The sequence below is a fragment of the Bradyrhizobium sp. genome (assembly GCF_035652035.1).
Taxonomy (GTDB): domain Bacteria; phylum Pseudomonadota; class Alphaproteobacteria; order Rhizobiales; family Xanthobacteraceae; genus Bradyrhizobium.
In genome coordinates this window covers 57672-115342 of record NZ_DASREO010000015.1, presented here as the reverse complement: position 1 = coordinate 115342, position 57671 = coordinate 57672, and the positions used below count along the sequence as shown (strand labels likewise).

At 62.5% G+C, this 57671-nt stretch carries 51 protein-coding genes and 2 pseudogenes (1 of these 53 only partly in view); 29 read left to right on the top strand and 24 right to left on the bottom strand.

Translation table 11 applies throughout. From position 1 onward, the window contains the following. Window positions 1-39 precede the first annotated feature (39 nt). Window positions 40-930 (bottom strand): ferritin family protein, encoded by an 891-nt coding sequence (locus VFB05_RS05455; protein ID WP_325009637.1) that lies wholly within the window; start codon window positions 928-930, stop codon window positions 40-42. Between the two features lie 252 nt (window positions 931-1182). Between VFB05_RS05455 and VFB05_RS05450 the strand changes: the two genes are divergently transcribed. From VFB05_RS05450 to VFB05_RS05420, 7 genes are read left to right on the top strand one after another with little or no spacing between them, the layout of a single operon-like run. Next, complete coding sequence (locus tag VFB05_RS05450) at window positions 1183-3429, top strand: 4Fe-4S binding protein (protein WP_325009801.1); 2247 nt, start codon at window positions 1183-1185, stop codon at window positions 3427-3429. Window positions 3430-3445: 16 nt separating this feature from the next. Further along, window positions 3446-5377, top strand: a complete 1932-nt coding sequence (nosZ, locus tag VFB05_RS05445) for a TAT-dependent nitrous-oxide reductase (protein ID WP_325009635.1) — start codon at window positions 3446-3448, stop codon at window positions 5375-5377. A gap of 2 nt (window positions 5378-5379) precedes the next feature. Further along, complete coding sequence (locus VFB05_RS05440) at window positions 5380-6768, top strand: nitrous oxide reductase family maturation protein NosD (protein ID WP_414643152.1); 1389 nt, start codon at window positions 5380-5382, stop codon at window positions 6766-6768. Next, a complete protein-coding gene (locus VFB05_RS05435; RefSeq protein ID WP_325009631.1) occupies window positions 6765-7685 on the top strand; it encodes an ABC transporter ATP-binding protein in 921 nt (306 codons plus the stop codon). The genes VFB05_RS05440 and VFB05_RS05435 overlap by 4 nt, the downstream gene beginning before the upstream one ends. Beyond that, window positions 7682-8509, top strand: a complete 828-nt coding sequence (locus VFB05_RS05430) for an ABC transporter permease subunit (protein WP_325009629.1) — start codon at window positions 7682-7684, stop codon at window positions 8507-8509. Before VFB05_RS05435 ends, VFB05_RS05430 begins: the two co-directional genes overlap by 4 nt. Further along, window positions 8506-9060 carry a nitrous oxide reductase accessory protein NosL gene (locus tag VFB05_RS05425; RefSeq protein WP_325009626.1) on the top strand — a complete coding sequence of 185 codons (555 nt, stop codon included), beginning with the start codon at window positions 8506-8508 and terminating at the stop codon, window positions 9058-9060. Before VFB05_RS05430 ends, VFB05_RS05425 begins: the two co-directional genes overlap by 4 nt. Before the next feature lie 10 nt (window positions 9061-9070). After that, window positions 9071-10066 carry an FAD:protein FMN transferase gene (locus VFB05_RS05420; protein WP_325009624.1) on the top strand — a complete coding sequence of 332 codons (996 nt, stop codon included), beginning with the start codon at window positions 9071-9073 and terminating at the stop codon, window positions 10064-10066. Window positions 10067-10092: 26 nt separating this feature from the next. Here VFB05_RS05420 and VFB05_RS05415 read toward each other — a convergent pair whose 3' ends face one another. The 7 genes from VFB05_RS05415 to VFB05_RS05385 form a co-directional block, all read right to left on the bottom strand. After that, window positions 10093-10794 carry an ABC transporter ATP-binding protein gene (locus VFB05_RS05415; protein ID WP_325009622.1) on the bottom strand — a complete coding sequence of 234 codons (702 nt, stop codon included), beginning with the start codon at window positions 10792-10794 and terminating at the stop codon, window positions 10093-10095. After that, window positions 10787-11521: an ABC transporter ATP-binding protein gene (locus tag VFB05_RS05410; protein WP_325009620.1), complete on the bottom strand. Its 735-nt coding sequence runs from the start codon at window positions 11519-11521 to the stop codon at window positions 10787-10789. The genes VFB05_RS05415 and VFB05_RS05410 overlap by 8 nt, the downstream gene beginning before the upstream one ends. Next, window positions 11508-12599 (bottom strand): branched-chain amino acid ABC transporter permease, encoded by a 1092-nt coding sequence (locus tag VFB05_RS05405; RefSeq protein WP_325009618.1) that lies wholly within the window; start codon window positions 12597-12599, stop codon window positions 11508-11510. The genes VFB05_RS05410 and VFB05_RS05405 overlap by 14 nt, the downstream gene beginning before the upstream one ends. A 23-nt stretch (window positions 12600-12622) precedes the next feature. Next, window positions 12623-13843, bottom strand: coding sequence for a substrate-binding protein (locus VFB05_RS05400; RefSeq protein WP_414643151.1), 1221 nt, complete (start codon window positions 13841-13843; stop codon window positions 12623-12625). Between the two features lie 4 nt (window positions 13844-13847). Further along, window positions 13848-14705 carry a branched-chain amino acid ABC transporter permease gene (locus tag VFB05_RS05395; protein ID WP_325009616.1) on the bottom strand — a complete coding sequence of 286 codons (858 nt, stop codon included), beginning with the start codon at window positions 14703-14705 and terminating at the stop codon, window positions 13848-13850. A 36-nt stretch (window positions 14706-14741) separates the two neighbouring features. Beyond that, window positions 14742-16256: an amidase gene (locus tag VFB05_RS05390; RefSeq protein ID WP_325009614.1), complete on the bottom strand. Its 1515-nt coding sequence runs from the start codon at window positions 16254-16256 to the stop codon at window positions 14742-14744. Between the two features lie 144 nt (window positions 16257-16400). After that, the gene (locus VFB05_RS05385) at window positions 16401-17579 is read right to left on the bottom strand and encodes a substrate-binding domain-containing protein (RefSeq protein WP_325009612.1); all 1179 of its coding nucleotides are present in this window, start codon (window positions 17577-17579) and stop codon (window positions 16401-16403) included. Window positions 17580-17760: 181 nt separating this feature from the next. Between VFB05_RS05385 and VFB05_RS05380 the strand changes: the two genes are divergently transcribed. From VFB05_RS05380 to VFB05_RS05365, 4 genes are all read left to right on the top strand, one after another. Then, complete coding sequence (locus VFB05_RS05380) at window positions 17761-18204, top strand: MarR family winged helix-turn-helix transcriptional regulator (RefSeq protein ID WP_325009610.1); 444 nt, start codon at window positions 17761-17763, stop codon at window positions 18202-18204. Window positions 18205-18362: 158 nt separating this feature from the next. Continuing rightward, window positions 18363-18857 (top strand): hypothetical protein, encoded by a 495-nt coding sequence (locus tag VFB05_RS05375; protein WP_325009608.1) that lies wholly within the window; start codon window positions 18363-18365, stop codon window positions 18855-18857. Between the two features lie 172 nt (window positions 18858-19029). After that, entirely contained in the window at window positions 19030-20220 is a 1191-nt protein-coding gene (locus VFB05_RS05370; protein ID WP_325009606.1) for a M20/M25/M40 family metallo-hydrolase, read from the top strand. A gap of 137 nt (window positions 20221-20357) precedes the next feature. Continuing rightward, the gene (locus VFB05_RS05365) at window positions 20358-20996 is read left to right on the top strand and encodes a hypothetical protein (protein WP_325009604.1); all 639 of its coding nucleotides are present in this window, start codon (window positions 20358-20360) and stop codon (window positions 20994-20996) included. A gap of 288 nt (window positions 20997-21284) precedes the next feature. On the opposite strand, the gene VFB05_RS05360 is transcribed toward VFB05_RS05365, so the two are convergent. After that, complete coding sequence (locus VFB05_RS05360; protein WP_325009602.1) at window positions 21285-22268, bottom strand: VOC family protein; 984 nt, start codon at window positions 22266-22268, stop codon at window positions 21285-21287. A gap of 147 nt (window positions 22269-22415) precedes the next feature. Here VFB05_RS05360 and VFB05_RS05355 point away from each other — a divergent pair, with 147 nt between their 5' ends. The 5 genes from VFB05_RS05355 to VFB05_RS05335 all read left to right on the top strand — a co-directional run bounded on the left by VFB05_RS05355 (window position 22416) and on the right by VFB05_RS05335 (window position 27825). Continuing rightward, the gene (locus VFB05_RS05355; protein WP_325009600.1) at window positions 22416-23207 is read left to right on the top strand and encodes a DNA-binding transcriptional regulator; all 792 of its coding nucleotides are present in this window, start codon (window positions 22416-22418) and stop codon (window positions 23205-23207) included. 126 nt (window positions 23208-23333) lie between these two features. Beyond that, window positions 23334-24851, top strand: coding sequence for a bifunctional 3-(3-hydroxy-phenyl)propionate/3-hydroxycinnamic acid hydroxylase (locus tag VFB05_RS05350; protein ID WP_325009598.1), 1518 nt, complete (start codon window positions 23334-23336; stop codon window positions 24849-24851). 25 nt (window positions 24852-24876) lie between these two features. Then, entirely contained in the window at window positions 24877-25725 is an 849-nt protein-coding gene (locus VFB05_RS05345) for a fumarylacetoacetate hydrolase family protein (RefSeq protein ID WP_325009596.1), read from the top strand. 70 nt (window positions 25726-25795) lie between these two features. Further along, a complete protein-coding gene (locus VFB05_RS05340) occupies window positions 25796-27010 on the top strand; it encodes an ABC transporter substrate-binding protein (RefSeq protein WP_325009594.1) in 1215 nt (404 codons plus the stop codon). A gap of 140 nt (window positions 27011-27150) precedes the next feature. Next, window positions 27151-27825, top strand: coding sequence for a transglutaminase-like cysteine peptidase (locus VFB05_RS05335; protein WP_325009591.1), 675 nt, complete (start codon window positions 27151-27153; stop codon window positions 27823-27825). A 151-nt stretch (window positions 27826-27976) separates the two neighbouring features. Here VFB05_RS05335 and VFB05_RS32110 read toward each other — a convergent pair. The 5 genes and pseudogenes from VFB05_RS32110 to VFB05_RS05310 all read right to left on the bottom strand — a co-directional run. Continuing rightward, window positions 27977-28483: pseudogene (locus VFB05_RS32110) on the bottom strand (TetR/AcrR family transcriptional regulator); the annotation flags it as partial. Between the two features lie 35 nt (window positions 28484-28518). Beyond that, window positions 28519-30255, bottom strand: coding sequence for a bifunctional 3-(3-hydroxy-phenyl)propionate/3-hydroxycinnamic acid hydroxylase (locus VFB05_RS05325; protein WP_325009587.1), 1737 nt, complete (start codon window positions 30253-30255; stop codon window positions 28519-28521). 34 nt (window positions 30256-30289) lie between these two features. Beyond that, window positions 30290-31069 carry a 2-keto-4-pentenoate hydratase gene (locus VFB05_RS05320; protein ID WP_325009584.1) on the bottom strand — a complete coding sequence of 260 codons (780 nt, stop codon included), beginning with the start codon at window positions 31067-31069 and terminating at the stop codon, window positions 30290-30292. 11 nt (window positions 31070-31080) lie between these two features. Further along, window positions 31081-32073: a VOC family protein gene (locus tag VFB05_RS05315; RefSeq protein ID WP_325009582.1), complete on the bottom strand. Its 993-nt coding sequence runs from the start codon at window positions 32071-32073 to the stop codon at window positions 31081-31083. A gap of 34 nt (window positions 32074-32107) precedes the next feature. Further along, on the bottom strand, window positions 32108-32983 hold the full coding sequence (locus VFB05_RS05310) for an alpha/beta fold hydrolase (RefSeq protein WP_325009580.1): 876 nt from the start codon (window positions 32981-32983) through the stop codon (window positions 32108-32110). A 145-nt stretch (window positions 32984-33128) separates the two neighbouring features. On the opposite strand from VFB05_RS05310, the gene VFB05_RS05305 reads away from it, so the two are divergent. Beyond that, window positions 33129-33851 (top strand): helix-turn-helix domain-containing protein, encoded by a 723-nt coding sequence (locus VFB05_RS05305; protein WP_325009578.1) that lies wholly within the window; start codon window positions 33129-33131, stop codon window positions 33849-33851. 28 nt (window positions 33852-33879) lie between these two features. On the opposite strand, the gene VFB05_RS05300 is transcribed toward VFB05_RS05305, so the two are convergent. Further along, window positions 33880-36171 (bottom strand): DUF3141 domain-containing protein, encoded by a 2292-nt coding sequence (locus tag VFB05_RS05300; protein ID WP_325009576.1) that lies wholly within the window; start codon window positions 36169-36171, stop codon window positions 33880-33882. Window positions 36172-36236: 65 nt separating this feature from the next. On the opposite strand from VFB05_RS05300, the gene VFB05_RS05295 reads away from it, so the two are divergent. From VFB05_RS05295 to VFB05_RS05280, 4 genes are all read left to right on the top strand, one after another. Continuing rightward, window positions 36237-37499, top strand: a complete 1263-nt coding sequence (locus VFB05_RS05295; protein WP_325009574.1) for an HlyD family secretion protein — start codon at window positions 36237-36239, stop codon at window positions 37497-37499. Further along, window positions 37496-40291 carry a ribosome-associated ATPase/putative transporter RbbA gene (gene rbbA, locus VFB05_RS05290; RefSeq protein WP_325009572.1) on the top strand — a complete coding sequence of 932 codons (2796 nt, stop codon included), beginning with the start codon at window positions 37496-37498 and terminating at the stop codon, window positions 40289-40291. Before VFB05_RS05295 ends, rbbA begins: the two co-directional genes overlap by 4 nt. A 40-nt stretch (window positions 40292-40331) precedes the next feature. Continuing rightward, window positions 40332-41507: an ABC transporter permease gene (locus VFB05_RS05285; protein WP_325009797.1), complete on the top strand. Its 1176-nt coding sequence runs from the start codon at window positions 40332-40334 to the stop codon at window positions 41505-41507. A 206-nt stretch (window positions 41508-41713) separates the two neighbouring features. Continuing rightward, window positions 41714-42349 carry a hypothetical protein gene (locus VFB05_RS05280; protein WP_325009570.1) on the top strand — a complete coding sequence of 212 codons (636 nt, stop codon included), beginning with the start codon at window positions 41714-41716 and terminating at the stop codon, window positions 42347-42349. Window positions 42350-43099: 750 nt separating this feature from the next. Here the strand turns inward: VFB05_RS05280 and VFB05_RS05275 are convergent. Next, complete coding sequence (locus VFB05_RS05275) at window positions 43100-44005, bottom strand: polyphosphate kinase 2 family protein (RefSeq protein ID WP_325009568.1); 906 nt, start codon at window positions 44003-44005, stop codon at window positions 43100-43102. Between the two features lie 519 nt (window positions 44006-44524). Continuing rightward, a complete protein-coding gene (locus VFB05_RS05270; protein ID WP_325009795.1) occupies window positions 44525-45028 on the bottom strand; it encodes a hypothetical protein in 504 nt (167 codons plus the stop codon). Window positions 45029-45315: 287 nt separating this feature from the next. Between VFB05_RS05270 and VFB05_RS05265 the strand changes: the two genes are divergently transcribed. The 4 genes from VFB05_RS05265 (at window position 45316) to VFB05_RS05250 (ending at window position 48233) form a co-directional block, all read left to right on the top strand. Then, window positions 45316-45924, top strand: coding sequence for a hypothetical protein (locus tag VFB05_RS05265; protein WP_325009566.1), 609 nt, complete (start codon window positions 45316-45318; stop codon window positions 45922-45924). Between the two features lie 41 nt (window positions 45925-45965). Next, window positions 45966-46274: a hypothetical protein gene (locus tag VFB05_RS05260; RefSeq protein WP_325009564.1), complete on the top strand. Its 309-nt coding sequence runs from the start codon at window positions 45966-45968 to the stop codon at window positions 46272-46274. A gap of 13 nt (window positions 46275-46287) precedes the next feature. After that, the gene (locus tag VFB05_RS05255; RefSeq protein WP_325009563.1) at window positions 46288-46785 is read left to right on the top strand and encodes a hypothetical protein; all 498 of its coding nucleotides are present in this window, start codon (window positions 46288-46290) and stop codon (window positions 46783-46785) included. A 692-nt stretch (window positions 46786-47477) separates the two neighbouring features. Next, complete coding sequence (locus tag VFB05_RS05250) at window positions 47478-48233, top strand: hypothetical protein (RefSeq protein WP_325009562.1); 756 nt, start codon at window positions 47478-47480, stop codon at window positions 48231-48233. Window positions 48234-48372: 139 nt separating this feature from the next. Here VFB05_RS05250 and VFB05_RS05245 read toward each other — a convergent pair. After that, window positions 48373-48654 (bottom strand): annotated as a pseudogene (locus VFB05_RS05245) (DUF3734 domain-containing protein); the annotation flags it as partial. Window positions 48655-48830: 176 nt separating this feature from the next. On the opposite strand from VFB05_RS05245, the gene VFB05_RS05240 reads away from it, so the two are divergent. Continuing rightward, the gene (locus VFB05_RS05240) at window positions 48831-49487 is read left to right on the top strand and encodes a DoxX family protein (protein ID WP_325009560.1); all 657 of its coding nucleotides are present in this window, start codon (window positions 48831-48833) and stop codon (window positions 49485-49487) included. Window positions 49488-49514: 27 nt separating this feature from the next. Next, window positions 49515-50258, top strand: coding sequence for a class I SAM-dependent methyltransferase (locus tag VFB05_RS05235; protein ID WP_325009558.1), 744 nt, complete (start codon window positions 49515-49517; stop codon window positions 50256-50258). Window positions 50259-50274: 16 nt separating this feature from the next. Here the strand turns inward: VFB05_RS05235 and VFB05_RS05230 are convergent, their stop codons facing one another. Genes VFB05_RS05230 through VFB05_RS05210 form a run of 5 tightly spaced genes read right to left on the bottom strand, consistent with a single transcriptional unit; the run spans window position 50275 to window position 54803 of the window. Then, window positions 50275-50991: a glycosyltransferase family 2 protein gene (locus VFB05_RS05230; RefSeq protein ID WP_325009556.1), complete on the bottom strand. Its 717-nt coding sequence runs from the start codon at window positions 50989-50991 to the stop codon at window positions 50275-50277. After that, window positions 50988-52067, bottom strand: a complete 1080-nt coding sequence (locus VFB05_RS05225) for a radical SAM protein (RefSeq protein ID WP_325009553.1) — start codon at window positions 52065-52067, stop codon at window positions 50988-50990. Before VFB05_RS05225 ends, VFB05_RS05230 begins: the two co-directional genes overlap by 4 nt. Beyond that, window positions 52067-53428 (bottom strand): glycosyltransferase 87 family protein, encoded by a 1362-nt coding sequence (locus tag VFB05_RS05220; protein WP_325009793.1) that lies wholly within the window; start codon window positions 53426-53428, stop codon window positions 52067-52069. The genes VFB05_RS05225 and VFB05_RS05220 overlap by 1 nt, the downstream gene beginning before the upstream one ends. A gap of 5 nt (window positions 53429-53433) precedes the next feature. Next, complete coding sequence (locus VFB05_RS05215) at window positions 53434-54135, bottom strand: TIGR04282 family arsenosugar biosynthesis glycosyltransferase (protein ID WP_325009551.1); 702 nt, start codon at window positions 54133-54135, stop codon at window positions 53434-53436. Beyond that, window positions 54132-54803 carry a nucleoside phosphorylase gene (locus VFB05_RS05210; RefSeq protein WP_325009549.1) on the bottom strand — a complete coding sequence of 224 codons (672 nt, stop codon included), beginning with the start codon at window positions 54801-54803 and terminating at the stop codon, window positions 54132-54134. Before VFB05_RS05210 ends, VFB05_RS05215 begins: the two co-directional genes overlap by 4 nt. 492 nt (window positions 54804-55295) lie before the next feature. Here VFB05_RS05210 and VFB05_RS05205 point away from each other — a divergent pair, with 492 nt between their 5' ends. Both VFB05_RS05205 and VFB05_RS05200 read left to right on the top strand, forming a co-directional pair. Beyond that, window positions 55296-56441 (top strand): acyl-CoA dehydrogenase family protein, encoded by a 1146-nt coding sequence (locus VFB05_RS05205; protein ID WP_325009547.1) that lies wholly within the window; start codon window positions 55296-55298, stop codon window positions 56439-56441. An 84-nt stretch (window positions 56442-56525) separates the two neighbouring features. Further along, on the top strand, window positions 56526-57371 hold the full coding sequence (locus VFB05_RS05200; protein WP_325009545.1) for a phosphate/phosphite/phosphonate ABC transporter substrate-binding protein: 846 nt from the start codon (window positions 56526-56528) through the stop codon (window positions 57369-57371). A 47-nt stretch (window positions 57372-57418) separates the two neighbouring features. Here the strand turns inward: VFB05_RS05200 and VFB05_RS05195 are convergent, their stop codons facing one another. After that, window positions 57419-57671, bottom strand: partial view of an Rv1681 family radical SAM protein gene (locus VFB05_RS05195; RefSeq protein ID WP_325009543.1) — the 3' end only. Its footprint extends 782 nt past the window's final position; the window shows 253 of its 1035 coding nt (coding positions 783-1035); its start codon lies beyond the right edge, outside the window; its stop codon occupies window positions 57419-57421.

Below are 57671 nucleotides of genomic sequence, written 5' to 3'. Positions count from 1 at the left end.
GTCGTGACCCCACACGCCGGCGGTTGAGTCTCGACAGGTTCAGTTAAGTGAGCGCAACCAGGCAAGCCGCGCAATTGCGCGCTCGGCAAGTGATTGCAGGGTTTCGAGCCGAATGGCATCGGCAGCACCTTCGGCCCCAATCAGATAGGCGTCTGCGAGGGCTTCCGCGATGGTCTGGGACTCCGCCCGTTCGAGATTGGCCGAAAAGCTCCCGTAACCGGCCGCCTGCCCCGACATGGACATGGTCTCGTCGAGGAGCTCATGCGCGCGGTGGGCCGATGCGCCGGACAGGCGCCGTTCGAGATCTGCGAGCTGCGCCGCGAGCCGCAGTTCGAGAGTCCGGGCGTCGACGTCGCCTCGCGCCTGCCGCTTGCCTTTCGCCGCAGATGCAGCGCCGCGGTGTCTGTCCGCATCATGCTCCCTGTGATAGGCGCGCCGCCGTTCCTTTCGCAGGATCGACACATGTCCAAGTTCTTCCCTGGCCATCGCCTCCGCCGCATTCTTGATTTCGGGATCCGCGGAATACGCAGCCAGATAGGCCCAGAATGCGAATGCGCGCTCCTCGTTGCGCACCGCCATCGCCAGGGCGCGATACGGCGTCATCAATCGCGAGTTCTTCACTTCGCTTGCAGCTTCGGAATCGAACGTTTCCGGAGCCTCCCAGCGCACCAGCGCGGAATCCGGCGCCCTGCCGCGCCGCGATTGCGACCATCGCGTGACGCTATCGGCGTGGTCGCGCTCCGCTGCAGCGAGATCGCTGAAAATTGCCGCGAGATCGGATCGGTTCTGGCGCTTCATCTCATCGGCCAGTTCCGCATATTTCGCCGCAGCCTCCTGCTCCATCGCACTCGCAAGCGCGAACAGCTCGTCAAGAGAGCGCAGAGTTCCCGCTGGTTCAGCCTTTAGCAACAATGTCCGTGAAAGCAGCATGAGTGTTGGCCTGTTTGATCTAGCGCAAACATGATCAGCTTCGGTGCAAGTAGACAAGCTGCATTGATCGGAGTCAAATCTACGCTGGCTCGATCCGTGATCTCCCGTTAGGGCTGTCAGCGGCGACACCCCTCGTCACATCCAAGATTTCAACGTCAGCTGGAACACGTGTCCGTGACAGGGCATGCGATTCCGCACTGGGAGTCCGTCGTGCGGGGTTCTTTTGCCGCGTCAAGCCGTCTCGCTGCACGCATTCTGGCAGCGTGGCTGTCGATTTGCGCCGCGATCTGGACCCAGGCCGCATTCGCAAGCGATCTTTCCACCTATCTGCCGAAGATCGCGCCCGCCGACTTCTTCGCGGATGCTGACCGCATCGGCCCGCCGCAAGGCGACCCACCCATCGCGCCCGTCTATCGCGGCGACCAGTTGCAGGGTTTCGTCTATCTCAACTCAGACCTGGCGAACTCCGTCGGATATTCGGGCAAGCCGATCCATGTCCTTGTCGGCATCGACCCCAAGGGAATCATCAAGGGACTGAAGCTCGTCGATCACAAGGAGCCGATCGTGCTGGTCGGCATTCCGGAGGCGCGCATCGTCGCCGCCGTGAATTCGCTGATTGGCAAGGACATCAGGCCCGTCGCGCAGGGCACCGAGCATCCGCCCCAGGTCGATATCGTCAGCGGCGCGACCGTGACAGTGCTGGTGATGAGCGACAGCATCGTGCGGTCTGCCACACGGCTGATTCGCACCGGACGCGTCGGCGGCGGCGAGGCGCCCACGGCGGCGGCGCTGCCGCCCGTTATCAAGACGATCGATCTCGAGCACAGCGAGATCCGGGACTGGACGAGCCTCGTCGGCGACGGATCGGTGCGTCACCTGCAGTTGACCGTCGGCGACGTGAGCCAGGCATTCACCAAAGCGGGAAACACCGCCGCCGCGCAAAATCCTGAAACGAGCGAGCCGAACGACAGCTTCATTGATCTTTACGCCGCGCTCCTCACCGCGCCGACCATCGGCCGCAGCCTGCTTGGCGACGAAGGCTATCAGCGGCTGATGGCAAACCTGAAGCCTGGACAGCAAGCCATCCTGGTCGCCGGCAATGGCGCATACTCCTTCAAAGGCTCGGCCTACGTGCGGGGCGGCATCTTCGATCGCATCGAGATCCTGCAGGACGGCTCGAGCACCCGCTTCCGCGACATCAATCACACCCGCCTCGGCGACCTTCACGCTGCCGGCGCTCCCGCGTTCAAGGAAATCGGACTGTTCGTCACGCCGCTCGAGTTCACGCTGGATCCGACGCAGCCCTGGCAGCTCCAGCTCTTGGTGCAGCGGGCCACCGGCGCGCGCGACAAGGCGTTCCTGACCTTCGACCTCGACTACGTTCTGCCCGACCAATACATGCGTCGCGAGCAGCGTGCGGTAACCGTGCCGGCCAAGGCGGCCGCCCCGGCGCCGCAGGCTGCCGCTGCAACGGCGCAGGCGCCGGGCGCCGAGGCAGAAGAACCGCTCTGGATACGGATCTGGCGTTCGCAACCCGTCAAGATCGGGATCGTCGCGCTCGCGTTGGCGGCACTGACTGCAATCTTCTTCTTCCAGAACATCCTGGTGCGCAGGCCGGTCCTCCACATCTGGGTGCGCCGCGCCTATCTGGTGTTCGTGCTGGTCTGGCTTGGCTGGTATGCCGACGCCCAGCTCTCCGTGGTCAACGTCGTGACCTTCATCAACGCGCTGATGACCGGCTTCCATTGGGAATTCTTCCTGGCCGCGCCGCTGATCTTCATCGTGTGGGCGGCAACTGCAGCTGCCCTCCTGTTCTGGGGCCGCGGTCCGTTCTGCGGATGGCTCTGTCCCTTCGGCGCGTTGCAGGAGCTCACCAACACCATTGCGAAATGGCTGAAGGTGCCGCAGATCACGGTGCCGTGGGGGCTGCATGAACGTCTGTGGCCGATCAAGTATATCGTCTTTCTGGGACTGTTCGGCCTGTCGCTCTACTCCGTCGATATGGCCGAGCGATTCGCCGAGGTCGAGCCGTTCAAGACCGCGATCATCCTGAAGTTTGCGCGCGGCTGGCCGTTCGTCCTCTACGCCGTCGCGCTGCTGGTGATCGGGCTCTTCATTGAGCGCTTCTTCTGCCGCTACCTCTGTCCCCTCGGCGCGGCGTTGGCGATCCCCGGTCGCATGCGGACCTTCGAATGGCTGCGCCGCTGGCAGGAGTGCGGCTCGCCATGTCAGCGCTGCGCCAAGGAATGCCCGGTGCAGTCGATCCATCCCGAGGGGCACATCAATGTCAACGAGTGCATCTACTGCATGCACTGCCAGGAGCTCTACTACGACGACCATCGCTGTCCGCACATGATCCAGGTGCGGCTCAAGCGCGAAAAGTTCGCGGCCATGTCCTCACCCTCGATGCGATCCGGCGGGGCCGGCCCGAAGACTGTGATCACCCATGCCGGAAAGCCGATTCCGGCAGCGGCTTCGACCAACCCACCGAGTTCTTAACAGCGAGGAGGCCAAGATGGCCCATGAGGACGACAAGAATACGATCAGCCGACGACAGGTCGTGGGCACGGCCGCAATCGGTGCCGCAGGCATCGCGGGCGGCCTCGGCCTTGGCAAGACGATAGAACCGACCGCGGCGGCGGCCCAGGCCCAGCCGTCGCGGACCGGAGCCCAGAAGGTCGAGGTCGCCCCGGGCGAGCTCGACGAATACTATGTGTTCTTCTCCAGCGGCCAGACCGGCGAAGTTCGCATTGTCGGCATGCCGTCGATGCGCGAATTGATGCGCATTCCCGTTTTCAACCGCGACAGCGCCACGGGGTGGGGCCGCACCAATGAATCGCTGAAGATCCTGACGGAAGCCTTGACGCCGGAAACGCGCGAGCGGCTCAAGGGACATTTGAACGGCGTATGGCAGAACGGCGACTGCCATCATCCGCACATGTCGTTCACCGACGGCACCTACGACGGACGTTACATCTTCATCAACGACAAGGCCAACACCCGCCTCGCCCGCATCCGCACCGATATCATGAAGTGCGACAAGATGATCGAACTGCCGAACCAGTACACCATCCACGGCATGCGGCCGCAGAAATACCCCCGCACCGGATACGTGTTCTGCAACGGTGAATACGAGGTCCCGCTGCCGAACGACGGCAAGATCCTCGACGACAAAGCCAAGTACTGGTCGATCTTCTCGGCGGTGGACGGTGACACCATGAAGGTCGCCTGGCAGGTCATGGTCGACGGCAATCTCGACAATGTCGACGCCGACTACCAGGGCAAGTACGCCTTCTCGACCTGCTACAATTCCGAGAAAGGCGTCACGCTTGCCGAGATGACAGCGAGCGAGACCGACTGGGTCACGATCTTCAATCTCAAGCGGATCGAAGAGGCGGTCAAGAAAGGCGACTTCAAGGAAATGAACGGCGTGCCCGTGATCGACGGCCGGCACGGCTCGCCCTACACCCGCTACGTCCCGATTCCCAACAGCCCGCACGGCATCAACACCGCGCCCGACGGCATCCACGTGGTCGCCAACGGCAAGCTGTCGCCGACGGTGTCGGTGTTCGACGTGCGCAAGTTCGACGATCTGTTCGACGACAAGGTCAAGCCACGCGACGTCATCGTCGCCCAACCGGAACTGGGGCTCGGGCCGCTGCACACCGCCTTCGACGGCAAGGGCAACGCCTACACGACGCTCTTTCTCGACAGCCAGGTCTGCAAGTGGAGCATCGATCTCGCCAAACGCGCCTTCAAGGGCGAGAAGGTCAATCCAATCGTCCAGAAGATCGACGTCCACTATCAGCCCGGCCACAACCATTCGTCGATGGGCGAAACCAAGGAAGCGGACGGCAAATGGCTCATCTCGCTGAACAAGTTCTCCAAGGACCGCTTTCTCAATGTCGGCCCGCTGAAGCCGGAGAACGACCAATTGATCGACATCTCCGGCGACAAGATGCAGCTGGTGCATGACGGCCCGAGCTTCGCCGAGCCGCATGACGCCGTGATCGTGCACCGATCCAAGCTGGAGGGGAAGGTCACCAGCATCTACAAGCGCGACGATCCGATGTTCGCGGATGCGGTCAAGCAGGCCGCCGCCGATGGCGTCAAGCTCGAGAGCGACGCCAAGGTGATCCGCGACGGCAACAAGGTGCGGGTCTACATGTGGTCGAGCGCGCCGGCCTATGCGCTCGAAAAGTTCGAGGTGAAGCAAGGCGACGAGGTGACCGTCTACGTCACCAATGTCGACGACGTCGAGGACCTGACCCACGGCTTCTGCATCGTCAACTACGGCATCAACATGGAGATCGGCCCACAGCAGACATCCTCGATCACCTTCATTGCCGACAAGCCGGGTGTCTATTGGTACTTCTGCACCTGGTTCTGCCACGCCATGCACATGGAAATGCGTGGCCGCATGCTGGTCTCACCGCAGAACGTGTGACCATGCATTGCTCGCGTCGCATGGCTGAATTTGCACTGGCGGCCCTCCTGGCCGCCGGCTTCGGCGCGAGCACCGCTTCGGCAAGGCAGCTCTCGCTGACGCCGGACGTCGGGAATCTCCAGGCCGTTCTCGGCTCAGCTTCGGACGGCGACGAGGTGCGGTTGGCCGCCGGAAAATATCGCGGGCCGCTGCACATCGTTCGCCGGATCACCCTCTCCGGAGCGGCTGGCGCGGTGGTGACGGGCTCCGGGACGGGCAGCGTCATCACCGTCTCCGCCCCTGACGTCGTCGTGCGGGGGCTCGAGGTGCGCGGCTCCGGCAGGTCCCTCGAGACGATGGATTCCGGAATCTTTGTCGAGCAGTCCGCACGAGGCGCCCTGATCGAGGACAACCACCTCGAGGACAACCTGTTCGGAATGTATTTTCATGGCGCGCCCGACGCCGTGGCGCGCCACAATACAGTCGTCGGTTTGCGTCAGGCCCGCAACAGCGAGACCGGCAACGGAATCACGGTCTGGAATGCGCCGGGCGCCAAGGTGCTGGACAACGACTTCCGCTACGGCCGAGACGGCATCTTTGCGATCACGAGCCGCAACAACGTGTTCAGCGGAAACCACTTCCAGGACCTGCGGTTCGCCGTGCACTACATGTACGCGAACGACGGGGAGATTACGAACAACGTGTCAAAGGGAAACATCATCGGCTACGCCCTGATGTTCTCGAAGCGCCTCGTGGTGCGGGGCAACGTCTCGGACCGTGACCGCGACCGTGGCATCCTCTTCAACTCGACCAATTCATCGGAGATCTCGGACAATGCCGTCATCGGCGGCCCGCAACCTGCCGAACGCTGGGCGACATCGGACAATCGCGCCGTCGAGGAAGGCGTGCCGCAATCGGAGGCGAGTTCGTCGCTCGCCGCGCGGGACCAACGCATTGGCCCGGAGAAGTGCGCGTTCATCTACAACACGAACAAGAACCGGATCGAGCGCAACTGGTTTGAAGGCTGCGAGATCGGCGTTCACTTCACGGCAGGCTCGGAGGGAAACGACATCACCGGCAACGCCTTCGTCAACAACGCCAATCAGGTCAAATATGTCGGCACGCGGCACCTCGACTGGTCCAGAGACGGCCGTGGCAACTATTGGAGCGACAACCCCGCCTTCGACCTCAATGGCGACGGCATCGCCGACACGGCGTACCGCCCGAATGATCTCATCGATCGCGTGCTATGGACGGCACCGGCGGCGAAGGTCCTGATCAACAGTCCTGCGGTGCAGGTGATCCGATGGGCGCAGGCGCAGTTCCCCGCGCTGTTGCCGGGCGGCGTCGTCGACAGCCATCCCTTGATGGCTCCGCCAGCGCGGCGCAACCCGGCCGGAGGCGAGCCATGACCGCCACGGTCCAGATCGGCAACGTCACCAAGCACTACGGCCGCATCGCGGCGGTCACCGACGTCTCCTTCGAGCTCGGCGAAGGAGAGATGGTGGCGTTGATCGGTCACAACGGCGCCGGCAAGACCACGTTGATGAAGCTGATGCTGGGCCTGATCCGCCCCACCGGCGGTTCGATCCTGGTGCTCGGCGACAATCCCGCCGCCGGTCAGTTCGCCGGGCGTCGCCATCTCGGCTACCTCCCGGAGAACGTCTCATTCGATGCTGCGCTGACCGGCCGCGAGACGCAGACCTTCTACGCCCGCCTGAAGCGGGAGCGGGTTGCAAAGGCGCTGCAGCTACTCGATGCCGTCGGGCTCGGCGCTGCCGCCAGCCGCCGCGTCGGCACCTATTCCAAGGGCATGCGGCAGCGGCTGGGGCTGGCGCAGGCGCTGATTGGCCGGCCGCAGGTGCTGCTGCTGGACGAGCCGACCACCGGCCTCGATCCCGAACTGCGCCAGACTTTCTATGAGGTGATCCAGCGGCTCGCGGCCGAGGGCACCACCGTGCTGCTGTCGTCGCACGCACTCACCGAGCTCGAAGAGCGAGCGGGTCGCGTCATCATCATGCACCGCGGTATCAAGGTCGCGGACGGATCGATTGAGAGCTTGCGCAAGCTCGCGCGGCTGCCGACCAGGATTCGTCTCAAGGTGGCAGGCCTTGCACCCGGCGAGGTGCCGTCCTGGCTGCCGGCGAGTGCACCGCGTCGACGCTTGAACGGCCATATCGTCGAGATCGACGCAGCGCCGGAGCAGAAGATCGAGCTATTGCGTTGCGCGACCGCCTCGGGAACGGCCCTGGAAGACCTCGACATCGTGCCGCCTAATCTCGACGAGCTCTATGCGCATTTCCTGCGGCGCTCGGAGGCGAAGCCATGAACGTCATCATCGTGGCCAGCAAGGAGATCCAGCAGGCCATCCGCAATCGCTGGGTGCTCGCGGCGACACTCCTCCTGGCGGCGCTCGCGCTCTCGCTCGCCTTCCTCGGCAGCGCGCCGACAGGAACGGTCGGCGTTCGCGCACTCGATGTCGTCATCGTCAGCCTCTCGAGCCTCACGATTTTCCTGGTTCCCCTGATCGCGCTGCTGATCTCGCACGACGCCATCGTGGGCGACATGGAGCGCGGCACCATGCTCCTGCTGCTGAGCTATCCGCTGGCACGCTGGCAGGTCCTGCTCGGAAAATTCCTCGGACACCTCGTGGTGCTCGCCTTCGCCACCTCTCTCGGCTACGGCTTGGCCGCTGCGGCCCTGGTGGCGAGCGGAAGCCGGATCGACTCCGACAGTCTTGCGGCGTTCGCCGCAATGATTGGCTCGTCTGTGATGCTCGGCGCCGTGTTCGTCGCAATCGGCTATCTGGTCAGTGCACTGGTGCGCGACCGCGGCACGGCCGCCGGCATCTCGATCGGGCTCTGGCTGCTTCTGGTCCTGATCTACGATATGGCCCTGCTCGGTCTGCTCGCGCTCGACCAGGGCCGCAATATCTCCGCAACTGCGCTCGGTGTGATGCTTCTGTTCAACCCGACGGACGTCTACCGGTTGTTCAATCTGACCGGGTTTGCCAATGTCAGCACCTTCGCAGGAATGGCCGGCGTTGCGCAAAGCACTTCGCTGTCCATCCAGGTGCTGCTGCTGGCGCTGACATTATGGACGTTGGTTCCGCTGAGCCTCGCCGCGCTGGCCTTTTCCAGGAGGGAGTTATGAGGCACCGCGCCCTCGCCTTCGCGCTGCTGGTCCCGCTTGCGTTTGCCGGATGTCAGAGGGAAACGGCCAGGCTTCCCCTGCCGCAGAAGATGACCGCCGGGTCCATCGGCCACTATTGCGGGATGAACCTGCTCGAGCATCCCGGACCAAAGGGACAGATCTTTGCGGCAAGCCTGATCGAACCCGTCTGGTTCTCCTCGGTGCGCGATACCATCGCATTCACAATGCTGCCGGACGAGCCAAAAGACGTTCAGGCGATCTATGTCTCCGACATGGCCAAGGCGCCGAGCTGGGACAAGCCAGGAGCTGAGAACTGGGTCGAGGCGCGGAAAGCACTGTTCGTGATCGGCAGCCGGGTCAAGGGCGGGATGGGCGGCGATGAGGCCGTGCCGTTCTCGGATCGAGGCGCCGCGGAAAAATTCATGAGCGAGAACGGCGGCCGCATCGTCACCTTCGACCAGGTGCCGCGCGACTATGTGCTGGCCGCCGGTGCCGACAACGCCGACGCAGCGCCCAACGACGACGCCGACGCGCGCCGATCGAGCAATTGAGGAGAGGCGAATGACACGCATGATCTCGCGTCGACGTTTCGTCCGGATCAGCGCCGCAGCGGCCGGCCTCGGCCTGTTGCCGGCGGGGCTGCCTGCCAACGCCGGCGCGGCGCCCGTCGTTTGGCGGGGCACAATGCTGGGCGCCATCGCAACAATGGAGATCCACCATGAGAACCGCAGCGAAGCGCAGCAGCTGATCTCGGTGGCTTGCGCGGAAGCGCGCCGGCTGGAGCAGCTGTTCAGCCTTTACCTGGAGGATTCCGCGCTGGTCGAGTTGAACCGGACCGGCATCCTGATCGACCCCGCGGCCGAAATGGTCGATCTGCTCGCGATCTCGCAGCACTACGCCGAACTGACGGGCGGACTGTTCGATCCGACCGTGCAGCCGTTGTGGAACCTTTACGCCGACCACTTCTCGCAAGCCAATGCGGATCCGACCGGGCCGGCTCCGTCGGCGATCAAGGCGGCCTTGGCACGTGTCGGTTACGCTCGGCTCTCGGTGGATCGCAATCGCATCGTCATGCCGCGTGGCATGGCGGTGACGCTGAATGGAATCGCGCAAGGTTACATCACCGACAAGATGGTCGATCTGTTGCGCTCGCACGGCGTCACCCACAGCCTGGTCGACATGGGGGAGACACGGGCGATTGGTTCGCGTCCTGACGGCCGCCCGTGGGAAATCGGCATCGCCGATCCCGACATTGTCGGGCGCACCGAAACCATACTTCCGGTCGAGGATCGCGCCGTGGCGACCTCGGGTGCCTACGGCTTCCGCTTCGATCCCGAAGGCCGTTTCAACCATCTGTTCGATCCTCGGACCGGCGGGTGCGCCGACCGCTACCGCAGCGTCACGACCGTATCCCGCAATGCGACCACCGCGGATGCGCTGACCAAGCCGTTCAGCCTGATGCCCGACGACCAGATCCGATCGCTGCTGCCGCACGTCGATATCGAACGTGTCCATCTTGTCGATGCCGAGGGTAAGCCCTCCGACATTGCCGCGTAGGCTGTCGCCTCGCGCTGCGCCGCATCTCACGGCGCGAGATAGCGGAGCAATTCGGGCGCGTTGCGGATCTCGCCGGCGGGCCCGTGCAGGGCGACCCGGCCGCGGTCGAGCACATAAGCATAGTCAGCCACGCGCAAGGCGAGGTCGAGATGCTGCTCGACAATGACGACCGCAATCTCCTTGGCAAGCTCGATCAGTCGCTCGGTGATCTCCTCGATCACGCCGATCCAGACGCCCTCGGTCGGCTCATCCAGCAGCAGCAGCTTGGGATAGCCGAGCATCGCGCGTCCGATCGCGAGCATCTTTCGTTCGCCGCCCGACAAGGTGCCGGCGGGCTGGTCGAGGCGCTGGCCGAGCTTGGGGAAGATTGCAAGCACGCGGTCAATGGCGGCGGTGTTCGGATTGTTGAGCGCCCCGACGGCGAGATTGTCGCGCACGGACAGACGCGCGAACACCGAATGCTCCTGCGGCACATAGCCGATGCCCAGCCGCACCCGTTCCTCGGTCGGACAGCGGCCAATGTCCCTGCCGTCGAATGTCAGCTTGCCGTTGGACAGGCCGATCTCGCCGACAATGGTTTTCATCAACGTCGTCTTGCCCGCGCCATTGCGGCCGAGCACGGCAACCCCGCCGCGCCAGGGAATGCCGAGCGTGACGTCGAACAGGACCTGGCTGCGGCCATAGCCGGCATCAAGATGGGCGATATCGAGGAAAGGGGTGTCAGGCACGGCGCAAATAGATCTCCTGCACGTCCGGGCTCGCCTGAATCTCCGCGACCGTGCCGCTCTGCAGGACACGGCCCTGATCCAGCACCGTCAGGCGATCGCAAATGTCGCGGATGAAATCGAGATCATGCTCGACGATCACGAGCGAGCAATGCGACTTGATCGGCTGCAACAACTCGCCGGTGACTCGCCGCTCTTCGAGGCTCATGCCGCCGGTGGGCTCGTCGAGGAGCAAGAGGCGGGGCTTGCCGGCGAGCGCCATCGCGATCTCGAGCCATTGCTGTTGACCGTGGGAGAGGGTCGCTGCCGGCTCGTGAGCGCGGTCGGCCAAGCGGAACTGGGTGAGCATGGCCATGACCTGGTCATGCAGCGCGCCGCGCGTCCGCGACAGCACCAGATCCAGCAGCGACGAATGCGCCTGCAGCGCCAGCAGGATGTTGTCGTAGAGCGTGAGCGAGGGCAGCACGCTGGTGATCTGGAATTTCAGGCTCATGCCGGCACGCGCGCGCTCGGTCGGCGACAGCGCCGTGATGTCGGCTCCGGCGAACCAAACGCTGCCTTGGGTCGGCATCTCGGCCCCAGCTACACATTTCATCAGCGTGCTCTTGCCCGAGCCGTTCGGACCGATCAGACCGTGAAACTCGTTCTCGGCGATCACAAGGCCCGCGCCGTCGAGCGCGGTCAGCTTGCCGAACACCTTCTTGATATCGGAGGCTTCAAGGAGCGGCATGCCTGCTCCTCCTTCCGCTGCCGAAAGAGCCGACACGCTCCCGCTCTCCAACGACAAAGCTGATCAGGCCGAGGGGCCGGAACAGGATCACGAGAAGCAGCATGACACCCAGAATGATCGGCCATATGTCGCGGTAATTGTCGGACAGCCAGAAGCTCACGCCCTCGATGATCACGGTGCCGATCACCGCACCGATCAGCGTACCGGATCCGCCAAAGAGAACGTACAGCACGACCTGGGTCGAGATCACGACGCCCAGCATGTTGGGCCAGACAAACCCTTCGTGAAAGGCATAGAGGCCGCCTGCAAGGCCGGCGATGGCACCGCCGACCGCGAACACGATCGCCTTCAGGTGCTGAGCCTTGTAGCCGAAAAAGGCGATGCGCTGCTCGTTTTCGCGAAGCCCTGCCAGCGCGAGCCCGAATTGCGAGCGAACCAGGAAACGGCAGAGCAGATAGACAACGAGCAGGATGCCGAGCGTGAGATAATAAAAGACCGGCCCTTCGTCGAAGTCGTAGCTGCCGAACGACATGGCCGGGATTGACGGAATGCCGTTCTGTCCGCCGAGATAGTACCAGCCGCGCGCGAGACGATCGGCGGCATATGACCCGGTCAATGTGCCCAGCGCGACAAAGATCACGCTGGATGGATAGCGTCCCAGCAGCAGAAAGCCGCCGAGCAGGAGCGAGAAAACAAGCCCGATCAGCATTCCGGCCGGCAGCACCAGGTAGATGGCGGTGATGTCGAGGTCGCGGGCGAGCAGCGCCACGCCGTAGCCGGCCGAGCCGAAGAACAGGGCCTGGCCGAAGCTCATGATGCCGGCATAGCCCCAGACCAGATCGAACGACAGGGCAAAGAGCGCGAGGATGATGACGCGGGTTGCAAAGACGGTGAGATAGTCCTGCAGCACCAGCGGCAGCACTGCTGCGATCAACAGCGCAGCAACTTCCACGATCGGCAGGATCCTGCGCGATGTGGCCGTTGGCAACGCCGCCGTGCTCGTCGCGCCGCAGTCCGCCGTCGAGAGGGTCGGCCGCTCGCCAGGCTCAATGCGAATGGCCTGCTTGCTTGCGCTCATGCCTTGCTCAGCATTTCTTTTGGTTAGCACTCTTTGGGATCGACCAGGCCGTTGCTGTGCGCCACGACCTCGTACACCCCGCCCTTGGCAACAGCGGTATACATCTTCATCTTGCAGTGCCGCTTGCCCGGAACCATCTCGGCAGGACCACCGGGTCCTTCCGCAATCTTGGCATGATCGAGCGCGGCGGCGACCGACTCGCGATCGACCTTTCCTGCCTCCTTGACGGCAGCTTCCCACAATTTCAGGCCGCGGTAAGTACCGGTCGCAGCACTTCCGGCGGCAAACAGGAAGTTGCCCGGATAATCCTTCTCATAAGCCGCCTGGATTTTGGCGCTGACCGGATCGTCCTTGGTCAGCGCCTTGAAATAGTCGAGGCAGCTCGCGAGCCCCTCGATCTCGTTGGCCTGGTTGATGTTGAGCGTGTTCTCGTCATAGTAGACGCAAGCGAGCCGGCCACCATTTTTCAGGAACCCGGCCTCATAGAGCTGCTTGAAGAACGGCCCGACGCCGGGCGGGATCACCGTGTTGAAGACCACATCGACCTTGTTGGAGATGACGCGGTTGACGGTGGCGCTGAAATCGACCTGGTCGAGCGGGTAATATTCCTCGAAGATCACCTCGCCGCCATGGTCCTCGATCACCTTGCGCGCGTAGATATTCAAGGTGTGCGGCCAGACGTAGTTCGCGCTTGGTAGCGCAAAGCGCTTGCCGCCATTCTTGATCAGCCAGGGGATGAACTCGTCGCATTGCTGCGCGGGCGTCGGGCCGGTGCAGAATAGATAGGGCGTGCACTCCTTGCCTTCGTAAAGCTGGGGATAGATGTAAAGCGTCTTGCCGCGAGCGACGATCGGATCCTTGATCGCGTTGCGCATCGAACTCGTGATGCCTCCGAGCACCAGGTCGACCTTGTCGCGCTGGATCAGCTTGCGAACATTGCCGACAGCAACCGACTCGTTCGACGCGGTGTCCTCGATGTAAAGTTCAAGCGGACGGCCGAGTAGGCCGCCGGCATCGTTGATCTCCTTGACCACCATCTTGGCGGTATTGGCGTCGGCATTGCCGGCATAGGCGATCGGGCCGGTCAGGTCGGTGGCGATGCCGACCTTGATCGGCGCTTCGGCCGCGTTCGCCCAATCGGGCCGGATCACCCAGCTGCCCATGCCGGTCGCAATCGCGCCTGAGGCAAAGGCGAAGTTCGACAGGAACCTGCGCCGGCTCAATTTCAAATGATCGCCCAACATGTGACTAGACCCCTTTCCCCGAGAGCAGGCCCTGCGGCCGGAATTTGATGAAGACGATGGCAAGCACGAAAACCAGGATGTCGGCGATCACAGGCGCCATCACCCAGGGTAGCGCCGCGCTCAACGTGCCGATCACGGCAGCTCCCGCCACCGGCCCGATGAACGAGCCGACGCCGCCGACCATGACCGCGACAAAACCCTGGATCAGGAAGCGGATGCCGAGATCGGCAAACAGGCTGAACACCGGCACCACGAGCGCGCCGGCCAGCCCCGCCAAGGCGGCGCCGAACGCGAATGTGGCTCCGTAGATCAGAGAGGTGGAAATGCCGGAGGCGCGCGCCAGCGCCGGATTTTCCAGGGTGGCGCGGACGCGCAGTCCGAAGCTCGTGCGTGCCAGCAGCAGGTAGCAGCCGAGCATCACCAGCAGGGTGACCACGATGATGGTGAAACGCCACGCTGAAAGATGGCTGGTGCCGATATCGATCGAGCCGCCGATCGGCTCCGGCACCGAGAGATAGAGCCCGCCAATAAGGCCGCGCACGCATTCGCGAATGATCAGGCCGAGCGCGTAGGTGCCGAGCATGGCCACGATCGGCGCAGCATAGAAGCGGCGGATGATGAGAGCCTCCAGCACGAAGCCGAGCGCCCCAACCAGGAACGGCGCCGCAGCCATGCCGACCCAGACCGGCATGCCGTGGCTGTAGGCGAGATAGGTGATATAGGCGCCGAGCAGGACGAACTCGCCCTGGGCAAAATTGAAGATGCCCATCATGCTGGCGATGATCCCGAGTCCCAGCACGACCAGGACGATGATCGCACCGAAACTCAGGATTTCGAAGGCGGCGGCGAATGCACTAGCCATGCATCAGGGTCCCGCTGGCGTGCAAGACCGGCCTCCTCACATCTTCTTCCAATCGCCAGCCTGCTCGAATGCGTGAGCCGCGCGGTAGATGGTGGATTCCTCGAAGTGACGGCCGACCAGCATCAGCCCGACCGGCAGGCCGTCAACCATGCCGCAGGGCAGCGACATCGCGGGATGATGGGTGATGTCGAAGGGCGCCGTGTTGCTGATCATCTCCAGTGCCCGTGCGACATACTCCTCGCGGCTCGCATTCGGCGGCGGCAAGGGCGTCGCCTTCATCGGTGTGGTCGGCATTAACAGGAGATCATAGTCCTTGAACACCGCGTCATAGGCGGCGGTCAGCCGGCGCGAGATGTTCTGCGCCTTGCCATAGAAGCGCGAGCCGAATGTGTTGTTGATATAGGTGCCGAACAACAGCAACAGCTTCGTGGTCTCGGAGAGAGAATCCGCCTGCCGGCGCCAGCCGCGATGAAAGTCCATCAACGACGTCGCATAGAGATCAGGACGGCTCAGGCCATAGCCGTCGCCGAACATCATGGTCTGGGTCATGCCTTCGGTGCCGATCGGCATCCAGATCGCGGGCCCGAGCAGATGCATCGGCATCGAGACCTCGCTCACTGCGGCGCCGAGATCCTTGAACCGCTTGGCGGCCTCGCGCACGCTTTCGTTCACCGCGCCTTCCGCGCCGACCTGCTCAAAACCTTCCTTCAGCAAGCCGATCTTCAGGCCTTTCGCGCCCTTGCCAAGCGCTTTGGTATATTCATCGACCCTGGGCGCCTTGATGCGGGGATCGTAGCCGTCATCACCGGCCAGCACCTCGAGCAGCAGGGCATTGTCTTCTACCGTCGCCGTCATCGGCCCGGTGTGATCGACATAGACCTCGATCGGCATGATGCCGGTGTAGGGCACCAGGCCCCAGGTCGGCTTCATGCCGTAGGTGCCGCAGAACGAGGACGGCATGCGGATCGAGCCGCCCTGGTCCCCGCCGATCGCCATGTCGACTTCGCCGAGCGCAACCACCACGCCGCTGCCGGAGGAGGAGCCGCCCGCCGAATAGCCCATCTTGTGGGGATTATGCACCGGCCCGGTCGCATTGGTGTGGCTGCCGCCGGAGATGCAGAAGGATTCGCAATGCGTCTTGCCGACGATCTCGGCGCCGGCATCCAGCATGCGCGTCACGATGGTCGCGTCGAAATCTGGGACATAGCCTTCCAGCGTCGCCGAGCCGTTCATCATGGGCACGCCGGCCAGCATGATGTTGTCCTTCAGCGCCACCGTCTTGCCCTTGAGCTTGCCGGCCAGCGCCCCCTTCACGCTTACCTTGCGGAACCAGGCGTTGCGCGGGTTCTCTTCCGGGCCCGGCCGATAGCCGGGCGTGCGCGGATATTTCACCACGGGCACCTCGTCGGGCATGGACGCGACGAGGTTGTAGGCATCCACGGAGCCCTGCATCAATCCGCGGAACGAGGCGACGTCCTCATCGGACAGTGAGAGACCGCATTGCGCCGCGACGGCGCGGAGTTGCGTGGGGGTCGGCAGCACGACGGACAAGGCACCCTCCTTAGGCTTGATCATCCCGGCGCGACGGGCGCGAGACATGTCTCGCGTTCGCCGCCGAGCTATTACAGACGGAAATATTTTCCTTTTCAAGTATATTTTTACAATGAGGCCGTCAGCCGGATAGTCATGCGCGGGTCAGATGGTCTTGATCAGCCTGAAGTCGAGGCCGTCGGCCTCGGCGAGATACATCAGCATCTCGGCGCGACCGTCGCGGATCGTCACGGGGCCGCGGGCGCCGCAGTAGACGATATTGCGTCCAGCGCCGAGCAGCGGCCTGAACTCCAGCGTGCCGGCGCGTTCGGCGGCCGCCTGCAGGAAACGCAGGCCCTCATAGTTGGATTGGGCAACCGAGCCGCATGGCGGCGCGTAGGCGCCGAACATGGCGTGATACCGGCTCAGGAAATCGTCATTGGCGCGCGAGCCGACCCCGGTGAAATAGCCGGAGGCGCAGAACAGGTTCTCGGTGTTGTCGGCCCCGATGCCGAGCAGCACCGTTTCGTCCATGGCGCCGGCAAGCCGCAACGTGGTCGCCGCGAGGCCCGCTTCGGCAAATGCCCGGTTGAAGGCGATGCTGTCGGTTCCGATCAGCGAAATCAGGACGACGTCGGGCTGGGCGGCTCGAATGCGGGCAAGATGTGCGGAATGATCGTCCTCGCCGACCGGAACGAACTCCTCGCCGACCAGCTGCCCGCCGGCCTCCGCGATGTATCGCTTGACCGCACGATGCGATTGCCAGGGCCAGACATAATCGCTGCCGATGAGATACCAGCGCGAGGCCTTCTTGACGTCGGCGAGCCAGTGAATCGCCGGCCGGCTCTGCCAGCGCGGCGTCTCGCCGATCGCCATCACGCCCGGCGTGCGCTCGCCGCCCTCGTAGACTGGGGTATAGACGTAGGGCACCCGACCGCGCGTCACCTCGCGCAGTGCAACGCGCACCGCGCTGATATGCGAGCCCATGATCACGTCGACTTCGTCGAAGGCGATCGCCTCTTTGGCGCGGCGGACGACGTCGCCGATCGGCCCGCCGGCGTCGAGCATCGTCACTTCGATCTCGCGGCCAAGGATGCCGCCGCGCTTGTTGATCTCGGAGGCCGCGAGCAACACACCGTTGATCGCGGCCGGACCCCAGATGCCGGGCGAGCCGGAGCATGTGAGGAAATTGGCGATCCGCAGCTTGCTATGGGCACGACGACGTTGGACAGCGCCGGCATCGGCGGGGCGCCACGGTGGATCAGCCGCAAAGCTCGACGGCCCCTTGAACGCGAGGGGTGGCATAGCCGGACCGCCGGAATTGAAGCTGACTGTCGAGAGCACGCCCACTCCTGTCCCATGACTGTGTTCTTGTACGGCACCACGCTGTGCCGCCGCCGGTTGTCCACCTGCCCGGAGAAATATCCTATTCGAAAATATTGAAACTTCAAGAATTGCCATGCATATAGAACGGGCAACCAACGCCAGTCATTCATTCACCAGGGTCAAACCGAAGTCGTTAGCCGTGGCCAAACCGCCCAGCCCAGATACTCCCATCACCGAACATCTCGCCTACCTGCTCGCCCAAGCCAACCGGGAGATCAACCGGCAGCTCGAGGCGCGCCTGGCGAAGGAAGGAGTGCCGGTCGAGCAATGGCGGATCCTGAAGGTGCTGTCCGACGGGAACGGCCGTTCGATGGGCGAGCTTGCCGGGGCCGTGCTTCTCAACCACCCGACACTCACAAAAATCGTGGACCGCATGGTCTCGGACGGGCTGGTCTACCGGGTGCAAGACCCGAATGATCGCCGCAAGGTGCTGATGTTCTGCTCCGATCGCGGCCGCGCCCTGTCCCAGCGCCTCAACTCGCTGGCCATGAGCCAGGAGGCGCATATCGTCGAGAACTACGGCAACAAGTCCACGAGGGAGTTGAAGCGGCTGCTCGAAAGCCTGATCGAGAGCGCCAATTGAGCAGCTCAAGCGCGAATGCAGCACCGCGGCTCCCGGAGACGGCCTAATCCGGATTCCGTCGTTTCGGCCCCATATCGATGAAGCATCAACACAATCTTGGCACACTGTTCGGGCGTTCTGTCCCGCCCAACAGGAAGTCTCTCTGCAGGAGATTGGTCATGCCAGCACCGATCGTCATGGGCTATCGCCGGTCATTTCGGGTGCACGGCTTGTGGATGTTTCCGGCCGTAATGCTCTGGCTTGGCACCTCCGCTGCGTTCGCGGTCGAAGCGCCAAGCCGGCCATCCCTGGAGCAGAACAGCTTTTATCTGTCGTCCGCCGGCTTTCATGTTCAGGTCGCCAACGATCCCGCGGGGCAAAAGGCGCTGCATGCGCTGCCGGCACACCGCTTCGTCGCGAACGGAACCGGCGAGTCCTTGCGCTACTATTATGCCGAGCCGCAGCATTGCGTCTGCATCTTCATCGGCACCCAACAGGCCTACGATCGATACCAAAGGATGGTCAACCAGCCGCTGAAGCCGACCGACAACGTGGCGCCCGATTACAAGACGCAGGCCGGCGTGCTGTTGAGCGGTCAGCCGTTGCGGCAGAGCACGCGCGGCGATCCCACCACGCTGTCGGACTATCTCAGCACGCTGTACCCTCACTATTGAAGGCCGCCCGCCGGCGACGACGCGACAAGTCAGCCTCTGGCGGCGCCGCCGCGCCTTGACGTATCTCTTACCTGCCCTGCCCGATTGCCTTGGCAGGCTGCCTTGAGGAGCCTTGCGAAACAACGCGCCGCGAAGGATGCTCGCAAGCTGCCGTTCATCAAGGGGATACCTCATGTCTGTCGACACCCAGGCCGCGACCGCCCGCCTCATGCGCTTCCTTGCCATCGAGGGCGTGACCGGCAAGGAGGCCGCGATCGGGCGCGAGCTGGCGTCGGCGCTGGAAGAAAGCGGCGTGCCGGCCGACGCGATCCGCCTTGACGACGCCAACACGCGCATTCCCGTGCCGACCGAAACGGGCAACCTCATTGTCGACCTGCCCGGCCGCGGGGCTATGCATAACCAGCCGCGGATCATGTTCATGACCCACATGGACACTGTGCCGCTGTGCGCAGGAGCGAAGCCGAAGCTTGCCGGCCGCAAGATCGTCAATCAGGCGAAGACCGCACTCGGCGGCGACAATCGCTGCGGCTGCGGCGTCCTTGTCACGCTGGCGGCCGAGCTTGCGAAGCAGAAGCTCGATCATCCCCCTATCACGCTTCTGTTCTGCGTGCGGGAGGAGAGCGGGTTATGGGGCGCGCGCCACGTCAAGGCCGAAGATATTGGCTCGCCGGTGATGGCCTTCAACTACGATGGCGGGTCTGCCTCCAATGTTACGATCGGCGCAGTGGGCGCGGATCGCTGGCAGGTCGAGATTTTCGGCCGCGCCTCGCATGCTGGCGTCGCGCCGGAGCGCGGGATCAGCGCGACCATGATCCTTGCGCTCGCGCTCGCCGACGTGAAAGCCGGCGGCTGGTTCGGCAAGGTGGTCAAAGGCAAGCGGCAGGGCACGAGCAATGTCGGCCCCGTCACCGGCGGCGACGGCCGGCCCGCCGGCGACGCCACCAACGTCGTCACCGACTACGTACACGTGCGCGGCGAAAGCCGCAGCCATGACGCAAGGTTCTTCAAGGAGATCACCAAAGCCTACAAGGCGGCGTTCGAGAAGGCCGCAAAGCGCGTCAAGAACAGCGAAGGCAAGTCTGGCCGAGTCAAGTTCAAGGCCGAGACCGACTATTACCCGTTCCGCATGAAGGAAGGCCTGCCCGTGGTCAAACGCGCGATCGCGGCCGTGTCTGCGAATGGCGGAACGCCGAGCGTCCGCGCCGCGAATGGCGGGCTCGATGCCAACTGGATGGTCCGCCACGGCGTTCCGACGGTGACCTTCGGCGCAGGGCAGAACGAGGCCCACACTATCGACGAGTGGATCAATCTCGATGAGTATGACCGCGCATGCGCCCTCGCGATAACGCTCGCGACGTCCTGATGCGCAAGGAATGGTCTCGCGACGTGATCGCGTGAGACCGCAGCTCGCAGGCAACTGCAAAGGCTCGGCGCTCTTCTTCCCTGAATCCTCCTCAGATTCCACGAAAAAAGGACCAAGTTCTGGAGGAGAAGGGCGCAATGAGAGATACCGTTCACACTTCGTGGATTGGCGGCGGGGTTGCCCTGGCGCTGACCGCACTCGCCGTCGCGACGTTTGCCTCGCATGCTGCTCCCCAACCGATCGCGGTCAGCTCCTACAGCTCCATGGCGGCCGCCAATTGCTGGAGCGAAGGTCCTGGCCGGGTCGAAGATAGCCCCACACGCGTCTGTCGCGGCAGGGCCATGCTCGTGGTTCTCGTCAGCAAGGACGACAAGCGCGAAACCGTTTCGGTCGGTTACAATCGCGTCGAGGCGGCGAAGGAGCCGGCCGCGCAAACCTTCTTCGGGCCGTTCAACTCGGCGCTGCCCATGATCGAATGGCGAATCGCGAGCAACAATCCGTTTGCGATGATCCAGCGCTGGCGGATCGCCGACATTGTCGATCAAACCATGAGCAACGGCGGCGGTCCGGAGGCCAAGCCTTTGCTGGTCGTGTCGCGGCTGCCGCCGGGCGGGGTTTGCCCCGTCGCCTATATAGATGCGGAGGCTAACCCGAATGCGGACGAACTAGCCCGCCAGGCAGCCGACCAGATCGCGCGCGATTTCAAATGCGGCACAGACCAAGCCAAGGTGCTGGGCACACCCGGCCGCGCAGCGGATCTCGCCACCCAACGCTAGCCAGCACACAACATACCCACGATCGAACTGCCGGACATCGACAATCGTCGCACGATCATAATGCTTGGCTGCACAGCCTGTTCGTGAATCGGCGTCGAACTGAGCCCGTTAACTAACGCCGGCCATTTCTGGTTGGCGAGTGGAAGAATCCGCTTGGTTGCGGTTCCGATCGGCCTGATGGCGACCCATCTCGATTTGCCGTTCTTGATTGGCTTCGGAGCGCTACTGCCGAAATCCCCAGCAGGCGTGCGATACGCAGCTGAACGGCTTCGTTCGGAGCCGGATCGCTCAATTCCGAGCAGTCACTGCGTCCAGCCATGGGCAGTTCAGAGGCGGTACGTGAGGGTCCGGCGCGCGGACCCCACGCGCGGCGGCGGACAGCCTCATGTCGCGGAAGCGCCCACGCTGCGCATCCGGCATGTGCAATCTCTCATGCCCCCATAGCGAAGGACCATCGAAGGTCTCGTGCGGCTGCCAGGTCTCTGGATCGATCACGCGCCCGCCCCAACCATATTCAATGAAGAAGCCGGACGGTGTGTTGACGTAAAAGGACGTCATGTGGTCGTTGGTGTGACGCCCCAACGTGTAGGCGATCCGGCCTTCGTCCAGCTGGGCAAGGTCATAGCCTTGACCGACATCGTCGAGGCTGCCGACCTCGACCATGAAGTGATGCAGCGCCTTCCGCCCGGACCCCACCATGGCGAAGCTGTGATGCCGGCCGTTGACGTGGAAAAAATACAGCTTGTACGGCGTCAGCCCGAAATCGGACACTTTGAAGCCGAGCAGATCGCGATAGAATGGCAGCAGCGCCTCGACGTTCTCGACGTTGAGGACGGCATGTCCCATCCCGAGCGCGCCGGTGCGAAAGCCCGAGATCGGCCGCGCCGGCCTGAAAGGATCTGATGCAAGCTCGGGCCCATGGAACGCTTCGAGCGGATTGCCGGCGGGATCGCTGAACGAAATCAGCTCGGAGACATGACGTTCGTCAGCGAGCGCACGCAATCCGCGCGTCACCCTGACGCCGTGATCATCGAGGCGGCCGGCGAGACGATCGAGTTCGCTCTGCGTTGCGACCTCCCAGCCCATCACGGCAAGGCCGGCATCGCTGCTGCCGTCGATGATCAGCCGCTGCTTGCGGTCGTCCATGCGGTAGGCGTTCACCTTGGCCGCCCTGTCGACGCGCTGCATTCCGAGCAGGTCAGTAGCCATGCGGCTCCACTGATCCATCTGGGAGGACTTGATGCCGAGGTAGCCCAGGGCGGTGATTTCCATGCTGTTTCCTCCCGCTCGGCCGGCTTGGGCCCGAAATCTGGTACCGGCCCCTCGCGCTCCTGCAGTAGACTGCAGGTCCTGCGGCCGGTTCTCATTCTCAGGCTACGATATCGGCCAGCAGAGACCAGGCAAGGGAGGAATTTGCAGGTGTCCAAGGAGCGGACGCAATCCGGGCAGCCGCGACAAGCGGAGGGCGTCCGCGCCTTCAAACGGGGCCTGGATGTGCTGCACGAAGTCAACCGTTCCGGCGGCATCCGCGCCGGGGACATCGCCCGTCAGCTCGATCTGCCGCGGCCGACCGTCTATCGCTTGCTCGAGACGCTCGAGGAGCTCGGTTATGTCGCCCGGAGCGCGAGCGACGACCGCTTCCGGGTGACCCGGCGCGCCTTGAGCCTCGGCGACGGCTACGACCCCAGCGTTTTCATCTGCCAGGTGGCAGCTCCTTATTTGGCGGAGCTCAGCAAGAACCTGGTCTGGCCGGTTGACCTGTCGACCTACGAGAACGCGGCGATGGTCATCCAGGAGACCACGCACGCGCGCAGCCCCTTGTCGATTGATCGTGGCATGATCGGCAAACGCCTGCCAATGCTGCGGACGTCCGCGGGCCGCGCTTACCTTGCGGCCTGCGCGCCGATCGAACGCGACGTGATCATCAACCATTTGCGCCGCATCGATGAAGCGGATGATCGCCCCTTTCTCGAGCCCGACCGGCTGAGCCGCATTCTCACCGAGACCTCTCGCCGCGGTTACGCGATCCGCGATGAAGGCGAATATAATCCCAAGACGTCCTCCATCGCGGTCCCGATCGTCCGTGGCGAGGTCGTGTTCGGCTGTATCTCCATCATATGGATCCGCTCGGCCATGACCCTCGACGACGCCGTCGCGCAGTACGCCGCACCTCTTCGAGAGACCGCGGCGGCGATCCCGGTCGAGGTCTAAGCCGCCCGCGGTGATCCGGCCGACGGTCGCCCCCGCATCACCATCTGCGCGTCGCACGCGTCCGCTGCGCGGACAGTTTGCGCGCGCGGCTTGCGGCAAGGCCGAACATCCGGAACAGATGGGGGCATGAACGATACTTCAGCATCGTCCCAAACCTTCGACGTCGTCATCGTCGGCCGCGGCCCGGTCGGCTCGACACTTGCCAATCTGCTTGGGCTATGCGGCCTCCGCACACTCGTCCTGGAGCGGGAGGCCAAGGCCTATCATCTGCCCCGGGCGGTGCATTTCGACGACGAGTGCATGCGTGTGTTCCAGACCATCGGCCTGGGCGAGGCTATCCTGCCGCACGTCATCCTAAGTCCCGGCATGCGGTTCGTGGACGCCGAGGGCCGGCTCGTGCTTGACTGGCCACGCTCGCGCGAGCTCACGCCGATGGGATGGCATCTGAGCTACCGCTTTCACCAGCCCGACCTGGAGGACGTCCTCAACAAGGGGCTGGAGCGCTGGTCCCATATTGAGGTCCGCAACCGGTGCGACGTCTTTGCCATCGACCAGGATCACACCGGCGCGCGCGTTCGCTACGAAGACCTTTGCACGGGGCAGCTCGTCGAGGTCCGTTGCGCCTATGTCGTCGGCTGCGACGGCGCGCGTTCGTTGGTGCGCCGCTTCATCGGCGCTGGCATGGACGACCTCGGCTTCCATGAGCGCTGGCTGGTGGTCGACGTTCTGCTCAGGGGCGAGCGGCCCGACCTCGGCGACTACAGCGTCCAGTTCTGCAATCCGCAGCGGCCGGCAACCTATATTCGCGGCACCGGCAGGCGCCGCCGCTGGGAGATCACGGTTCGTCCAGACGAAGATGCCCTGCTGGCCGCGCAGCCGGGGCGCGTCTGGGAGCTGCTGTCGCCGTGGCTGAAGGCCAACGAGGCCGAGATCGAGCGCGCCGCGGTCTACACGTTTCACTCCGCGATTGCCCAACAATGGCGCTCCGGACGACTTCTGCTGGCGGGCGATTCAGCGCACCAGACGCCGCCCTTTCTCGGCCAAGGCATGTGCGCGGGCATTCGCGACGCGGCCAATCTCGCCTGGAAGCTGGATTACGTTCTGCAAGGCAAAGCCGCGCCAGACCTTCTCGACACCTATCAAAGCGAGCGCGCGCCCCATGTGCGCGAATTCATCGAGCTTGCCATCCGGCTCGGTGGGCTCATCAACACCAAGGCGGTCGAGGCCGCGCTGGCGACCGGCATTCCGCACGATGACGGTCCTCTCAAGCTCGAGGTGCGAAAGCCGAGGCTCGGCCCGGGTCTCGCTTTTTCCAATACAGCATTGAGCGGAACGCTGGCTCCGCAATTCGGCCTGCCAAATAACGGGCGCAGCGATGACCGCGTGGGCTATCGCTTCGCGCTGCTGTGCAAGTCCGGCTGCGGCGCCGCACTGCTGCAGCAGCATCACCCCGAACTGGCAGGCATCGAGGTCCTGCGCGGCGAAGAAGCCACCGGTCTGGAGGCCTGGCTTGAGGAGCAAGGTCTCACGGCGGCACTGGTGCGTCCTGACCGCCATATTCTGGGAACGGCCCAAACAGAGACGGATGTTCCCGCGCTCCTGTCTTCGCTTCCGTTCTCGACCGCCATTCCGAGCGCCGCTTGAGTGCATCAACTGAAAGGATCCGCGCATGAAACTGCTTTCATTCCTCATTGAGGGACGTCCTTCGTACGGCGCGGTGAAAGGCGAAGGTGTTCTCGACCTGGGACGTCGCCTGCCCTGGCGAAGCCTGCGCGAATTGCTGGAAGCCGATGGGCTCAATCAGGCCGCGGCACAGCTCGCGTCCGGGCGGCCCGACTATGCCCTGAACGCGGTTAGCTATGCGCCCGTCATACCCGATCCCGGCAAGATCATCTGCGTCGGCCTGAATTATCGCGATCATGTGGCGGAGACTGGAAGGACGGTGACCGAGAAGCCGGCGCTGTTTGCCCGGTTTGCCTGCAGCCAGGTCGGACACTTGCAGCCGCTGGTGAAGCCCAAGGTCAGCGATGATTTCGACTATGAAGGAGAGTTGGCCGTCGTCATCGGCAAGCCCGGCCGGCACATTCCCGCAAACCGCGCGCTGGCCCATGTCGCCGGCTATGCCTGCTACAACGAAGGCAGCATCCGCGACTGGCAGCGCCACACCAGCCAGTTTCTGGCCGGCAAGAGCTTTGCGGAAAGCGGCAGCTTCGGTCCGTGGCTAGTGACCACGGACGAAATTCCCGATCCGTCAAAGCTTACGCTGCAAACCCGACTGAACGGCGCGGTCGTGCAGAACACGACGACTGATCTGCTGATAACGCCCGTGCCGGAGCTGATCGCCTACATCTCGACCATCTGCCCGCTTGCGCCCGGCGACGTCATCGTTACCGGCACGCCCGGCGGCGTCGGCGCCAAACGCACGCCGCCGCTGTGGATGCGGCCCGGCGACACTGTCGAGGTCGAGATCTCCGGCGTCGGCATTCTTCGCAACAGCGTGGTTGCCGAGGCCGCTTAGGTCTCGGAGCCGCGGCCAGCCGCATCAGACCAGCGGCACGAACTCATCAACAAACAATATGGGAAACGACATGGGCACTTACCGCAAAAAGCTGACCTCGACCTTGCTATTCAGTCTCATTCTCGCCGGCACGACGGCTCATGCGGAAATCAAGGGCGACGCCATCCGCATCGGCGTGCTCACCGACATGAACGGCATGTTCGCGACCGCGATGGGTCCTGGATCGGTCGAAGCGGCGCGCATGGCGGCGGAGGAGTTCGGCGGCAAGATCAATGGCAAGCCAATCGAGATCCTGCAGGCCGACCACGAGAACAAGCCGGATCTCGCCGCTTCCCTTGCCCGCAAATGGTTCGAACACGACGGCGTTCAAGCGATTGCGGATGGCGGCAGCTCAGGCGCGGCGCTGGCCGTCCAGGAACTCGTGCGCAGCAACGGCAAGATCTTCCTGATCTCGGGTGCAGGCGCCAACCAATTGACCGACGACGCCTGTGCGCCGACCAGCGTTCAATGGACCCAGGATGCCTATTCCACGGCAACGGCGGTCGTGTCGGGCATCATGCACTCCAGCAAGGAGCCGTGGTTCTTCATCACCGGTGACTATGCCTTCGGGCATTCGATCGAGGCGACGGCGCGGGCGCGGATTGCCGAGCTTGGCGGCACGGTGGCTGGCAGCGTGAAGGCGCAACTTGGCACGCCCGACTACAGCTCTTTTCTGCTGCAAGCCCAGGCCTCCGGCGCAAAGATCCTGGCCGTCAATGTCGCCGGCGACAACGCCACCGCGATCAAGCAGGCCGAAGAATTTGGCCTTGCGGCCCAAGGCATGAAGATCGTTCCGATGTCGTTCCAGAACGTCGATATCGAGGCCGTTGGGTTGAAGGCCACCCACGGCGATCTCATCGTCACAAGCTTCTTCGAGGATGTCTCCCCGGCGGCCCGTCGCTTCTCCGACGCGTTCTACGCCCGCCGGAAAGCAATGCCGTCGCAAATCCAGGCCGGCGTCTATTCCGCCGTGCGCCACTATTTGCAGGCGGTGAAGCATACCAATTCCGACGACGGCCCGACCGTGATGGCGCAAATGAAATCGACGCCCGTGTCGGACGCCTACACCACGAGTGGCCGGATCCGCGACGACCAGCGGATGGTGCACGATCTCTACCTGGTCCAGGTCAAAACACCGGCCGAATCCAGGGGCCCCTGGGACCTCGTGAAGCTGGTCGCCACCATTCCGCCCGACCAGGCCTTCCGTCCGCTCGACCGCAGCAAGTGCAGTCTCGTCGGAAGGTGATTGCGCCGCTGCCACGTGATACCGAGGGTACAGCGAGCAATTCTGACCGGCACGCAGCGGAGCAGACGTGCTAAGATTCGAACGGGCTGGGGCGATGTGACCCTTGTGGCTTGGTTGGAATCATTGCGGAGCCAGTTCCAATGCTGTTCCTCTCCGATGCTGCCCCTTACGAAAGGCGTGCCAGTTTACCCATCGCGATCGTCGTGGCGGCATTCGCTATTGTAGCCGGGTTTGTGCCAGCCGCGGCAGAGGACCGTCCAAGTGACCCGTTCGGAGAGTTCACGACAGAGCTCAACAAGGATGCTCCTCTCGCCAAGACATGGGAGTTGCTGAGAGACAAAATGCTGATCGAGAAGGGCTATTTTCACAGGTGCCTTGAGTCCAAGGCTTGCCCCTCGATGTCCAGGCTGATGCAAACGCTCGACGAGATCCGCCAGTATCACGGCAAAGCGCTGCTCGGCCATCTCAATCTATCCGTCAACCAGATGGTCAAGCCGGCGCCCGGTGATTGGACGACTCCGCTGGAAGCGATCACAATGAAAAACGGCGATTGCAAAGCCTATTCCATCGCCAAATATGCCGGGGTCCAGGAGCTCGGACTACCGGCTGATCACGTCAGGCTCGTGATCGTGCACAATCGGCGGCGCAGCGAGGATCATATGGTCGTTGCGGTCTATCAAGACGGCGAGTGGTTCATTCTCGACAACTTGACCGATGTGCTGGCGCGGGATTCGGAACGGACAGATTATCAGCCCTTGGCGGTTTTGGACTACAAGGGGGTTCGCCGGTATCGTTCGGCTTTCCGGGTGGAATAGGGATCGTCGTCGCTTTGGGACCTGCGCCCAGCGCCCCGATGCAGAAATCGGTCATCTGATCCAGCGTCGGCCGGCTTGAACTTGCGCCCGACGTGACCAACAACGGATCCAGATACCCGCTGGTAGCGCCAAGGACGCAACGGGCGATCGTCGTCGGGTCGCCCTGGGAGAACTCGCCGCGCACTTGTCCTTCGGAGATCAGCTCTGCGACGACGGAGCTCAGACGATGCGCATAGGCCCTCGTGACAGGCCAGTTCTCGCGGATTGCGGTCACGATCAATTCGTGCAGGCGCTGATCTTGGATGCAGCGCGCCGCATGCAGCCGCTCGAGAGCCTGCAGGACGGCCCGCAGTCGCTCGGCCGCAGAGCCGTCGCGCCGCGCCGCCTCGCCGGCAGCACGGATGACTTCCGCAAGCAATACGCCTGCCGCGGCCGACTGGATGGCGTGCTTCGATGGAAAGAACCGATACACATTGGCCGGCGACATCGACATGGTCTTGGCAATATCAGCCACCGTCGTCTTCCGGTGGCCGATCCGGCGATAGAATTCCGCGGCCGTCTCGAGAATGCGAGCCCGCGTTTCAGATGGACCGGCTATGTTCGGGCCGCGCGCCTGGATTGCCAGGCGCGCTGTCCGATCGGCAGGGTTTGCGGTCATCCCGCGAGCCATGGAGAATCCCTCACGCCGGAGCGCTAAGCTGCAAGATCCGGCTCACGCCGGCCGGCGCTCGCGACGCGCTCAGGCGTGGACACGCCGCCCAAACTGCGCAGCGCGTGGGTGACCGCTTCGGCGATCCCTGCTGCGGAACACATCGCATAGACAAACTTGTCAGGGCGCACCAGCGCGACATAGCCTGGCCTCGCGCCAGCTTTGCGGAACCACGCGAGTGCTTCGCCGGAGAGGTCCTCGATTTCGATCAAGCCGACAGGGCTGGCCGGAGAGACCCCGCTGCCTTGGGGACGGCCGCCGTAGGGATAGAGCACCACAAATCGCGCATTGAGCGATTCGAGCCTGCCGATCGTGTTTGCCTCCAGCGTCGCGCGAGGGTCGACCCCGTAGCCGATCAGAACGAAATTGTCGCCGAGGACGTCATCCAGCAGCGCACGGCGGCCGCCAAAGGTGCGGACCTGCGGCTGCGGTATGGGGCGTCCCTCCGCCCCGTTCCGGCGCGTGCGCGAGAGCCCGAAATAGACGCCGTTCGGATAGGTCGGCGGCGGCTTCCACCGGGCCTCGCGGATATAGTCGCCGAGTTTCGGCATCTTCAAAAGCAGCGCGACCAATGCGTTACGCAAGGCTGCCTTGACGGGATTAGGTTGCGAGACAAACTCCTTCATTCGCACGGACACATCGATCATGTCCTTGGCGTGCGGCTTGCGTTCGGCTTCGTAACTGTCGATCAGAGACGGATCTGCATGGCCACGCAGCACCGCATCCAGTTTCCAAGCGAGATTGTGCGCGTCGCGGACGCCCGAGCTCATGCCCTGGCCCATGAATTGCGGGGTCATGTGTGCGGCGTCGCCCGCGAGCAGAACCCGTCCCACGCGCCAGCGCTCCGCGACCAGCGCGTTGAAGGTATAAACGAGCTGCCGCAGCACCTCGACCTTGTCGTAGTCGACATGCCGGCTCACCAAGGCGCGCACGGTGGCCGGATCCTCCATTTGCTCCCTGGTCTCGCCAGAAAGCACCAGAAACTCGAACCGGTGATGGCCGCCGGGTTGCGGACAGGAGACCGTGGGCCGCTTGGGATCGCAGTGGAAATTGAAATAGGGCAAATGATGAAAACAGTCTGCGCCGGTCTTGGCCTTGATGTCCACCACCAGCCACGGTTCGGGGAAGCTCTTGCCGACCATCTTGATGCCAAGCTGGCTGCGCACCCCGCTACGTCCCCCGTCGCAGGCAACCAGCCAACGCGCGCGCGCCGTCGTGGCGTCTGTCGCATCGGCCGCCGCAGGGGCACGACCATACTGCACGCCCTTGCTCGCACTGTGCTTGAACGTCACCCAGTCGTCGTCCTGCTCGAAGGCGACCAGCTCGCGTCCGCGCATGATCTGAACGTTCGGGTAGCGCGAGAGCATCTTCTCAAGTTTGGTCTCAAAATCGGGCTGGTAGAGGAAATTGCTCATGGTCCAGCCATAGGGGCGATCGAACCGTCTGAGCTGGCCGAGCACCGATCCATCCTCCAGAACCCACTGGACCGGGGAATCGAGGACCATGTCGGCCTCAAGCTCGGCTGCGACGCCGGCCTCCTGGAAGATGCGCATGCACTCGTCATCGGTGTAGACGGCCCGGGCGTTGCCGTAGAATTCCGGCTCGCGCTCCAGTGCAAGGACCTTCAATCCGCGCCGGCCGAGAAAATGCGCCAAGGTAAGGCCGGTCGGTCCAAGACCGACAATGGCAACATCGAAATGCTGCGAGTTTTCGTTCGACACCGTCTCCCTCCTCCCGTTTTGTTTCGCAATAACGTCAGGCAAACCGACAGGCGACGCGGCCGAAATCGCCGAAATCCGCCTCTATGAGGTCGCCCGATTTCACTGGCGCGGTTGGCCCGAGCGCACCGGACAGGATGATCTCGCCCGCGCGCATCCCCTCGCCCCGTCTGGCTATCTCGCACGCAAGCCAATAGGCGGCTCGCAGAGGATGACCGAGACAGGCGCTGCCGCGTCCTTGGGAAACGACCGTGCCGTTGCAGGTGAGCACGGCCTCCACGGCCGCGAGCTGGAATAAACCGAGCGAAACCGGCTGATCGCCGAGCACGTACAATCCGGCGGAGGCATTATCGGCAACCGTGTCGACGATTCCGATTTTCCAGTCGGCGATTGCGCTATCGACGATTTCGAGCGCCGGCAATGCATAACCGATCGCGCTGACGAATTCGCCCCACGACGGCGCTCGGCGCTGCAGATCGCATCCAATGACGAAGGCAATTTCGGCTTCGACCTTCGGCTGCATGAGTCTGCCGGCGGGCACGGTGTCGCGATCGAGCAGTTCCATGTCGTCGAACAGCACGCCGAAATCCGGCTGGTCGACGCCGAGCTGCCGTTGCACCGATTCCGCGGTGAGGCCTATCTTCCTGCCGATCACACGACGGCCTTCGGCCAGCCGGGCGGCTGTATTCAGCGCCGCGACAGCATAGGCCTCGTCGATCGAGCCAAGACCGTAGGTTGCGGCAATGGGCGCAATCTGTCGTCGCGACGAGCGCGCCTCCCGCAGGGTAGCTGCGGCACGTTCCACGTTGGAGGACATCGCCTGTCTCCTCAGTATGGCAAGTATTCCTTGCGGAATAGCGAGGTGACCCCGTTGCGGATCTGGGCGAGCTGGTCGCCGATCGTCTGGTCGAGCGGTTTGTGGCCCCAGACGCTGATCCCGTTGTGGACCACCTCCGGCCAGTCCTCGCCCTCATGCTCCGACGGGCTCCAGCCCAGTTCGAAATAGAAGCCGGACGGCGTCACCACGTAGAAGGACACGTCCCGGTCATTGCTGTGCTGTCCGACCGACATCGCGATCTTGAAGCCGAGCTTCCGGCATCGGGTGAAGGCATCGCTGATGTCGTCGAGCGTCGTCACCTGCATCTCGAGATGTTGAATCTTCGTGGTGAACGGATCCATCGCGAGTCCCTTGGTGCCGGCAATAGCGACCGAGTGATGCCGCGAGTTGACTCGCAGAAACGTGACCCTGAGGTTGACGCCGCTGATCCGAGCCTCGATGTGGTCGGAGACTTTTGCATCGAAGATCTCGCGCCAGAATGCGATCATCGCCTGCGGGTTGCGCGATGTGATTGCCACATGCCCGAGCCCGCGCTCGCCGGTCACAAAACCCTTGGTGCGAAGCTTGGGCTGGCCCGCGTCCAGCACGGGCTCGGTGAAGAGTTCGAGGCGTTGACGCTTGGGACCGGTGAAGCGCCAGAGCCGCTTGACGCCACGCATGGCAGCCTCCTCGCCCGCGATCTCCTCGACAGGCATCCGGTGCGCCGCAAGGCGCCGGAGAATGACCTGCAGCGCGGACGGATCGTCAACTTGCCAACCCAGTGCAACGTCTTCCTGCTCGCTCTTGCTGACGATCAGGCGGCGCGCATGCGCATCCGTTCTGAATGCGATCAAGTCCGGCGCGTCGGCCGCAACGGCCATGCCGATTCCGTCGGCGGCAAGGCGCTTCCAATCCGCCAGACGAGGCGATTCCACCAGTGCGTAGCCGAGATGAACTGCGCCGTAGACCGACTGATGCACGCCACCCAAAGGAACCATGTCCATGACGAAATCCTCTATTCGGAAAGTGCTCTTGAATTCAGCTCCGAGCCGTGGCGGATTGCGACAGGAAGGCGATGGTTGCCGCATTGAATTCGGCCGCGCGCTCCCATTGCACCCAGTGGCCAGTCCGGCTGAACAGATAAACGTCGCAGTTCGGCATCTGCTGCTGCAGGGACTGCGCACCGCTTGGCCGATTGACCCGGTCCTCCATTCCCCAAAACACCAGTGTCGGTGTCGCAAGTGATTTCAGACGCGCGTCCCTCGCGAGATCGAGCAGCAGCGCGTTGGTGATATCCTTTGGCGGCTGCAGGGGCGGATTGGCGATGGTCTCGGGATCGACGCTCGTTGCGAAGCGCTCATCGATCACCGCCTCGCTGATGGCCGACCCGTCAAAGACGAGATAGTTGCGCAGGAAGGTCGCCACCTTTTCGCGCGTCGGTCCCTCACCCGCATAATAGCCGAGCAGAAGCTTCAGCCCCTCCGTTGGAGGGGACTGGGTTGTGTCGATGCCGCCCGGCCCCAGCAGCACCAGGCGGTCGACCCGCTCCGGTCGCTCCAGTGCCATCCGCAGCGCGCACGCACCGCCCAGCGAATTGCCGAGCGCATGCACCTTGTCGATGCCGAGGGCATCGAGAAGTCCGAGCATGGCAGCGGCGAGATCGCCGAAAGGATCGGCCCGATCGATGCCTTTTGTCGATCGCCCATAGCCTGGCAGGTCCGGAATGATCAGCCGGAAATGGCTGGCGAGCGCCGCAACGTTGCGGCTGAAATTGGACGCGCCCGTCGCCCCGGGTCCCCCGCCATGGAGCAGCAGAAGCGCGGGTCCCTCGCCGACCTGCGTCAGCCAAATCTTCCGACCGGCGATCTGAACGTAGGAGCCGCGCTCCAAACCCTTGAACGGAAATGGTTCCACTCGATCGTCCTCCCTGATGTCGCACCGCTCTTAAAGTCATTTTTTTCATAATGACAGATTCGTCATTATGATACAAGTGTCATTTAAGGAAATTTGCGATTCTGGTAGGATGGGTCGCGAGGCGGCGGAATGACGAGGAACTGCAATGCTGGAAGACCACCGGCCACGCGTGGCGGCGGAACGCCGCGCCCGTATGCGGCGCACGCTGTTGGAAGCGGCTTTGCTTGTGTTCGCGGAAAAGGGTGTGGATGCTTCGGTGATCGACGACGTGATCACCGCGGCCGGCGTTTCGCGCGGCACGTTCTACAATTACTTCCGCACCAATGGTGAACTGCTCATCGCCGCAAACGAGGAACTGGGCAACGAGCTCGTGCGCCACATTGAAGAGCGCGTGGCATCCCTCTCCACGCCAGCCGCCCGGCTCGCGACTGGCATCCGGCTCTACTTCGACGTATCGCGCCGCTTTCCCCTTCTCGCGCATTTTCTTGCGCGAGTAGGTCCGCAGGCGGCAGGACCCGGCAACCTGCTCTACACATATCTGCCGGTCCATCTTGCCGACGGTGTGAAGCGCGGCGAATTTGTCGAAATGCCCACGCTTGCTGCGCTCGACATCATTGTTGGGAGCGGCATTCTTGTCGTCACGCGGATCTCAGCCGGAGAGGCGGACGACAAATACCTCCATGCCTGCCTTCTCGGGCTGATGCGCAGCCTGGGCTATCCATCGGAGCGCGCCGATGCGCTGCTCGCAACTCCCCTGCTCCCGCTCGATTTTGACGACGAGTCGCTGCTCGTTCGTACTCACAGGCGGTACATGGATCAAAAGCGCCCAAAGCGCACGAGAAGCCCTTCCCTAACGCGGCGCGCCTAGCCGGCCCGCAGCTCGGTTGCCGACACCTTCATACGACAGCAATCTCTCCCGCGCCTTGTGGCACGATGCCATCCGCCAGCAAATGCAACACCTCGCTCATGCGGCGTTGCCCGTCGGCATTGAGCTTGCCGGTCTCTGCGACGGTTGTCTTGAGCAAGTCGGAGCAGGTGCGGCGTAGCGCGACATCGGCGGGTAATAGCCGCGGCAGTGCTTCGATGGCCGCGCGTTCATCCAAAGCCAGGATCGCCCACTGCTCGCGCACGGCGGCTTTGAACGCGGCCGGCGAAACTTCCGGGTAGGCCAGAATCAGCTTGCGCAGTGCATCGAAGGTCCGCTTGTCAACGCGATGCTGGGCCCGATAGATATAGACCACGACACGCGCCACAGCGTCCAACACGTCGCCCTCGGCAATGCGTCCCCTCAGACGGCGTTTTTCCGCTTGGGTTGCCGCGAGCACCGAGGGGGCCAGCCCAGGCCGCGGCCGGGGCGGAGCGTCATTGGAAGAGATTCCGCAGGCGGCCTGAACCAGCGGCGAGCCGTACACCGCGTGGAAGTTGCGTTCGACGTGCTCGTCGCGAGCGTCGCGGAAGAGATTGAGTGCGTCCACCATCGCTTTGGAGAATTGCTGCTGCATCGCGACGAACGGATTGTCGGCCGAGGCCGGGACGCGCTCCGCCCGGGCGTAGTTCGCCGCCTGCGCAACTCCCCGCATCAACAAATTCTTGTCGGACAGCAGAGAATAGCCAAGCCGCAGCGGATTGAGTTCCAGAACCGCACCCGCGACTTGCGGCCCGCTCATCATCTTGATCCAGGGCTGCAGGAACGTCTGATACAGCGCGTTGTTGAGTTCTGAAACGCGTGCAGCTGCGGCAAATTCGCGCTCGTCCTCGAGCGAATTGCAACCGAGCGCGCGAATGTCATCAAGACTGCGTTCCTCGATGGCAACATCGAAATTGCCGATGTCATCCTCACTCGCCGCCGCGGTGCCCGGCTTCGGCGTGATCACGATCTCGTACAGCCCCGGGGGCATCGCGTCGATAAGCTCCATGTTGTTGATGAACTCGGCATGATTCTTCGCGGCCACCTTGGTGCCGACGAAAATCGCCAGATGGCCGACCTTTGGGTCAATGTTGTAGAAGATCCTCTGACCGCATTCCCGAATATCGTCTACGCTTCGATAATTATCGAGGATCCAGTCGAGCGCCTGCTGTGGCGGCGTGATGTTGTCGCCATGCGAGCAGAAGCAGACGATCGGAGTCTTGACCTCACGGATGTCGAGGCGAATACCATCGCTGGTGACGATCTGGCCGGTCGAGAACTTATTGCCAATGAAGAGATTGTCGACCATCCACTGCATCTCTTCGCCGCGCAGCACGACAAAATCGCCCCACCATTTCTCGAACTGCAGATAGCGGTCCTTCTCCTGCTCCGGATCGACCCAGACATTGTACTGCTTGGTCCAGAATGTGTTGGCGGGGTTGAGATTATCGAAGTTGCCGACCAGCCAGGCAGCATCAAAGATGCCGTTGCCCATGTCGCTCATCATGCGATCGAGCCAGCTTCCGCCATACCAGCCGCCGAGATAGCGCATGGCGTTCTTGCCACGGACGCCCGCCCAATAGGACAGCGGCGCGCCCGCAATGACCATTGGCCCAACCACATCCGGGCGCAGGCAAGCGGCTATCATCGCGTGCCACCCGGCCTGACAGTTGCCGAACACAAACGGCTTTCCGAGGGCTTCGGGGTGCAGTTGCGCGATCTTGTCAAGAAAGATGGTGAAGGCGCGAGCGACGTCCTCGATGCGCTGTCCCGCCACGGGCGAGGCTGTAAAGCCGGCGAAGTAGACTGGGTGGCCGGCCCTGAACGCGTCGCCGATCTCGCTGAGATGCTTGAAGCCACCGATCCCCGGACCTTGTCCGGCACGGGGATCGATGACGAAGACGGGTCGCTTGCGGTCGTCGATCTCGACGCCCTCCGGCGCGACGATCCGTACCAGCGAGTAATTGACCGGATGGGGCAGTTCGTCACCGCGCATCACGAGCTCACTGTCATAGATCAGCACCGAGCTCACTCCGTGCGCTAGCATCTCGTCATGCTGGTTGCCACGCTGGCGCAGGACGTCCAGGAACAGAATCGATCGCTGCCAGAAGTCGCGCACATAGAGGTTGAAAGCGTCCTCCGGAACCGACTTGTCCCAAAGGCGCGCATATTGATGCAGAGCGGTTGGCGCCACCTGGTCGATCCGTCCCGACAATTCCTCAAGTGCCCTGGGGGGCCTCAGGGTCTCAAGCGGACTGGGAGCGGCAAGGATCTCGGTCACGGCATCCTCCTTCCATGAAGGTGACGAAACTGTTTTAATGCTATTTGCGGTCGGCAAAACGTCCCTTGATCAGGATCAATGGACCGGCCCCTCTTCGCGATAAGTTGCGCAGCCCAAAGGAGGGCGGTCCTATGAGAGGGGCCGCACACCTCGCCAAATCGATTCAGCGGGAGAGCATTGTGGCAGATGATCCTGTAACGTCGCGCGAATTGAGATCGCTCCGAGCGGAGCTTGCGAAACCGTTCGCAGGCCGACCGCCTATTCGCTTCGCATCGGCCATTCTCGTCTTGATTGCTGTAGCGGCCGGATCGGCGTTGGTCGTATCGAACCGAGCGCTCTCGATCGCCAGGGCCAACGCCCAGGAGAAGCCGCCAAAGCCCATTGAAGATGCAAAGAAGGCAGTCGAAACGTTGATCAATCACCTGCGCGGCCGCGACATGCCCGAGGGGATCGTGAAAACCAACGGCCGTATCGAGGCAACGCAGGTGGACGTCGCGGCGAAATATGCCGGTCGGCTGGCGACGCTGACCGTTGACGAGGGCGATGAGGTCACGGCGGGGCAGGTTGTCGGCACCATCTCCTCACCGGAAACCGAAGCCCAGCTGCGCTCCGCGCAGGCCCAGGTGCTCAAGGCCAAACAATCGCTGGCGGAAGCGATTGCAAACATCGCGCAGCGCAACAGCGATCTGGTATTCACCAGGACCGACTATGAGCGCGGAAAGACTCTGATGCAAAGCGGGAACATCACGCAGCAGCTTCTCGACCAGCGCCGAAACAGATTCGAAGCGGCCGACGCTGCCTATGTTGCCGCCAACGCCCAGCGTGAAGAAGCCGAGGCCTCGATCAAGTCCGCCGAGGCGCAAGTCGAACAGCTGCAATCCGTCCTGGTCGATCTCGTTCTGGTGTCGCCGAGGAGCGGACGCGTGCAGTACCGGCTGGCCCGCGCCGGCGAGGTGATTTCCCCCGGCCAGCGCATTCTGACCATTCTCGATCTGAACGACGTCTACATGACGATCTACTTGCCAGCAGAACAGGCGGGTCGGCTGACCATCGGCGACGAGGCCCGAACCATTCTCGATCCGATCCCGCAATATGTCCTGCCCACCACCGTCAGCTTTGTGGCCACAGAGGCGCAGTTCACACCCAAGAGCGTGGAGACGACGGAGGAACGGGAGAAGCTGATGTTCCGCGTCAAGCTCCAGGGCGATCCCAAGGTCTTGGGTCAGTATCACAGGTCTGTCAAAACCGGCGTGCGCGGTCTCGCCTTCGTGCGTACCGACCCCAAGATCGCCTGGCCCAAAGAGCTCGAGGTTAAGCTTCCGCAATGACGGACACCGTTGTAGCCAGGGTCGATCACGTCACGCACCGCTACGGCAAGGCGCTCGCGCTCAACGATCTCACGCTCGAGATTCCTGCCAGGTGCATGGCAGGATTGATCGGGCCCGACGGCGTCGGCAAATCCACCCTGCTCGCCCTCATTTCCGGCGTTCGCAAAATTCAAACCGGCAAAGTGCTGGTGCTCGACGGCAACATGGCCGATGAGCACCATCGCCGAGCGAGTTACGGACGCGTCGCCTACATGCCCCAGGGACTGGGGCGCAATCTCTATCCGACGCTCAGCGTGTTCGACAACATCGATTTCTTCGGCCGCCTGTTCGGCCAGGGCATGACCGAGCGTCGCACCCGCATCCAGGAGTTGCTGAAAGCCACGGGCCTTGACCCGTTCGGCGACCGTCCGTGCGGCAAGCTCTCGGGCGGCATGAAGCAGAAGGTCAGTCTCTGCTGCTCCCTGATGCATGATCCCGATCTCCTCATCCTCGATGAGCCGACCACGGGCGTCGATCCGCTGTCGCGGCGGCAGTTCTGGGAGCTGATCGATTCCATTCGCGGGCGCCGGCCGGAAATGAGCGTGATCGTCGCGACGGCCTACATGGACGAGGCGAGCCGGTTCGACTGGCTGGCCGCAATGGATGACGGCAAGGTGATCGCTCATGGCGCGCCGAAGGAGATCCTGGCCAAGGCGAACAAGAGCACGCTCGACGACGCCTTCATTGCGCTGCTGCCACCCGAGAAGCGCGGCCAGCACCAGGACGTCATCGTGCCGCCGCGGACTGAAAGCGATGACAAGACGCCGGCGATCGAGACGGAAGGGCTGACGCGCCGCTTCGGCGATTTCGTCGCGGTCGATCATGTGAGCGTGAGCATTGGACGCGGCGAGATATTCGGTTTCCTCGGCTCGAACGGCTGCGGCAAGACCACGACCATGAAAATGATGACGGGGCTGCTGCCGGTGACCGAAGGCTCGGCCAAGCTGTTCGGCAAGCCGATGACCGCAGACGACATGGAGGCGCGTCAGAACGTCGGCTACATGTCGCAGGCCTTCTCGCTCTACAGCGAGCTGACGGTGCGGCAGAATCTCGAACTGCATGCGCACCTTTACCATCTACCCGCAAACGAGGTCGAAGGCCGGATCACGGAGCTGTTGGAAAAATACGATCTGAGGGATGTGGCCGACGCCAAGCCAGAGAGTCTGCCGCTTGGCGTCAAGCAGCGGCTGCAGCTCGCGGTGGCCGTGCTCCACCGGCCGCTCATGCTTATTCTGGACGAGCCCACATCGGGTGTCGATCCGGTCGCCCGCGATGCGTTCTGGCGCACGCTGATCGATCTGTCTCGCAATGATGGCGTCACCATCTTTCTATCGACCCATTTCATGAACGAAGCGGAGCGCTGCGATCGCATCTCGTTGATGCATCAAGGCCGGGTGCTTGCCGTCGATGCGCCGAAGGAACTGGTCAAGGCGCGCAACAGCGTCTCGCTCGAGGACGCCTTCATCTCGTATCTCGAGGAGGCGGGCGGATCCGGCAAGGATAAGCCATCCGAGCCACCGGCGGCAGCGCCGGCCAAGCTCGAGCCTCCTGACGCAGTCGCACCGGCCCCGACTGCAGTGGTCCCGACTACGATGGCTTCGCGCTCGTCCAGGCGTTTCGATCCAGGACGGCTGTGGGCCTACGCGCGGCGCGAAACGATGGAGCTGCTGCGCGATCCGTTCCGGTTGGCGTTCGCCTTCATCGGCCCCGTCATTTTGATGTTTGCCATGGGCTATGGCATCACGTTCGACGTCGAGAACCTGAAATATGCAGCCTTCGACCAGGATAAGACGCCGGAGAGCCGCAGGTTGCTCGAAAGCTTCTCCGGCTCGCATTATTTCTCCGAACAGCCTCCAATCAGCTCGGCAGCCGAGCTGCAGCAACGCATGCGAAGCGGCGAACTCGCTGTCGCGGTCGAAATTCCATCCGGCTTTGGCCGCGATCTTGCGGGCCTGCATTCGCCCGAAGTCGCTTTTTGGATCGACGGCGCCATGCCGTTTCGGGGTGAAACCACCAAAGGTTACGTGACTGGCCTCGTGTTGCGCTATGCGCAAGATCTCATCACGGAGCGTGTCGGCCCCAACGGGGCGTCCAACGTCTATCTGGGCAGCGTCAACATTGAGAACCGGTTCCGCTACAACCAGGCGTTCAAGAGCGTCTTCAGCATGGTTCCCAGCGTTATCGTGATCATGCTGGTTCTGATCCCGGCCATCATGTCGACGATCGGTGTTGTCCGAGAGGTGGAGAGCGGCTCGATCGCCAACTTCCGGTCGACGCCCATCAGCAAACTCGAATTTCTGCTGGGCAAGCAGTTCCCGTATGTCGTCGTCGGGATGCTGACGTTCGTTCTGCTGGTGCTGATGGCCCTTGTCGTCTTCCACGTTCCGGTCAAGGGATCCTTCGGGGCGCTTGCGCTCGGAGCTTTGGTGTACGTCTTCTCGACCTGCTCTTTCGGTCAAATGGTGTCGACGTTCACCCGGACCCAGGTCGCGGCGGTGTTCGCGACCACGGTGCTCTGCATCATTCCCGTTGCAAATTTTTCCGGTCTGCTTGTGCCCGTGTCCTCGCTAACCGGCACGGGACGGGCGATCGGCCTGGCGTTTCCTGCCGCCTGGTTTCAGCCGATCAGCGTCGGCACCTTCACCAAGGGGCTCAGCTATTCCGACCTCGGGCTCAACGCGCTCGTGGTGGCGGCCTTCGCGGTCGGCTTCTTCATAGCCGCTCACATATTGCTGCAGAAGCAGGAGAAGTGAGATGTCGACAGGCCAGGCGGCAGATTCACGCAAGCAGGCGATGCCTGATGCTATCGCATCCCGACCCAGGAAAAGCTGGTTCGCCGCGCTGCGGCGGCATCTGGCCAACATTTATCGGCTGACGATCAAGGAGCTTCGAAGCATCCGCTCCGACCCCATCATGCTCCTGCTGGTCGCTTATTCCTTCACCATTGCGATCTACGCCGCTGCGACCGGCGCATCGACCGAAGCAAAACATCTCTCGGTCGGAATCGTCGATGAAGACCGTTCAAGTCTGTCACGCAGCCTGGCGGATGGCCTCACCCCACCTACTTTCAAGCCCGCGGTCGCGCTCGCATCCACCGATATCGACGCGGCGATGAACGCGCAGCGTGTGATCTTCGTGATCGAGATCCCGCCGAAGTTTGAAGCGGATATTCTTGCGGGGCGACAGCCGACCGTCCAGATCGATGTCGACGCGACCGCGGCCGCGCAGGCTTTCAATGGCATGACCTATATCCAGAACGTCATCGTCAGTTATGTGACAGACTTCGTCGCGCACCGCGAAGGCGCAGTGCCTGAGCCGGTCACGGTGGTCACCCCGGTCAAGTTCAATCCAAATTTGACGTCGAGCTGGTTCACCTCGGTGATGCAGATCATCAGCAATCTCACCATGATCACCGTCACCCTCACCGGGGCTGCCCTGATCCGCGAGCGTGAGCAGGGTACGGTCGAGCACCTGCTTGTGATGCCGGTGGTTCCCAGCGAGATCATGCTCTCGAAGATCTTCGCCAATGGCATTGTCATCGTGGTTTCAGCGGCATTGTCGCTGCTTCTCGTCGTCGAATGGTGGCTGCAGGTACCGGTCACAGGATCGCGCCTGCTTTTCCTTGGCGGCGCATGCTTCTACGTGTTCACGGTTGCAGCACTTGGCATTGCCCTGGGCACGGTTGCTTCCACGATGGCCCAGTTCGGATTGTTGTCGATCCCGGTACTTCTGGTCATGATGCTGCTTTCCGGCTCGTCGACGCCGCTGGAAAGCATGCCGGTTTGGTTGAAAGACCTCATGTTGGTCATCAGCCCGACACCACATTTCGTGGTCTTTTCGCAGGATGTTGTCTACCGCGGAGCCGGTGCTTCCATTGTGTGGCCAGAGATCCTTGCCACAGCCGCCATTGGGAGTGTCTTTTTTGCGATCGCGCTGTATCGTTTCCGCCGCGTCATCTTCAGCGGCTAAGCACGGCGCCCTTGTTGATTCAGGTCAACCCAACTTGACGTAGGATGGGTAGGATAAATAATTGTTCTGCTGCTTCAAGGTGCGAGGTCGGTCGCGCAAGGTTGCAAAGACCGGCATAAGCCGAAGAAGGCAGTCGTAAGCAGGCAAACCGTCGCGAAGAATTCCGAGAGGCAACTACGCCGTTCCGGCGCTGGGAGCCGAGTAGAATGAGTAAGATCTTCGGTCGGTCGATGCACCACGATGCATTGATCAGCAATCAAATTCCGCTGATGCGGTATTTCGTCCTTGCGGGCGCAGCATTGCTCACGCTGCTCTTTGCCGCCGATGCCATAATTGGGCGACAGCCCGCGATTGAGAGCGACAATTCCGGCCCCCTGCTTCCCATGATCCGCATCCACTCCGAACTGAAGGGACCGGAAGTTGTTGTCATTGACACAAGCCGGCCCATCGTGGGGCCGATACCCCTCACACAGAATGACATGGCAAAGGCCGTCGCCCCGCCGGATCCGCAGGCAGCCGAGAATGTCGACCAACCGGTCTCCCCCGCCTTGAAACAAGCCGACGCAAAAGAGCAGAGCAAGGTAGGGCCCCAGCTGCAATCGCGCAGCAACGTTGGCAGGGCTCGCACCAAGCGGCGGCCGACGTCCTATGCCCAGCGCCCCGACGTGGGACCGTTCGATGGCCGCTCAACATTTTACCAGCAGGACGCACGCTTCCGCGAAAGCTTCGCGCAGATGGTGCCCCCTCAGCAGAGACAACGCAGTACGAAAGCTGAGGCTGCCTGGACGCGAACCGAGCGTGCGCGGCGTGCGCAGCCCGGATGGTTCAACACCGGCTGGTGAGCACCGTTGCGCTTCCTCCGACGAAATACCGATCGAAGCCCACATCATAGGTGATCCGTGACGGACTCTTGATGCCGCTGCGTCAACCATGTCGTCGCAAGCGATGCAATGCGCCGATCGCGGACCCGAGCAAGGCCGAAAACGAAGATATGCAGGCCGGATTCATCTCGTTGCCGTGCTCGTAAAGCTCCGCAACACCAAACGTTTTCTGCAGGCCATCGATCGAAATCCGCTCCCAAAATAGCCCGTCCTGCGGCCAAGGTTTGAGGTGAGTCAATTAGCCGGGACCGGAGCGGTCTTTATTGTCTGACGAACGACCACGATCACTGGGAAGGATGCTCAACGGAGGCTTGACAATGGACAGGCACCTGCTCGCGATATTATTTTGCTGCACTACTCTGCTGCTTCCGCTCGGTGCTGACGCGCGCTCCTCGTATGACGGCTCGTGGAACATCACGTTTGTTACGCAAAGCGGTGATTGCAATCCGACCTACAACTACTCGGTCAACATAGAGAATGGAGTGATAACGTCACCCAACGTGGACACCTTCAGGGGCAACGTCACGAGTTCGGGAGCAGTCCGTGCATCCGTTGCCGTGCAGGAAAAGCATGCATCAGGGTCTGGCAAGCTAACTGGCGTTGTCGGCCGAGGGACCTGGATCGGCTATTCCGGCGACCAGCGCTGCACTGGATCCTGGACAGCCCAGCGGGCCTGGTAGTCTCGGGCGTCAAGCGTGTAGATGCTTGCTGTCATGACCGCTCGTGGGCAAGAGCCGTCCGGGCCGCGACAAGCTCTTTCTGCTTGGCGGCGTCGAGCTTGGGGTATGACAGGCCCAGACTTCCAACAGCATCCACAATCGCCGCCTCGACAACGAGCCTCGTGAACCATTTGTTGTCGGCAGGCACGACGAACCAAGGGGCATGTTTTGAAGCTGTCGCTTGGATCGCTTTCTCGAAGGCCTCCATGTAGTCGTCCCAGAACTTGCGCTCCATGACGTCGGACGGGGAGAATTTCCAGTTCTTCTCCGGCTGCTCAAGACGCTCCTCGAAGCGCCTCTTCTGCTCTTTGCGAGACACGTTCAGGAAGAACTTCAGGATCTTCGTCCCCTGTCGGGAGACATAGTCCTCAAAACGCGCGATGTCGGCCAGCCGCTCGTCCCATATCTCCTCGCCGACGAGCTGGGACGGCAGCTTTTCTCGCTTCAGGGCCTCCGGATGAACGCGCACAACGAGAACTTCTTCGTAGTAGGATCGGTTGAAGATGCCGATTCGGCCGCGCTCGGGCAGCCTGATGACGTAACGCCACATGAAGTCGTGATCGAGTTCCTCCGAGGACGGCTGCTTGAACGAGAAGACCTGACAGCCCTGAGGATTGACGCCCGACATCACGTGCTTGATCGTGCTATCTTTGCCGGCTGCGTCCATTGCTTGAAAGATGATGAGCAAGGACCAGCGATCCTGGGCGTAGAGCATGTCCTGTTCTTCGGCCAGCCATTTGGTGCCGAGCTGGACGAGCTCCGCCCCCTGCGCCTTGTCCAACGTCATGCCGCCGGTATCACCCGGATCGAAGTCCTTGAGCCGAAACCTCTCGCCTTTGGTGATGCAAAACGGATGGACAAGCTTCTGTATGCGATCGCGAATGTCTTGTTCAAGCATGGCGAGGCTCCTCTCCTAAGGCGCAAGCTGCGGCGCTGAAATTCCCGCGACGCGTTCAGGCAACCGCGACCCCCCTCATCCACGACCGTCTCGCCTGTGCGCTTTCCGCCAAGGTCTCACGCCTTGCTGGTAAGTGCGTAGGCGGGAACCAGGATCAACAGGACAGCTCCGACGAGCGCCCCAACGGCTGCCCGCTCCGACCAATCAAGGGAAGAGAACAACCTCCACAAATAGGCGACAAAGCTCGTGGATAGATACGAAACCGCTGGGGGGACCAGCACGAACGAAAGCGCCCCGATGAGGGCCCCAACCACGCCCCGCTCCCACCAATCGAGCGAGGACGCCCAGTGCCAAGATCGTGCGATGAATCCGATCATGTGTCGCGGAGCTCGGTTCGACTGCTCTCGAGCAGCGTAATGATTGATGGCAAATCGCGCGGGCGATCTATTGATCTCAGTCAAGGTCAGGCGTGGCTGGGCGGACGAACGGCCTGCGTTCCCCCGTCCAAATGCCGTCGAGCTATTTCCCGTAGCCACCAAGCTCGGCGCGGCAGGTTTCAGTGAACTCGCGGAGGATATCCAGTTTCTCATCGACGGTCGGACGCTTTTTGAGGTCAAACTGCGGCGCATAGTACGTTCCCACGATGCGCTCCATCACCTGCTCGGCGGCTTCGACCGTTCTCTTCGATGCAAACAGACGCAACTTCCCCATGGTCGCGTAGAGCGGGATGATCTGCGATGGATCGATCTCGGTTCGCTGCAGGGCATCAATGAATGCTCTGGAGACCAGATCAATGAACTCGACAAAGAGTCGTTCTCGCCGGGCGACCTCCTGGGCGCGCTGCCTGGCCTCTTCTTGACGGCGCTGGGTCAACCAGGTCGTCGCAAGCGACGCAAATGCGCCGATCGCGGATCCAAGCAAGGCGGAAAGCGCAGAAATGTAGGCTGGATTCATCTCATTTGCCATCCTCGCAAGGATCGGCAGCACCAAATGTTGCTGCGCGCGATCGCAAGAATCCGCCACCAAGATTAGCGCGTCCGGCCGCGCGGGTTTGATGTGAATCAATCAGCCGGGGCCGTGCCGATCTTTATTGTCTCATAGGCACCAGTGATAACGTCACCCAGCGTAGAGACCTTCAAAGGATGACGGTGCTAATGCCGATTGTTCCCAGCGGGCGGAACGTGCAGCCCTGCGCGCCATTTTTCGCGAGCGAATTCGCCCGACGCTTGACCCAGGTCAACATGATCAAGCCCGCGTTCGCACAAATAGAGCTCGGATAGATCAACAAAGGTCAATCAGCGGAGACGGTCATGCCAGAGCACAGCAGCATGCATCTATACCTGAATTGGGCCAAGGAGCGGATCGACGAGATGGATGCGGCCTTGGCGTCGCTTGAGGTCAAGGCCGACCAGGCCAAGGCCGAGTCGAAGGTGAAGGCGGACGAGCTGATCACAGATCTCAAAAAGCGCCGCGACGAATTTCAGGCGCTGCTGAAGACGCAAGCCGAAGCAGGTGAAGCAGCCTGGGCCCGCGCCAAGACGGAGCTGGACCAGCAATGGAGCGGCTTCGAAGCCCGGATGCAAACCTATTTCGAAGGTGCCGGCAAGCAAATCGAACAGCAGCACGTCACTTTCAAGGAGATCGCCGCCGCGCAGGCAAAGGCATGGCGCGAGGCGGCCGACAAGTTCCGCGAGGCCGCGGGCAAAGTGACGGCAACCCGGCTCGTCGATCTCGACGCGGCGCTCAAGCAGATGAAGTCAGATGCATCCGAAGCCGAAGCACGCCTGCAGAAGGTTAAGCAGGCAGGAAGCGAGTCCTGGTCGGTCCTGAGCGCGGCACTGGCGGAATCACGCAAGGCGTTTGACGAGGCCAATCAGGCCGCGTGGAACGCACTTCGGGGCGCGAGCTCAAAGAGCTGAGCGCGCCGTTCTGCTCGCATCGTCCAGCTGAGGAGAAGCACGTGGCAACCGATGCGCTGGTTTCGAGTGAACTGAAATCGCTGCAGGACGAACTCGCGGCCGGCAAAGCCGACCGCGCCGCGAGAACTGACCCCGTAGTATCACCCGCCGTCGGTTCGACAGCCTCCGCGGATGCGCCGCAAAAGCCGCTCGAGGAGATCGAACGGCAGGATTATCTGCGCCAACTCGCCGACGAGATCACGGAGCTGTTCGGGAAGGCCGAGACGAGCATATCGGCCCATCCGGCGCAGAGTGTAGCCGGTGCATTGCTCTTGGGCATCTTGATCGGGCGCTTGCTGGGAAGGCGATGAGGAGCTGGGATACATGATCGATCATCTTCTGCGCGACCTGCAGGTGCTGCGCAAGGCCGACATGCTGATTGGGAAAATCTGGCTCAACGTGCTCGCGCGCCGGCTTGGGTTATCCATCTTTGCCGCCCTGATCGGCGTGTTCGGCCTCGGCATGGCAAATGTCGCCGGCTACAACGCTCTGCAAGGCCCGATCGGCGTCGTCTGGGCGGCCGCTGCCGTCGCACTTGCGGATTTCGCGATTGCCGCGATCGTGCTTGTTCTGGCTCTGAGATCCCGTCCAGGACCTGAAATCGAGCTTGCGCTGGAAGTCCGCAAGACCGCGCTCGACTCCATTCAGGAGGATGCGCGCGGTCTCAAGCTGACGATCGACGCGATGGGCCAGGAAATCAGGAATGTGAAGCAGAGTGTAACCGCGTTTGCACACAATCCACTCGACGTCGCGGCGGAAAAGCTGCTCGTCCCGGCAGCGCTTTCGGTCCTGAGGGGCCTGCGCGCGAAGAAAGACTCTTGATACGCTACGCTCGCCATGTCCTGATTGGCCATCTCCTCGCGGCAATCGCAGTTGATCATCCCATAACATCGCACGGCAGGCGTTCCGCCGGCCTCTGCCTATGGCATGATGTTAAAGATTTGTGACCGCGTGCAGCGTGACGGGTTCAGTGATCAAAAGAATGTCACTCGGCGCGGGATCTATGCGCCGGATGCGCGCGCTGTAGTGAATGTGGTGAAGATCCGGAACCAAGGGAAAAGGCGCGCGGCAAGCTGGGCCTGCGAGGTCCGACCAAAAAAACGTCGCACGAGACCCCTTCTGTTCTCGGCCGTCATCCCGGGAAGCCATTGGCAAAAAAGGATTTCCGTTGGTGGGCGCACCAGGGCTCGAACCTGGAACCCGCTGATTAAGAGACGCCCTTTTGTATTTCAAGGAAATCTAGCGCGTGCAGATCTCACCCGCATGCAAATGAATTGCCGCGGCTCGCAACTGACAACGGCCTCCAGCAATACACAACTGGAAATTTCCATGCATTTGGGCGAATGTTCGGGCAGTCTTCAAGTGCGACGCACCTGCTGAAGCGCTCTTCGTGCGCGACACGAAACGCTCCTGCTGCCTCTTCAACTCCGGTTCCGGCTGGACGGACCGACCTTGCTCTCGACCACCGAGCCTCAGCTCGCTCGGCGCATCTGCATCCAAATCAGGAGCTCGACATGAGCAGAACCCTCAATCGGACGCGCAGCAAGAAAAGCCGCCTCAATCTGATATTCCTTGTGGTCCTCGGCCTTCCGTTGGCCGTCCCTGCAGCTTCCAGCGCAGAGGATCAGCCGATTGCCCAACAAATCGCCGAGACCTTCGGCCTCAATTCATTCGGGCAGATCGAGGCTATGCGATACACCTGGAATGCTGAATTGCCGGGTGGTCATCAACTCTCCAACAAATGGGAATGGAGCCCGAAGACCAACACGGTGTCCTATGAGGGGAAGGACAAGCAGGGAAACCCGGTCAAAGTGACCTATCAGCGCTCGCAGCTCGACAGCCAAAGCGATGTCGTCAAGAAGGATGTCGATCCGACATTCGTCAACGATCAGTATTGGACGCTGCTCCCGTTCCACTTGCTATGGGATGGCGCGGTTGCGACCGATGAAGGCCAGCAGAAGCTGCCAATCGGTGACGGAACCGCCCGGAAGGTCGTGATGAAATACCCGTCAGAGGGCGGCTACCAGCCCGGCGACACCTGGGACCTTTACGTCGGTGCGGACAAACGCATCGAGGCGATCACCTACCACCGAGGCGCTGCCAACCCGCCTCACCTCGTTACGGGCAAATATGCGGACTACAAGAAGGCTGGCCCGCTCCTGATCTCAACAGACCACCCCGGGATCATCGACGGCAAGCCCTTCCGAATTACCATTACGGATGTGTCGGTGAAATTGACGGGGTCCGACAAATGGATCGACGCGCAATGAAGCGCGGGACAGTCGTCCTGGAGGACTGATCGCAAAGCGTGCGATCGTCAGACGTTCAGGTGCATCGCCCGATTCACCGCGCAGCGGTGCGCCGTAGCGTCGGGCATGTTTTGTCCGGACCCCACGTTCCGGCCACGCCTCAATTGGCGGCGACCGGCATCACTTCCATCTGCTCGTGCAGGATGACCCCTGACAGCGGATCAAACTCGCCGGCCCATGGCGCGCGCTCGAGCACGGCCCTTGTGTGCGAATAGCCTGCATCCCAGCGCTGCGCGATGCCGCGCGGGCTGAAATCGATGTCCTTGGTATGGGTCTCGCGATCAAGCTGTGGCGCGAGCAGGCGAACCACATGCATGCGCGTCTGACAGCCGTAACCAGCGAGTTCGCGCACCTCCGGATTATTGCGTTCGCTCTCCGGCAACGCCGGTCAGTGACGAAGGCTTTGGTCCGATCAATTCGCGCAGCGGCAGCATCGATTCGCTTGGGCAAATCGAGGCAATCCGCTACATTTACTCGCCCGGTGTGCCCGATACGCAAAGTAACGCTTCGATCAGCCGGCTCGTAGAGTGATTGTTCGACTTTCCGGAGCAGACGCCTATGCCCAGCAATCCCTTCACCGATATCTGGCATTTCCTGACTGCAACGACGAATGATTATCTCCATCAGGGAAGCTGGCGCTATCTGATCCTGGCCCTGTTCTGGGCTCTCCTCCTGGCGAGCATCGCCGTAGCGGTGCGAAACTGGCAGGAGGATTCGACACAACGTACTGGCCAACATCTCGGAATCTGGCTGGTCCGCGTTCTCATCGGCTGCATGTGGTTCCAGGGCATGCTGTGGAAGCTGCCGCTGCCCGTCTCCGACGGCCTGCAATACTGGACCGAACAGGAATCGACCAGCGCTGCCTTCGAGTTTCATCGAACCTTCCTAAAGGACGTTGTGTTGCCTCACATGACGATCTTTGGACCGATCGTGTTTCTTGCCGAGCTGGTTTTCGCCGGATCTATGCTCCTTGGGCTTGCGGTGCGGTTCGTGAGCGTGCTGGCATTGGCCTATACGCTGCAACTCTGGCTTGGCCTTTACGGCAATTCGTCTGAGTGGCCTTGGACGTACATGTTTCTCGCCCTCTTGATGTTCCTGTTTGCGCTGGAAGGCGCCGGACGAAGTCTTGGCCTCGATGCCTGGCTGCGCCGCAACATCCCCGCCGTGCGCGAGGGGAAGGGCCTTGTCGGCTGGTTCTTCAACCTCGCGGGCTAGTCATAGTTTCTCTTGATTGACGGACACATGATGGCCTTGGCCCGCGCAGTGACGCTTGTTGTGGCGCTGGGCGCAACTTGCGCATACGCCTCTGATATCGGTTATCTGGCCCCGCCTGGCCTCTCAGCAAAGAATTTCCCCTCGCCGCAGCGCCCGGTTGCACAGATCGTCGCCCCGAGCCGCTCAACTGAGGAGCATCGTGACTCGCTCGACGAATCCGGTGAGATCGCCCGTCTTCTTGAAATAAAGCCAGGCATGACGGTCGGCGATATCGGTGCAGGCAGTGGCTACCATACAGTCCGGCTCTCGCCTCGCGTCGGCCCCACTGGTTCAGTCATCGCCGAGGACGTCACGCGGGATTACCTCGTCGCACTCGCCAGGCGAACGGAACGCCTCAAGCTGACAAACGTCAAATTCGCGCTGGGCGAACCGCACGACCCTCGCCTGCCCGCGTCCGTGCTGGATGCCGCCGTCCTCGTGCACATGTATCACGAGATCACCCAGCCCTATGCCTTCCTCTACAATCTCGCGCCTGCCTTGAAGCCGGGTGCGCGCATCGGAATTGTCGACCTCGAACGCCCAACATCGGAGCATGGCACGCCGATAGAGCTCTTGCGTTGCGAGCTTTGCGCGGTCGGCTATCGCGAGATGGCCACTTACCAGCTCGCGGGCGATGGCGGGTACCTGGCCGTATTTTCTCCACCCGACGAAGCCAGCCGAAAGTCCCCGCACGACATCGTTGCGTGTGGCGACCGTGCCGGCACGCGCTGATGACCGATCCTGATTGCTACTGTCTTTGAGAAGCTCGCAGTTCAAGCGCAAGGCGAACGAACGTCGTCGAAATGGACCAGGCGGCCTTTACGCCAGCGCCGAGATTGCCGGAGACCTTCGATACGCCGCCGATCCGACATCGCTGTCCAACGGCGATTTCCATTGCCGGCAGCCGCGCGGCTGCGACCCGCATCAGCATTTCCAAATTCCAGCCATAGGTCTCCTCCTTCATGCCGAGACGGCCGAGTTCGTCCCGGCGGATGGCACGAAATGGCGACAGGTCGGTGAATCTTGCGCCATAGGCAAGCCGCAGCAGAAGTCCGCCGACGCGGGCCGCGATGAGCTGCTGTGGCGCCAGGCTGCCGGGCTCGCGTGAACCGCGAACGCGCGAGCCGAGCACGAAGACAGCCTGGCCTGTGGCGATCAGCCTCACCAGCTCGGAGACGAATTCGGCGGGATCACTGCCGTCACCGTCGAGAAAGACGACAATGTCGGTGTCGTCGCGCAATTTGGCGATGCCAGCCTGGATCGCGCGGCCGTAGCCGCGTCGTGGTTCGACGATCACGCGGGCTCCGGCGGCCTCTGCCCGCTGTGCGGTGCGGTCCCGTGAGCCGCCGTCGACGACGACGACCTCATTTACATTTTGCGCCAGCACCGCCGTCACGACCTGGCCAATCGCCGCCTCCTCATCGAGACACGGAATGATCGCCGAGACGACGGGCACCTTGTTCACAGGCTCCAGCGCAGGCCGCAATTGGCACAGGCTTTCGGCGGCTGGTCCGACAGCAGCGCCGCACGAAAGTCTCGGTATGCGGGCCCGTTCCAGATCTCTTGCAACGACTGCTGACCCGCATGGCCAAGGGTGTAGTTGTCATAGCCATGCTGCGAAAACGGCGCGATACAGCACGGCAAAGCGCGGCCGTTGGCCGTGAAATACATCAGCGACCATGGTCGCCGGCAGAGCGACCAGGGCGAACCGTCACCGCTGCCCTTCAGGCTTAATCCCGGCTCGCTCGCGGCGCCCGATGCGCTGAAGGTCACGCCGAGGGACCGCGCCAGATCCTCGGCCTGTTTCAGATAGACCGCCTCGCCCTCGGTGAGCTGCTCGAACAGGGCCTGATCCGGCTTTGCCTTGCCAATCGCGTTCTCGGCGAAAAATACCAGCCGCTGCAGATAGACCTCCTTGACGCCGATCTCCGCTGCGACTTTCACGAATGCCGGGAGTTCCTCGACAGTCTCCCTCAGGCCGGTGAGCCACACGGAAACCTGCGGCTTCAAATGCCCCTCCCGTTCCTGCAGCTCGCGAAACGCACGAATGTTGCGGATGATCCGGCCGAAGTAATCCCTGCCACGGATCGCCTTGAAGCTTTCACGGCTTGATGCGTCGAGCGACACGCGCAGTTCGTCGAGCCCAGCGTCGATCAGCGCGCGGCCGTTGCGCTCGCCGAGAACCGTTCCATTGGTGTTGAACAGGACATAGATGCCGCGGTCCTTCAGGTATCTGACCATCCGGGGCAGGTTCGCGACCAGCATGGGCTCGCCGACGCCATGCAACACAGCTCGCGCAAGGTCAGGAGCCTGGTCGACAATGGACGTGAACAGCTCCCAACTCATGTCCGCCGGCGGCTCAAGCTCCTCGTAGGTGCGGGGACAGGTGGTGCACAACAGATTGCAGCGGTTGGTCACCTCCAGATAAAGGCAGACCGGAGGGCGCTGCGCGACCTCGGTGCGCGCGCCCGAGACAGACTCGTGATAGCGGCGCGGATCGAACGACGCGGGAGCGCGGGCCGCTGTATCGGAAAGGCTCATTACGATACCCCTGCCTCTGCGGTTCGCTGCATGTGGGTCCTCCACGTCATCAAGCCCCATGCGAGCAAGAGACCTCCGAACAGAAGCGATTTTGTCACGATTCTTGGGATGTAGAAATCCCAATCGAGTTGCTCGGACAACAAGAGCGCTCCGATTGATACCACCCAGGTAGGCGCGGAACCACACAGAGCGACAAAGGGCGTTATCACCAGAAAATACCAGGGATAATTCGGCGACAACAACAGCAGGGTCACGAGTAACAGTGTGTTGATTGCAGCAATGCGCGAGGCGATGGCGCGGTCAGAGCTGCGGGCCATTGCGAGCCCCACGACCAGGAGAAGCAGTGCAGCCACTACTCCATAGCCAACAACATCGCCGCGATGCTCGCCAAACACAAGCCGCCAGACTGCCAGCGGCCACAGATCATTGCCCGCAATGATCCCCTCTTCGTTCAGATATCCTCTGGTCAGGAAGCCGAGAACGCCCCAGCCGACCGACAAATAGGGAACATAACAAAGCGCGACAGTGGCCATCACGACGAGGGGCATCTTGAGGTCCCAAGGTCGCCAGATTTCGGCCAGCACCGGTGCCGTATACGGCTTGACCAGCATCGAGAATGCGATCACGACCGCCCCCTTGAGAGCATGGCCAGTCAGGGCAATCCACACGCCCAGCAGCATCAGTGCGACCAGCAGCGCGTCGACATGGCCGCTATTGGCAATCTCCCACACCGGAAGCGGATGCCAGAAATAGGCGACCACGCGCGCCACCGGGCGATTGATCCGGCGCAGCAGGAGCACGATCAGTGTCACGCTAACGGCCTCGCACCCCAGCAGTGCCAGCCGCATCACAGTCACATTCTCACCGACACGCGTCACGATGAGAAAGAAGAACTGCGCCACCGGGGGATAGATCGTGACGGCGGTAGCGGCCCGGTTGATGTGAGGAAAGATCGCGCCGTCGCGCAGAAACGCCAGAGCCTGATCGGCCGGGACATAGCGATAGGGATTGATGCCGGCGGCCTGCACCCTGCCATCCCAGACATAGCGATAGATGTCGCTGGACAGCAGTGGATCGAACAATAGGACGTACGCTCGCAGCGCGATCCCAACCGCGAAGATGACCCATAGGGCACGATCGGCCGGCGCGCGCTCGGCGAGGCCAGTCGCGACGAACGTCAGGAGACCTGCGGTGATGGCGAGAGCGATAAAGGCGTTGTCACCAAAAGTCTCGAAAGCAAAGGGAGTGATCACGGTCAGACCAGCCAGGAGAAGACCCGTGCCGGCCAACAGATGAAGTGATGGGACATTGTCGACCAATCGCGCCAGTCGAGAGGATTGACTTGCGGCAGCCTCTGGCATGCGTTTCACGGGCTTATCTGTGGCGCGGCCTTGAGAAAGGCCCTGCTCGCCGGAGCAACTCCGCCGCCGTGAAAGCGGCTCGAACGCCCGGCCAGCTCTTCCTGGAGCCAACCCAAGGTTTCGATATCGTCGACATCGTACCATTCCGGCAGCAATGTCGTGGCAAGCCCGATTTCTGCAGCGCGCTCGCGTGTCGCATGGGCCACGGTTTCCGTTCCCCACGCGATCTGCGTGAACAAGTGCCGGTGCGCCTGCTTCAAGCCGATGAGGTAATAGCCGCCGTCGCTCGCCGGCCCAAGCACCATCCGGTCGCCGGGTTCGCGCAAGGCTTCGATGGCCTGTATCAGCAAGCGGGATGGCAGGGTTGGGCTGTCGCCATTGACGAGCAGGACACCGTCATGTCCGGCGTCCAGCAGTGCACGCGTCGCGCCATGCAAGACGTGTCCCAAGTCATTGCCGGCCTGCAGCAACAATCCGAAACCGGCTGGAAGCAGCCGTCGCATAATGTCTTCGGTCCCGGCCGGCGCATAGACTCCGTAGCCGCGCCTGCCGAGCGCCTCTGGTACGGCCTCGATGCTTGCGGCGACATCTCGCAAAAAGCAGGCGGAGAGCTCGGACGCAGCAACCGTGCCTATGGCGGCGGCAAGCCGCGTCTTTGAGTGGCCGGGCTGCGGCGCCTTGCATATGATCCCGATCGCCGCGCTCATGGCAGGAACCTGGAGCGCAGACGATCAGCGGAGATCGCGATCAATTGCAGCGCGTCGTGACTGCCGTCCCCTTCGCCCTTCTCAAAATCCCCGTCGACGCGCCCCATTTGATTTGTCACATGGGCAAAACACAGCACCGGCTTTTGTCGAGCTTGTGCGAAGGCGTAGAGCGCAGCAGCCTCCATTTCGACGGCCATCAGATTTCTTTCAACCATGGCGTCGATCGCCGGCTGGGTTTCGCGAAACGGCGCGTCCGTCGTCCAGGTCGCGCCCGTGAGCACGGGCACGGAAAACGCGGCGAACGCGCCGTCTAACGCCGCCATCAACCCGCGATCGGCATGCGAATAATCGGAAGGGGCCATGTAGTGATAGCTGGTCCCTTCGTCACGCAGCGCCCGCTCAATGACAATGAAATAAGGCGGTTTGCGTATCGGCACGATCTGCCCTGAGGACGTGACGCTGATCAGCAGTTTGCAGCCCGACGCAAACATTTCCTCGGCGACCAGCACAGCGTATGACGCGCCGACTGCACAGCCGACAATTCCGAAATCAATGCCGCCGCGGCTGAACGAGTAGAGCTGGGTATGATAGCAGGCCCATCCTGGTTCGAGCCTGGCCTCGCCGCGCGCCAGCAGGCTGCGCACAATATCGCCGTCCGGGTCGAGCACGCAGATCTCGGGGACGTGCGAGGCCGTGATGCGCTTTTGCCGGCGTGCCTCGCGCAGCAGATTCTCCGGCGTGAATGCGGACGGTTGGGCATAATGTTTTTGCGCCAGAATGGGCGGAACGCCGCCGTCATTGCGCGCCATCTCCGGATAACCTCGTCTCGCCGTGGTCGCTCATTGGTAGCCTTCTCGCCGACCACGGGCAAGCGCGACCAGCCGGCCGCGGCTGCGCAGGTCGCGGCCGGAAATGCGGGAGCTGTCACAAAAATGGCATGGGTTGAAGTAACGAAGCGAGCTTCTATAGCGTACTTGCTACCCCTCGCGGCTCACGCGGCGAGCGCCTTGCGATCCACCACTCGTTCGTGTTGATCCAGGACAGACGATCGCTTAGCATCAGTCATAAAGAAGGCCAGTTCCTGTCTTCATCATGCGAAGGACCGTCATGGTGCAAGGCCCCTCTCCGATCGTCGTAGCTCCTTGATATCGAGGACCAACATGAATCACGAGATCGCAGTTTCGAAGGCAAAGGACATCGCCGATCGCATTCTTGCGCCGGCAGCCAGGCAAAACGACAAGGATGCTCGATTTTCGTCCGAGGCGGTCGCGGCGCTCGGCTCGGCCGGATTGCTGGGAATCATGTTGCCGACGGAGGTGGGCGGCTCGGCGCTGGGACCGCGAACCTTCGCTGCTGTCGTCACGGCGCTGGCAGAAGCGGACGCGTCCGCTGCGATGGTGTATTTGATGCACCTGTGTGCGACCGCGACCATCGCGGCGGCCCGCTCGGGTGCGACAACGGCACAGACGCTGGAAGACATCGCCGCGGGTCGCCACCTCACCACGCTGGCATTCAGCGAGGCGGGATCGCGCAGCCACTTCTGGGCGCCTGTCTCGCGAGCCAAGCGCAATGGTGCCAATTTGCGTCTCTCCGCCAAGAAATCATGGGTAACCAGCGCCGGCCAGGCGCAAAGCTACGTTGTCTCGGCCCTGGCTCCCGATGGAAGTGGCCCAACCGATACCACCCTTTACCTGCTTCCCAGCGCCACGCCTGGGTTGTCGGTGGCCGGCGCCTGGGATGGCCTCGGAATGCGCGCCAACGCGTCTGCGCCGATGATGCTTGAGGATTGCGAGCTCGAGCCCGGCCTGCAACTGACCGACGACGGTGCCGGCTTCAAGGCGATGCTGGAGGTCGTGCTACCCTTGTTCAACCTCGGCACGTCCTCGGTCGCACTGGGTCTTTGCCGGGCCGCAGTGGCCGGGACCGCAACCCATCTCAACAGTGCACGCTTCGAGCATTTGGGCCAGACCCTCGGCGAGAGCCTGCCGACCCTCCGGGCGCAACTTGCGACGATGCAGATCGACACCGATGGACTTGCCGGGCGGATCGACGACCTGATCGATCACCTCGAGCGCCCCCGAGAGACGACCATGCTGCGTGTGCTCGAGAGCAAGGCCGCGGCCGGCGATGTTGCCATTTCCGTCACCTCGGCAGCGATGCGGGTGTGCGGAGGCGCTGCGTTCTCCAAGCATTTGGCTATCGAGCGATTGTTCCGCGATGCCCATGCTGGCGCAGTCATGGCGCCGACGGGCGATGTCCTGCGCGAGTTCATCGGCAAGGCCGTGCTAGGGATACCGCTGTTCTGAACGTGAAGCGGCCGCGCCGCTTGGCAACGGTCGTATCGCAATCGATCGCATTTGGACGTTGAGCTTGGCAAGCGAGGAGCCGTCATGAGCCGGACGATCTGGGTGGGTGCCGTCGCCTATGACCCGAAGGTGGTCAGTATCTGGGAGGGCATGCGACGCTATTTTCACGAGGAAGCCCGTGTGCCGGTCGAAGTGGTGCTGTTTCAGAGCTACGAGACGCAGGTCGCCGCACTGCTCGCCTCGTCTGGTGAGCAGCTGCCAAGGATCGACATCGCCTGGAATACAAATCTCGCTTTTATCCAGGCCGATGCCTGGAGCGACAAGCGTTGTCGACCCATCGCGATGCGCGATACCGATGTCGGCTGGATGACCAAGATTGTCGCAGTAACTGGCGGACCGGTGGCGGCCCTTGCCGATCTCAAGAATCGTACCCTTGCACTCGGCAGCCGCGACAGCGGCCATGCGGCAATTCTCCCGGTTTATTTTCTCCAGCGCGAGGGGCTGGCTGAAGGGAAAGACTACCAAACGCTCCGCTTCAACACCGATCTCGGCAAGCATGGCGACACTGGGACCAGCGAGTCCGACGTCGTTCGCGCAGTCCTCGACGGTCGCGCCGATGCCGGTGCAATCGGCAGCCCGTTCTGGAATGCCGTGCGCAGCGAGCGTCTGGTGCCGGAAGGCGCGCTCACTGAAATCTGGACATCGCAGCCTTATAATCACTGCATGTTCACCGCTCGATCCGATCTGGATCCGGCGCTGGAGCAACAGTTTGCCAAAGCCCTATTCGGCATGAGCTTCGATAATCCAGCGCATCGGGCGGTGCTCGAAGCGGAAGGGCTACGCCAATGGATCGCGCCGCAGCTTGAGGCCTATGCCGAGTTGCGGGAGGCCTCCTTGCAACAGGGATTTTTAACGCGGCCTTCGGTTTAGGGGCCGGGCCGACGGCTCACTCCGCCCTCAGCGCAGCTTCCACCGCTTCAGGCGCAATTGAAGATCCTCGCCAACCGGCGCTGGTGGTCGGATTCGCGATCGAACGCGCGGCGTACGGCCGCAAAAGATTGGGCCAGCGGAAAGATGTCGTGGCTGACCAAGAGGTCGCTATCCTCGGCCCCGACCGGATGCCAGAACACGCCGTCCGCCGTAATCGTCACCTCGGGGACCAGGTCCGCTCTTGCCAGGGCGACGCCCTCCATGGCGGTGCCGCGCAGCGCAATTCGCCTGATCACCCGG

Bases quoted from the DNA above. Each gene is read 5' to 3' on its own strand.
- VFB05_RS05455 (WP_325009637.1), bottom strand. From the start codon at position 930: ATGCTGCTTTCACGGACATTGTTGCTAAAGGCTGAACCAGCGGGAACT.
- nosZ (WP_325009635.1), top strand. From the start codon at position 3,446: ATGGCCCATGAGGACGACAAGAATACGATCAGCCGACGACAGGTCGTG.
- VFB05_RS05440 (WP_414643152.1), top strand. From the start codon at position 5,380: ATGCATTGCTCGCGTCGCATGGCTGAATTTGCACTGGCGGCCCTCCTG.
- VFB05_RS05435 (WP_325009631.1), top strand. From the start codon at position 6,765: ATGACCGCCACGGTCCAGATCGGCAACGTCACCAAGCACTACGGCCGC.
- VFB05_RS05430 (WP_325009629.1), top strand. From the start codon at position 7,682: ATGAACGTCATCATCGTGGCCAGCAAGGAGATCCAGCAGGCCATCCGC.
- VFB05_RS05425 (WP_325009626.1), top strand. From the start codon at position 8,506: ATGAGGCACCGCGCCCTCGCCTTCGCGCTGCTGGTCCCGCTTGCGTTT.
- VFB05_RS05420 (WP_325009624.1), top strand. From the start codon at position 9,071: ATGACACGCATGATCTCGCGTCGACGTTTCGTCCGGATCAGCGCCGCA.
- VFB05_RS05410 (WP_325009620.1), bottom strand. From the start codon at position 11,521: ATGCCGCTCCTTGAAGCCTCCGATATCAAGAAGGTGTTCGGCAAGCTG.
- VFB05_RS05405 (WP_325009618.1), bottom strand. From the start codon at position 12,599: ATGAGCGCAAGCAAGCAGGCCATTCGCATTGAGCCTGGCGAGCGGCCG.
- VFB05_RS05400 (WP_414643151.1), bottom strand. From the start codon at position 13,843: ATGTTGGGCGATCATTTGAAATTGAGCCGGCGCAGGTTCCTGTCGAAC.
- VFB05_RS05395 (WP_325009616.1), bottom strand. From the start codon at position 14,705: ATGGCTAGTGCATTCGCCGCCGCCTTCGAAATCCTGAGTTTCGGTGCG.
- VFB05_RS05375 (WP_325009608.1), top strand. From the start codon at position 18,363: ATGCCAGCACCGATCGTCATGGGCTATCGCCGGTCATTTCGGGTGCAC.
- VFB05_RS05370 (WP_325009606.1), top strand. From the start codon at position 19,030: ATGTCTGTCGACACCCAGGCCGCGACCGCCCGCCTCATGCGCTTCCTT.
- VFB05_RS05365 (WP_325009604.1), top strand. From the start codon at position 20,358: ATGAGAGATACCGTTCACACTTCGTGGATTGGCGGCGGGGTTGCCCTG.
- VFB05_RS05360 (WP_325009602.1), bottom strand. From the start codon at position 22,268: ATGGAAATCACCGCCCTGGGCTACCTCGGCATCAAGTCCTCCCAGATG.
- VFB05_RS05350 (WP_325009598.1), top strand. From the start codon at position 23,334: ATGAACGATACTTCAGCATCGTCCCAAACCTTCGACGTCGTCATCGTC.
- VFB05_RS05345 (WP_325009596.1), top strand. From the start codon at position 24,877: ATGAAACTGCTTTCATTCCTCATTGAGGGACGTCCTTCGTACGGCGCG.
- VFB05_RS05340 (WP_325009594.1), top strand. From the start codon at position 25,796: ATGGGCACTTACCGCAAAAAGCTGACCTCGACCTTGCTATTCAGTCTC.
- VFB05_RS05335 (WP_325009591.1), top strand. From the start codon at position 27,151: ATGCTGTTCCTCTCCGATGCTGCCCCTTACGAAAGGCGTGCCAGTTTA.
- VFB05_RS05320 (WP_325009584.1), bottom strand. From the start codon at position 31,069: ATGTCCTCCAACGTGGAACGTGCCGCAGCTACCCTGCGGGAGGCGCGC.
- VFB05_RS05315 (WP_325009582.1), bottom strand. From the start codon at position 32,073: ATGGACATGGTTCCTTTGGGTGGCGTGCATCAGTCGGTCTACGGCGCA.
- VFB05_RS05305 (WP_325009578.1), top strand. From the start codon at position 33,129: ATGCTGGAAGACCACCGGCCACGCGTGGCGGCGGAACGCCGCGCCCGT.
- rbbA (WP_325009572.1), top strand. From the start codon at position 37,496: ATGACGGACACCGTTGTAGCCAGGGTCGATCACGTCACGCACCGCTAC.
- VFB05_RS05285 (WP_325009797.1), top strand. From the start codon at position 40,332: ATGCCTGATGCTATCGCATCCCGACCCAGGAAAAGCTGGTTCGCCGCG.
- VFB05_RS05280 (WP_325009570.1), top strand. From the start codon at position 41,714: ATGAGTAAGATCTTCGGTCGGTCGATGCACCACGATGCATTGATCAGC.
- VFB05_RS05275 (WP_325009568.1), bottom strand. From the start codon at position 44,005: ATGCTTGAACAAGACATTCGCGATCGCATACAGAAGCTTGTCCATCCG.
- VFB05_RS05265 (WP_325009566.1), top strand. From the start codon at position 45,316: ATGCCAGAGCACAGCAGCATGCATCTATACCTGAATTGGGCCAAGGAG.
- VFB05_RS05255 (WP_325009563.1), top strand. From the start codon at position 46,288: ATGATCGATCATCTTCTGCGCGACCTGCAGGTGCTGCGCAAGGCCGAC.
- VFB05_RS05250 (WP_325009562.1), top strand. From the start codon at position 47,478: ATGAGCAGAACCCTCAATCGGACGCGCAGCAAGAAAAGCCGCCTCAAT.
- VFB05_RS05240 (WP_325009560.1), top strand. From the start codon at position 48,831: ATGCCCAGCAATCCCTTCACCGATATCTGGCATTTCCTGACTGCAACG.
- VFB05_RS05235 (WP_325009558.1), top strand. From the start codon at position 49,515: ATGATGGCCTTGGCCCGCGCAGTGACGCTTGTTGTGGCGCTGGGCGCA.
- VFB05_RS05225 (WP_325009553.1), bottom strand. From the start codon at position 52,067: ATGAGCCTTTCCGATACAGCGGCCCGCGCTCCCGCGTCGTTCGATCCG.
- VFB05_RS05220 (WP_325009793.1), bottom strand. From the start codon at position 53,428: ATGCCAGAGGCTGCCGCAAGTCAATCCTCTCGACTGGCGCGATTGGTC.
- VFB05_RS05215 (WP_325009551.1), bottom strand. From the start codon at position 54,135: ATGAGCGCGGCGATCGGGATCATATGCAAGGCGCCGCAGCCCGGCCAC.
- VFB05_RS05205 (WP_325009547.1), top strand. From the start codon at position 55,296: ATGAATCACGAGATCGCAGTTTCGAAGGCAAAGGACATCGCCGATCGC.
- VFB05_RS05200 (WP_325009545.1), top strand. From the start codon at position 56,526: ATGAGCCGGACGATCTGGGTGGGTGCCGTCGCCTATGACCCGAAGGTG.